This window comes from Bradyrhizobium sp. Kon69 (assembly GCF_055807515.1).
Window position 1 is genome coordinate 1 of the sequence record NZ_JBVVOS010000018.1, and the last position, 56,681, is coordinate 56,681.

Annotated in this window: 52 protein-coding genes (1 of these 52 running past the window's edge); 21 read left to right on the forward strand and 31 right to left on the reverse strand. The window is 64.7% G+C overall.

Going from position 1 to position 56,681, the window contains the following annotated elements; genetic code table 11:
- Positions 1-348: 348 nt before the first annotated feature.
- The 4 genes from AC0L3U_RS23160 to AC0L3U_RS23175 all read right to left on the reverse strand — a co-directional run bounded on the left by AC0L3U_RS23160 (position 349) and on the right by AC0L3U_RS23175 (position 3,108).
- Positions 349-606 carry a hypothetical protein gene (locus AC0L3U_RS23160; RefSeq protein ID WP_007590640.1) on the reverse strand — a complete coding sequence of 86 codons (258 nt, stop codon included), beginning with the start codon at positions 604-606 and terminating at the stop codon, positions 349-351.
- A gap of 122 nt (positions 607-728) precedes the next feature.
- Entirely contained in the window at positions 729-941 is a 213-nt protein-coding gene (locus tag AC0L3U_RS23165) for a hypothetical protein (RefSeq protein WP_027567097.1), read from the reverse strand.
- 149 nt (positions 942-1,090) lie between these two features.
- Entirely contained in the window at positions 1,091-1,393 is a 303-nt protein-coding gene (locus AC0L3U_RS23170) for a hypothetical protein (RefSeq protein ID WP_473363454.1), read from the reverse strand.
- Positions 1,372-3,108, reverse strand: a complete 1,737-nt coding sequence (locus tag AC0L3U_RS23175; protein WP_473363344.1) for an adenylate/guanylate cyclase domain-containing protein — start codon at positions 3,106-3,108, stop codon at positions 1,372-1,374. Before AC0L3U_RS23175 ends, AC0L3U_RS23170 begins: the two co-directional genes overlap by 22 nt.
- Positions 3,109-3,431: 323 nt before the next feature.
- Here AC0L3U_RS23175 and AC0L3U_RS23180 point away from each other — a divergent pair, with 323 nt between their 5' ends.
- Positions 3,432-5,621, forward strand: a complete 2,190-nt coding sequence (locus tag AC0L3U_RS23180; RefSeq protein WP_473363345.1) for a lytic transglycosylase domain-containing protein — start codon at positions 3,432-3,434, stop codon at positions 5,619-5,621.
- 135 nt (positions 5,622-5,756) lie between these two features.
- Here the strand turns inward: AC0L3U_RS23180 and AC0L3U_RS23185 are convergent, their stop codons facing one another.
- The 16 genes from AC0L3U_RS23185 to eno form a co-directional block, all read right to left on the reverse strand.
- Entirely contained in the window at positions 5,757-6,725 is a 969-nt protein-coding gene (locus AC0L3U_RS23185; RefSeq protein WP_473363346.1) for a tripartite tricarboxylate transporter substrate binding protein BugD, read from the reverse strand.
- Between the two features lie 86 nt (positions 6,726-6,811).
- Positions 6,812-8,053 carry a threonine synthase gene (locus AC0L3U_RS23190; RefSeq protein ID WP_473363347.1) on the reverse strand — a complete coding sequence of 414 codons (1,242 nt, stop codon included), beginning with the start codon at positions 8,051-8,053 and terminating at the stop codon, positions 6,812-6,814.
- Positions 8,054-8,193: 140 nt separating this feature from the next.
- Positions 8,194-9,612 (reverse strand): dihydrolipoyl dehydrogenase, encoded by a 1,419-nt coding sequence (lpdA, locus tag AC0L3U_RS23195; protein ID WP_473363348.1) that lies wholly within the window; start codon positions 9,610-9,612, stop codon positions 8,194-8,196.
- A 17-nt stretch (positions 9,613-9,629) separates the two neighbouring features.
- Entirely contained in the window at positions 9,630-9,857 is a 228-nt protein-coding gene (locus AC0L3U_RS23200; RefSeq protein ID WP_473363349.1) for a hypothetical protein, read from the reverse strand.
- Between the two features lie 20 nt (positions 9,858-9,877).
- Positions 9,878-11,227 carry a pyruvate dehydrogenase complex dihydrolipoamide acetyltransferase gene (locus AC0L3U_RS23205; RefSeq protein WP_473363350.1) on the reverse strand — a complete coding sequence of 450 codons (1,350 nt, stop codon included), beginning with the start codon at positions 11,225-11,227 and terminating at the stop codon, positions 9,878-9,880.
- Between the two features lie 60 nt (positions 11,228-11,287).
- Complete coding sequence (locus tag AC0L3U_RS23210; RefSeq protein WP_473363351.1) at positions 11,288-11,740, reverse strand: nucleoside deaminase; 453 nt, start codon at positions 11,738-11,740, stop codon at positions 11,288-11,290.
- A gap of 2 nt (positions 11,741-11,742) precedes the next feature.
- Positions 11,743-12,045 carry a DUF5076 domain-containing protein gene (locus tag AC0L3U_RS23215; protein WP_007590623.1) on the reverse strand — a complete coding sequence of 101 codons (303 nt, stop codon included), beginning with the start codon at positions 12,043-12,045 and terminating at the stop codon, positions 11,743-11,745.
- A 3-nt stretch (positions 12,046-12,048) separates the two neighbouring features.
- Positions 12,049-13,437 (reverse strand): pyruvate dehydrogenase complex E1 component subunit beta, encoded by a 1,389-nt coding sequence (locus AC0L3U_RS23220; RefSeq protein ID WP_247289664.1) that lies wholly within the window; start codon positions 13,435-13,437, stop codon positions 12,049-12,051.
- A gap of 29 nt (positions 13,438-13,466) precedes the next feature.
- Entirely contained in the window at positions 13,467-14,489 is a 1,023-nt protein-coding gene (pdhA, locus tag AC0L3U_RS23225) for a pyruvate dehydrogenase (acetyl-transferring) E1 component subunit alpha (protein WP_007590620.1), read from the reverse strand.
- Between the two features lie 268 nt (positions 14,490-14,757).
- Positions 14,758-16,275, reverse strand: coding sequence for an aldehyde dehydrogenase (gene adh / locus AC0L3U_RS23230; protein WP_473363352.1), 1,518 nt, complete (start codon positions 16,273-16,275; stop codon positions 14,758-14,760).
- A 312-nt stretch (positions 16,276-16,587) separates the two neighbouring features.
- Positions 16,588-17,550 (reverse strand): helix-turn-helix domain-containing protein, encoded by a 963-nt coding sequence (locus AC0L3U_RS23235; protein ID WP_473363353.1) that lies wholly within the window; start codon positions 17,548-17,550, stop codon positions 16,588-16,590.
- A 153-nt stretch (positions 17,551-17,703) separates the two neighbouring features.
- Positions 17,704-18,021 carry an FtsB family cell division protein gene (locus AC0L3U_RS23240; protein ID WP_007590617.1) on the reverse strand — a complete coding sequence of 106 codons (318 nt, stop codon included), beginning with the start codon at positions 18,019-18,021 and terminating at the stop codon, positions 17,704-17,706.
- 182 nt (positions 18,022-18,203) lie between these two features.
- Positions 18,204-18,755, reverse strand: coding sequence for an NADPH-dependent FMN reductase (locus AC0L3U_RS23245; protein WP_473363354.1), 552 nt, complete (start codon positions 18,753-18,755; stop codon positions 18,204-18,206).
- A gap of 175 nt (positions 18,756-18,930) precedes the next feature.
- Positions 18,931-19,929 (reverse strand): MBL fold metallo-hydrolase, encoded by a 999-nt coding sequence (locus AC0L3U_RS23250; RefSeq protein WP_473363355.1) that lies wholly within the window; start codon positions 19,927-19,929, stop codon positions 18,931-18,933.
- A gap of 120 nt (positions 19,930-20,049) precedes the next feature.
- Positions 20,050-21,183 carry a zinc-binding dehydrogenase gene (locus AC0L3U_RS23255; RefSeq protein ID WP_473363356.1) on the reverse strand — a complete coding sequence of 378 codons (1,134 nt, stop codon included), beginning with the start codon at positions 21,181-21,183 and terminating at the stop codon, positions 20,050-20,052.
- Positions 21,184-21,217: 34 nt separating this feature from the next.
- Positions 21,218-22,501 carry a phosphopyruvate hydratase gene (gene eno / locus AC0L3U_RS23260; protein WP_247349200.1) on the reverse strand — a complete coding sequence of 428 codons (1,284 nt, stop codon included), beginning with the start codon at positions 22,499-22,501 and terminating at the stop codon, positions 21,218-21,220.
- Between the two features lie 126 nt (positions 22,502-22,627).
- On the opposite strand from eno, the gene queF reads away from it, so the two are divergent.
- Entirely contained in the window at positions 22,628-23,104 is a 477-nt protein-coding gene (gene queF, locus AC0L3U_RS23265) for a preQ(1) synthase (RefSeq protein WP_473363357.1), read from the forward strand.
- A gap of 21 nt (positions 23,105-23,125) precedes the next feature.
- Here queF and AC0L3U_RS23270 read toward each other — a convergent pair whose 3' ends face one another.
- The 3 genes from AC0L3U_RS23270 to AC0L3U_RS23280 form a co-directional block, all read right to left on the reverse strand.
- Complete coding sequence (locus AC0L3U_RS23270) at positions 23,126-24,331, reverse strand: MFS transporter (protein WP_473363358.1); 1,206 nt, start codon at positions 24,329-24,331, stop codon at positions 23,126-23,128.
- Positions 24,331-25,194 carry a 3-deoxy-8-phosphooctulonate synthase gene (kdsA, locus tag AC0L3U_RS23275; protein WP_473363359.1) on the reverse strand — a complete coding sequence of 288 codons (864 nt, stop codon included), beginning with the start codon at positions 25,192-25,194 and terminating at the stop codon, positions 24,331-24,333. Before kdsA ends, AC0L3U_RS23270 begins: the two co-directional genes overlap by 1 nt.
- Positions 25,195-25,319: 125 nt before the next feature.
- Positions 25,320-25,646 (reverse strand): NIPSNAP family protein, encoded by a 327-nt coding sequence (locus AC0L3U_RS23280; RefSeq protein WP_007610789.1) that lies wholly within the window; start codon positions 25,644-25,646, stop codon positions 25,320-25,322.
- A gap of 198 nt (positions 25,647-25,844) precedes the next feature.
- Here AC0L3U_RS23280 and AC0L3U_RS23285 point away from each other — a divergent pair, with 198 nt between their 5' ends.
- The 3 genes from AC0L3U_RS23285 (at position 25,845) to AC0L3U_RS23295 (ending at position 28,658) form a co-directional block, all read left to right on the forward strand.
- Entirely contained in the window at positions 25,845-26,519 is a 675-nt protein-coding gene (locus AC0L3U_RS23285; RefSeq protein ID WP_085353237.1) for a response regulator transcription factor, read from the forward strand.
- Positions 26,516-27,892, forward strand: coding sequence for a sensor histidine kinase (locus tag AC0L3U_RS23290; protein ID WP_473363360.1), 1,377 nt, complete (start codon positions 26,516-26,518; stop codon positions 27,890-27,892). The genes AC0L3U_RS23285 and AC0L3U_RS23290 overlap by 4 nt, the downstream gene beginning before the upstream one ends.
- A 103-nt stretch (positions 27,893-27,995) precedes the next feature.
- Positions 27,996-28,658, forward strand: coding sequence for a class I SAM-dependent methyltransferase (locus tag AC0L3U_RS23295; RefSeq protein WP_473363361.1), 663 nt, complete (start codon positions 27,996-27,998; stop codon positions 28,656-28,658).
- Positions 28,659-28,663: 5 nt separating this feature from the next.
- Here AC0L3U_RS23295 and AC0L3U_RS23300 read toward each other — a convergent pair whose 3' ends face one another.
- The 3 genes from AC0L3U_RS23300 to tpiA form a co-directional block, all read right to left on the reverse strand.
- Complete coding sequence (locus tag AC0L3U_RS23300) at positions 28,664-30,295, reverse strand: CTP synthase (protein WP_007590604.1); 1,632 nt, start codon at positions 30,293-30,295, stop codon at positions 28,664-28,666.
- A 166-nt stretch (positions 30,296-30,461) separates the two neighbouring features.
- Positions 30,462-30,848, reverse strand: a complete 387-nt coding sequence (gene secG, locus AC0L3U_RS23305) for a preprotein translocase subunit SecG (RefSeq protein WP_007590603.1) — start codon at positions 30,846-30,848, stop codon at positions 30,462-30,464.
- Between the two features lie 141 nt (positions 30,849-30,989).
- Positions 30,990-31,745, reverse strand: coding sequence for a triose-phosphate isomerase (tpiA, locus tag AC0L3U_RS23310; protein ID WP_473363362.1), 756 nt, complete (start codon positions 31,743-31,745; stop codon positions 30,990-30,992).
- A gap of 223 nt (positions 31,746-31,968) precedes the next feature.
- Between tpiA and AC0L3U_RS23315 the strand changes: the two genes are divergently transcribed.
- The 7 genes from AC0L3U_RS23315 (at position 31,969) to AC0L3U_RS23345 (ending at position 40,897) form a co-directional block, all read left to right on the forward strand.
- Positions 31,969-33,867: a SurA N-terminal domain-containing protein gene (locus tag AC0L3U_RS23315; RefSeq protein WP_473363363.1), complete on the forward strand. Its 1,899-nt coding sequence runs from the start codon at positions 31,969-31,971 to the stop codon at positions 33,865-33,867.
- Between the two features lie 14 nt (positions 33,868-33,881).
- Positions 33,882-34,895, forward strand: coding sequence for an anthranilate phosphoribosyltransferase (gene trpD, locus AC0L3U_RS23320; RefSeq protein WP_473363364.1), 1,014 nt, complete (start codon positions 33,882-33,884; stop codon positions 34,893-34,895).
- Between the two features lie 7 nt (positions 34,896-34,902).
- A complete protein-coding gene (gene trpC, locus AC0L3U_RS23325; RefSeq protein ID WP_473363365.1) occupies positions 34,903-35,721 on the forward strand; it encodes an indole-3-glycerol phosphate synthase TrpC in 819 nt (272 codons plus the stop codon).
- Complete coding sequence (moaC, locus tag AC0L3U_RS23330; protein ID WP_456764165.1) at positions 35,721-36,233, forward strand: cyclic pyranopterin monophosphate synthase MoaC; 513 nt, start codon at positions 35,721-35,723, stop codon at positions 36,231-36,233. Before trpC ends, moaC begins: the two co-directional genes overlap by 1 nt.
- Before the next feature lie 258 nt (positions 36,234-36,491).
- Entirely contained in the window at positions 36,492-39,224 is a 2,733-nt protein-coding gene (locus AC0L3U_RS23335; protein ID WP_473363366.1) for a bifunctional diguanylate cyclase/phosphodiesterase, read from the forward strand.
- Between the two features lie 120 nt (positions 39,225-39,344).
- The gene (locus AC0L3U_RS23340; protein WP_473363367.1) at positions 39,345-39,959 is read left to right on the forward strand and encodes a TetR/AcrR family transcriptional regulator; all 615 of its coding nucleotides are present in this window, start codon (positions 39,345-39,347) and stop codon (positions 39,957-39,959) included.
- An 83-nt stretch (positions 39,960-40,042) separates the two neighbouring features.
- Positions 40,043-40,897, forward strand: a complete 855-nt coding sequence (locus AC0L3U_RS23345) for a DMT family transporter (protein WP_473289200.1) — start codon at positions 40,043-40,045, stop codon at positions 40,895-40,897.
- A 194-nt stretch (positions 40,898-41,091) separates the two neighbouring features.
- Here the strand turns inward: AC0L3U_RS23345 and AC0L3U_RS23350 are convergent, their stop codons facing one another.
- Positions 41,092-42,429 carry a S41 family peptidase gene (locus AC0L3U_RS23350; protein WP_473289202.1) on the reverse strand — a complete coding sequence of 446 codons (1,338 nt, stop codon included), beginning with the start codon at positions 42,427-42,429 and terminating at the stop codon, positions 41,092-41,094.
- A 307-nt stretch (positions 42,430-42,736) separates the two neighbouring features.
- Between AC0L3U_RS23350 and AC0L3U_RS23355 the strand changes: the two genes are divergently transcribed.
- The 7 genes from AC0L3U_RS23355 (at position 42,737) to AC0L3U_RS23385 (ending at position 49,250) form a co-directional block, all read left to right on the forward strand.
- Complete coding sequence (locus tag AC0L3U_RS23355) at positions 42,737-43,870, forward strand: alpha-hydroxy acid oxidase (protein WP_473363368.1); 1,134 nt, start codon at positions 42,737-42,739, stop codon at positions 43,868-43,870.
- Between the two features lie 14 nt (positions 43,871-43,884).
- The gene (locus AC0L3U_RS23360; protein ID WP_473363369.1) at positions 43,885-44,511 is read left to right on the forward strand and encodes an HAD family hydrolase; all 627 of its coding nucleotides are present in this window, start codon (positions 43,885-43,887) and stop codon (positions 44,509-44,511) included.
- Positions 44,512-44,681: 170 nt separating this feature from the next.
- A complete protein-coding gene (locus AC0L3U_RS23365; RefSeq protein ID WP_473363370.1) occupies positions 44,682-44,873 on the forward strand; it encodes a hypothetical protein in 192 nt (63 codons plus the stop codon).
- Positions 44,874-45,099: 226 nt separating this feature from the next.
- Positions 45,100-46,311 (forward strand): molybdopterin molybdotransferase MoeA, encoded by a 1,212-nt coding sequence (locus tag AC0L3U_RS23370; protein WP_473363371.1) that lies wholly within the window; start codon positions 45,100-45,102, stop codon positions 46,309-46,311.
- Between the two features lie 175 nt (positions 46,312-46,486).
- Positions 46,487-47,188 carry a transcriptional repressor LexA gene (lexA, locus tag AC0L3U_RS23375; RefSeq protein ID WP_027567131.1) on the forward strand — a complete coding sequence of 234 codons (702 nt, stop codon included), beginning with the start codon at positions 46,487-46,489 and terminating at the stop codon, positions 47,186-47,188.
- A 464-nt stretch (positions 47,189-47,652) separates the two neighbouring features.
- Positions 47,653-48,087 carry a hypothetical protein gene (locus AC0L3U_RS23380; protein WP_473363372.1) on the forward strand — a complete coding sequence of 145 codons (435 nt, stop codon included), beginning with the start codon at positions 47,653-47,655 and terminating at the stop codon, positions 48,085-48,087.
- Between the two features lie 221 nt (positions 48,088-48,308).
- On the forward strand, positions 48,309-49,250 hold the full coding sequence (locus tag AC0L3U_RS23385) for a GAF domain-containing protein (protein WP_473363373.1): 942 nt from the start codon (positions 48,309-48,311) through the stop codon (positions 49,248-49,250).
- Positions 49,251-49,259: 9 nt separating this feature from the next.
- Here AC0L3U_RS23385 and AC0L3U_RS23390 read toward each other — a convergent pair whose 3' ends face one another.
- The 4 genes from AC0L3U_RS23390 to AC0L3U_RS23405 form a co-directional block, all read right to left on the reverse strand.
- Complete coding sequence (locus AC0L3U_RS23390) at positions 49,260-51,539, reverse strand: ComEC/Rec2 family competence protein (RefSeq protein WP_473363374.1); 2,280 nt, start codon at positions 51,537-51,539, stop codon at positions 49,260-49,262.
- A 95-nt stretch (positions 51,540-51,634) separates the two neighbouring features.
- The gene (locus AC0L3U_RS23395) at positions 51,635-51,868 is read right to left on the reverse strand and encodes a DUF2171 domain-containing protein (protein WP_007610829.1); all 234 of its coding nucleotides are present in this window, start codon (positions 51,866-51,868) and stop codon (positions 51,635-51,637) included.
- 86 nt (positions 51,869-51,954) lie between these two features.
- Positions 51,955-52,341, reverse strand: coding sequence for a YybH family protein (locus tag AC0L3U_RS23400; RefSeq protein ID WP_473363375.1), 387 nt, complete (start codon positions 52,339-52,341; stop codon positions 51,955-51,957).
- A gap of 9 nt (positions 52,342-52,350) precedes the next feature.
- The gene (locus tag AC0L3U_RS23405) at positions 52,351-54,027 is read right to left on the reverse strand and encodes a glutamine--tRNA ligase/YqeY domain fusion protein (protein WP_473363376.1); all 1,677 of its coding nucleotides are present in this window, start codon (positions 54,025-54,027) and stop codon (positions 52,351-52,353) included.
- 166 nt (positions 54,028-54,193) lie between these two features.
- On the opposite strand from AC0L3U_RS23405, the gene gltX reads away from it, so the two are divergent.
- Both gltX and gltA read left to right on the forward strand, forming a co-directional pair.
- Complete coding sequence (gltX, locus tag AC0L3U_RS23410) at positions 54,194-55,621, forward strand: glutamate--tRNA ligase (RefSeq protein WP_473363377.1); 1,428 nt, start codon at positions 54,194-54,196, stop codon at positions 55,619-55,621.
- 181 nt (positions 55,622-55,802) lie between these two features.
- A protein-coding gene (gene gltA, locus AC0L3U_RS23415) for a citrate synthase (protein WP_473349793.1) crosses the window boundary here: on the forward strand, positions 55,803-56,681 show its 5' portion. The gene runs 426 nt beyond the window's last position; the window shows 879 of its 1,305 coding nt (coding positions 1-879); its start codon is at positions 55,803-55,805; its stop codon lies off the right edge, out of view.

Here is a 56,681-nt window from a genome sequence, read left to right on the forward strand (position 1 = left end):
ACGCTGCCGCGTCCACCGCAAGCCCGGCTCGCAATCAAGACGACAACGAGATCGCCCCTCAAGGATGAGCCGGGATGACCGACACATACGTCAAAACCGAATTTCGGTAAAGCGGAATATTTTTCTATGTATGCATTGACACAGGGGTCTCGAGAAATGGTCAGGTGTTTTGCCCGACGGGCAACCGCGACGACTTCGTGAAAGTCACATCAGGCCGCCCGGCCGTTCGGGTATGTCGTGACGGTCCGGACGGCGGTCGCCTTGCGGGGCTGGGTCGGTCATCGCCATGACTGGACCTCAGCGACTTGACCTCAGCGCCTCACCGTCTTGTTCCTCAAACGGGACGGGCTACGCTCGTCCTCTTGCGCGCTGGGCTTGAGCCCAGGCCGCGGTGACATCGCGCGGCGGGACGTCGACGCGACGGATCGGCGTCAACTCGCCGGAGGCGGAGATGATCGCAGTCTCCTCGCGGCGGCAGCGCGGGCACACGAAGCGGACCTCATTTGGCGAAGCCGACCAGCTCGAACGTTTTACATTGGCCGCCATCGGCCAGGCCGCGCAATGCGAGCATGACACCAGGAACCGACCGGGATCGAGCATACCCATTTCAAAGGACTCCGCGTCCTGCCATCCCTTCAATGATTAATCCATGTGAATCGTTCCGGTGCCAAGACACCGCCGAGGCGGATCAAGACACCGTAGCGACCCAAACCAGGAGATTGAGCGGCTCAGTGGGCGCCCTTGAGCGTGCATGACGTGCTGCAGGTGACCGTGTTGCCGTGGTCGCACGCCTTGCAGGCGGCAACGCACTGGGCCATGTCGCGGGGATTGAAGGAAGTGTAGTTCCGCATCGCGCAGACCGGGGTCGAGCCGGTGATGTCCTGCTCCTGATTGCAGGCTGCCGTCATGAGTCCAAACATGATGACCGCAAGGAGGCGCATGGGATCGCCCTATGAGGCACGACAAAACAATCTCGCGAGGCGCGCTGCACCGCAACGAGCCCCGGCACTTCCACAGCGGAAAATCGCCGCAGGCGTCCCCGCATCTGCACTGAGGATGCGCGCCAAGTGTTAAGAACGGATTGTCGGCGTCAGGCCGCAGCTTTGCTTGCGATGGCCTGCCGCATCTCCACAGCCAATTGGCGGTACTGCTCCGAAAGCTTCAGATAAAACTCGCGCTTGGTGCTGTCGGTGGCGAGCCTGGCGATCAGCTCGCATTCGGCGGTGAGCGTCTCGAAGCGTTCGAGCCTGTTCTCAAGTTCTGTCATCGGCGTGTCCCCGTCAAACGCCTCAAGGACACCAAACCTAAGCCTAGGAAATAGGTCACGGCGAACATCGTTATCGAGTAGAATCAATTTTTCCGCGCGGCCGGCTATTTCTGCTCCAACCGCCATGCGCCGTCCCAGCCCTCGCCTGGCGGATTGGCCTCGAATTGCGCAATGCGGGCGAGCAGTGCGCGCGAGGGGCCGTCGCCCGGGACGGCTTCGAGCGCCACGTTGAAGGCGGCACGGGCCTCGTCGAAGCGGCGGGCGCGATAGGCAGCGAGGCCTCCGACGTAGTGCGAACGCAGGCTCTCATGCGCGGCCGTGAGCGCGCCTGCCCGGCCCATCACCTCGAAGATCGTTTGCGGCACGCTCTGGCCGGCGACCGCAAGACGATCGACTTCGCGCAATTCGAGCTGCGAGCCGATCGCATCCGCCGTCGCCTGCGAGATCAAGATGCGGGTGCCATAGGTCTTGTTGACCGCCTCCAGCCGCGAGGCGAGGTTCACGGCATCGCCCATCACGGTGAAGCTCATCATCAGCTCGGAGCCGATGCTGCCGGTCAGGACCTCGCCGGTGGCGATGCCGATCCGCAAATCGCACGGCACCGGCATGGCGCGGATGCCGAGGAGATCCGGCAATTGCTTCTGCAGCGCGGGCACCTGATCGGCCATGTCGATGGCGGCAAGGCCTGCGAGCAGCGCCGGCTCGTCCTCCTCGATGAAGGGCGGGCCCCAATAGGCCATGATGGCGTCGCCGATATATTTGTCGATGATGCCGCGGTTGCTCCTGATCGGACCGGACATCATCGTAAAATAATGGTTCATCACCCTGACCAGGCCGCGCGGGGTCATGCCCTCGCTCATCGCGGTGAAGCCGCTCATGTCGCAGAACATGATGGTCATCACCCGGCGCTGGCCGTCGATGGCGACCTCGGGCCGGTCGATCAGGCCTTGCACCACCTTGGGATCGATGTAGCGACCGAACGTCTCGCGGACGCGCTCATTGTGCCTGAGCTGCTCGGTCATGCGGTTGAAGGCTGCGGCCAGCTCGCCGATCTCGTCCTGGGTGGAGACGGTGATGGTCTTGTCGAAGCGGCCGGCCTCGACCTCGCGCGTGCCGGCGAGCAGCAGCCGCACCGGGCGCGTAATGCCGCTGGACACCAGAAGCGCAAAGGCAAATCCGAGCACCGCTGCCAGCAAGGTCACGACTCCCGACACGATAATCGCCTGGTATTGTCGGCTTATCACCTGCGACGTCGAGAAGAAGACCTGCGTCAGCATGTCGCCGCGGATCGCGTCGACCTTCCGGTTGAACGCATCGCGCAGCAAGTCGAGCTGTTCCAGCGTGCCGCGGGCCTCGGCCATGTCCTTGGCCTCGATCTGCTTGAGCAGTTTCGTATTGCCCTCGTCCAGATTGCGCCGCAGCTCGGTGACAGCGCTCTCGATACGAACGTCGAGCCGTGCCAGTGCGGCGTTGTCGGAAGAGGTCCTGGGGTCGTCGATGATGGCGTTGATGAGCTTGCGCGCGGTCTCGGCCTCCTCCTCGAACTTGCGGTCCAATGCCTCGAAGTCGCGAAGCCGCGCCGCGTAGGCCTCCTCGTCCGACGCCGATCCCATCCTCGTCATGACCATTCGCCGCAGCGCCAGCGCCCGCTCCAGCGAGCGGATATTGGCGCGCGCGAGATGGCTATAGGCCGGAATGTAGCGGTTGGTCAGTTCGTCAAGCAGGACGCCGACCTGGCTCGACATCACCATCGACAGGATCGAGGTGACCAGCATCAGGACGATCAATCCGAGGGCGATGCCGACGATTTTGCGCCGGATCGACTGGTTGAAAAGCGGCATGGGTGTGAGGCAAATGGGCTGCAGGAACGGCTATGGAACCCAATACACCGTATTTGGACCAGGGGACACGCACAATCAGGCCGCTGTCGCGCCAAGGAGCCGCCCGCAACCACCGCGCGAGTCCGAATGGTTAACAGAGGTTAAGAGCCTCGTCGACCCGCCGTTGCACAGGTTCCCCCGCTCCATCCGTATTTCGCCGCATTGTTGGAACAGCTTGAGGATGCGAAACGGCGTCGCGTCACCATTTTTGACGTCGTTTTGATTCTCGAGCCGCATCTCGTCGCGGACTTTGGTTTGTACTGGTTTCGCAGGGGGACCACGGAATGAACCAGTGCCTACGCTCGCTCGCGTGTGCCGTTGCCGTGGCCGCTTTGGCCTTCATCCCTACTGAGCTGGCAGCGAAGAGCAATCACAAATCTTCCGCGCCGAAGAAGACGCATGAGGCGAAAGCCGGCAAGCAGCGCCACGCCTCCGCCGGCAAGGCGCGGCACGGCAAGCATGCCGAGGCCAAGCGCAAGTCGAAGAAGCAGGACGACGCGCCCTCGGACAAGCCGGCGGCCCCGCCGCTGACTGGCGATCTCGCCGCGCTGAAGGATGCCATCGATCTCGCGCGGAAGGGCAAGACCGAGGACGCGAGCGCGGCGCGCGACCGCATTGCCGACCCGGCCGGACAGAAGCTCGCCGACTGGTTCATGCTGCGCCATTCCGAAAGCACGGCGAATTTCAAGCGCTACGCCGCCTTCCTCGCCGCCAATCCGGACTGGCCGAGCAGCGCGCTGCTCCGCCGCCGTGCCGAGGCGCGGCTGTGGCAGGAGAAGGCCGACGCGGCGACCGTGCACAAATTCACGATGGACCGGCCGACCAGCGCCAAGGGCAAGTTCGCACTCGCGCGCGTGCTGATGACCGAGGGCGACAGCGACAGGGCCGCCCGTCTGGTGCGCGATGCCTGGCGCACCGACGAATTGTCCGAGCGCAGCGAGGAAGATTCCTACGAAGCGTTCCGCGATCTACTGACCACCGAGGATCATCGCGCCCGCATGGACAAGCGCCTCGGCGCCAAGGACTATGCGGGGGCGCGGCGCGCAGCCAAGCGGCTCGGCGAGGATGCGCTCGCGATCGTCAAGGCCTGCGCCGCCGTCACCGGCAAGGTCAGCAAGGCCAAGGATTACCTCGATGACGTCTCGGCCGAGGCGCGGCGCGACCTCGGCTATGTGCTGTGCCGCGCGCAATGGCATCTCCAGAACGACCGCATCGACGACGCGGCCGAGGTGATCCTGGCCGCCGCGCCCGATACGATGGCGGCGCAAGACACCGACGCCTGGTGGCGCGAGCGCCGCCTGCTCGCGCGAAAACTGCTCGACCAGGGCGAGTTCAAGACCGCCTATGATGTGGTGCGCTCGGCGGCCGTGCCCGCGATGGAGGTCTATCGCGTCGACTATCACTTCATGTGCGGCTGGATCGCGCTGCGCTATCTCGACGATCCCAAGGCGGCGATGACGCATTTCGCCGCGATCGACGAAGGCTCGGCCAACCCGATCGCGCTGTCGCGCGCGCATTATTGGCGCGGTCGCGCGGCCGAGGCGATGAACGCAACCGCCGATGCGCGCCTGAGCTATCAGGCGGCGGCGCGCTATCCGACGGCCTATTACGGCCAGCTCGCCCGCGCCAGGCTCGGCCTCGACCGCATCGAGCTGCGCGCGCCCTCGCTTGTGCTGGCAGCAGCCGACACGCCGCCCGCGGACGAGCGCGTGCGCGCCGCCGACATGCTCTACGGCGTCGGTGAGCGCGACATGGTGTTTTACTACGCCGAGGATTTCTCCAAGGAGAGTACCAACGTGGCGGCACTCGAAGCGCTCGGCGAGCTCGCCGGCCGGCGCAACGATGCGCGCGTGATGCTGGAGGTCGGCAAGTCGGCGCTGGCGCGCGGGCTCGCGCTCGACCATTACGCCTTCCCGACCATCGGCATCCCTGAACATAAGCAGGTCGCGCCCGCGATTGAACCCAGCGTGATCTATTCGGTGGCCCGCACCGAAAGCTCGTTCGACCAGCGCGACAAATCGGCCGCCAACGCGGTCGGGCTGATGCAGGTGACGCCGGAAGCGGGCCGCGACACCGCAAAGCGCTTCGGCCTGACCTATGACTGGGACAAGATGGTCTCCGATCCCGTCTACAACACGCAGATGGGCGCGGCCGAGCTCAGCGCGCTGATGTCGGAATATCGCGGCAACCAGATCATGACCTTCGCCGGCTACAATGCCGGCCGTGGCCGCGTGCGCGAATGGGTGCAGGCGCGCGGCGACCCCAGGGATCCCAAGGTCGATCCGGTCGACTGGGTCGAGCGCATCCCGCTGTCGGAGACGCGCAACTACGTCCAGCGCGTGATCGAGAACGTGCTAGTCTACCGCGCCCGGTTCGAGGGCAGCGGCATGATCGCCGGCAAGAGCGATCAGCGCGTGGTGACGAAGGACGCGGCGGCCGTGGCGACGCCGGTGGGATTTACGGGGACGGAGTAGCCGCGGCTTCGTAGCTTCGTAGGGTGGACTAGCGAAGCGTAATCCACCAGTTCTATCGCCGCACAAGAAGAGGTGGATTACGCCGAGCGACTGCGCTTCGCGCAGCGCTGGGCTAATCCACCCTACCAGAGCGCCTCAATCCACCTTGATGTTCGCCGCCTGGATCATCGGCCACCACTTCGCGATCTCCGCCTTCTGGCGCGCGCCAAGCGCTTCGGGCGTGAGCTGATCCTGCGGCGTCATCTCCAGCCCCTGGCTTTCGAGCTGCTTCTTCACGCCGGGGTCGTTCAGCGCCTCCACGGCGGCGGCGTTGAGCTTCGCAACGATCGCCTTCGGCGTGCCCTTCGGCACCCACATGCCGGACCACAGCGTCATGTTGAAACCCTTCAGCCCCGCCTCCTCCGCCGTCGGGACGTCGGGCGCCGAGGCGAGGCGCTTGTCATCGGTGACGGCATAGGCGCGGATGGTGCCGGCGCGGACCTGATTGATGGAGTTCGAGGTCTGGTCGACGATGACGTCGATCTGGCCGGCGATCAGATCGTTCAGGGCGGGCGCAGTGCCGCGATACGGCACGTATTGCAGCTTGATGCCGCTGACGCTCTCGAAATAGACCCCGGCGATGTGGCTGCCCGAGCCCGCGCCGGCGGTGCCGGCGGTCGGCGGCGACGGCCGCGACTTCAGCCAGTCCAGCAGTTCCTTCAGCGAGGTCGCGGGCACCGCGTTCTTGCTGACGACGATCATCGGATTGCTCGGCAGCAGCACCACCGGCTCCAGGTCCGCGACCAGGTCGTAATTGAGCTTGTAGACGGCGCCGTTGGCGACGTGGGTGCCGAGATGGCCGAACGAGATCGTGTAGCCGTCGGGGGCCGAATGCACGGCGCGACCGACGCCGATCGAGCCGCCCGCGCCAGTAACGTTCTCGATCACCAGCGGCTGGCCGAGCGCCGTACGCATCCGCTCGGCAAGCACGCGCGCCATCGCATCCGACGGACCGCCGGCGGCGAAGGGAACGATGATGGTGATGGGGCGTGAGGGATAGTCGTCGGCGCGCGCGGCGCCTGCAACAGCGAGAATAGCAATCAGCGCAGCCCAGGCGGCCTTCATTGTCTTCTCCCAACGATGTCATTGTTGTTTTTGTCTCTTCCCGCGTACGGGAAGAGGGATCGTTCGTGAAGAGGCGAAATGACGCGCTAGAACTGCGAATAGTCGATCGGCTTGTGGCGATCGAGCGTGCGGTCGACCTTCGGCAGCGGATATTTCAGGCCGGTGGCGCAATTGAACAGCATCACGCGATCGGTCTTGCTGACGCGGCCGTCGGCGAGGCTGTCCTTGTAGGCGGCGTAGGTGGCAGCACCTTCGGGGCAGAGCAACAGCCCCTCCTCGCGCGCGACCTCGTTCAGCGCGGCAGAGATCTTGTCGTCGTCGACTGCAATGGCAAAGCCCTTGCTCTCGCGCACCGCGCGCAGGATCAGGAAGTCGCCGATCGCCTGCGGCACGCGAATGCCTGACGCGATGGTGTGAGCGTCCTCCCAGCGCGTCGCATGCTCGGTGCCGGCTTCGTACGCACGCACCATCGGCGCGCAGCCGGAGGCCTGCACCGCAACCATGCGCGGGCGTTTCGAGCCAATGAAGCCGATCTTCTCCAGCTCGTCGAAGGCCTTCCACATGCCGATCAGGCCGGTGCCGCCGCCGGTGGGATAGAAGATCACGTCGGGCACGTCCCAGCCGAGCTGCTCGGCCAGTTCGAGCCCCATCGTCTTCTTGCCTTCGATCCGGTACGGCTCCTTCAAGGTCGAGGTGTCGAACCAGCCGACTTTCGCCTTGCCCTCGCCGACGATCTTGCCGCAATCGTCGATATAGCCGTTGACGCGGTAGACGGTCGCGCCCTGAAGCTCGATCTCGCTGACGTTCACCTCGGGCGTATCGGCCGGACAGAAGATCGTGGTCTTGATGCCGCAGGAGGTGGCATAGGCCGCGAGCGCCGCGCCGGCATTGCCGTTGGTGGGCATCGCCATGTGCTTGATGCCGAGCGCCTTGCCCATCGACACCGCCATGACGAGGCCGCGCGCCTTGAACGAGCCGGTGGGCAGGCGCCCCTCGTCCTTGACGATGATCTCGCCGCCGCCGAGCTTTGCACCGAGCTTGGGCAGCCGGATCAGCGGCGTCGTGACCTCGCCGAGCGAGACGATGTCCTTGCATTTGCGCACCGGCAAAAGCTCGCGGTAGCGCCACATGTCGGCCGGGCGCTGGCTAAGCGCATCCTTGGTCAGCGCCTTCTTCACGCCCGCAAGGTCGTAGCGCACCAGCAGCGGCTTGCCAGCCTTGGAGAGGTTATGGACCTGGTCGGCGGCGTAATGATCGCCCTCCATCGCGCATTCGAGATGGGTGACGAAGGTCGGGCGCTCGATGGTAAGGTTGTCGTTGTCGTGCATGGGGTGGTTTCCTTCTTTGTTTTGCAAACAGATCCCTCCGCTCGTCATTGCGAGCGCAGCGAAGCAATCCAGAATCTTTCCGCGGAGGCAGTCTGGATTGCTTTGCTTCGCTTCGCTCGCAATGACGGCGGCAGTGGCCGTCAAATATTCAGCACCCGTCCATACGCATCCAGCACGGCTTCCTTCATCATCTCCGACAGCGTCGGATGCGGGAATACCGTGTGCATCAGCTCCTCTTCCGTCGTCTCCAGGTTCATGGCGACGACGTAGCCCTGGATCAACTCGGTCACCTCCGCGCCGACCATGTGGGCGCCGAGCAGCTGACCGGTATTCTTGTCGAAGATGACCTTGACCAGGCCCTGGTCCTCGCCGAGCGCGATCGCCTTGCCGTTGCCGACGAAGGGGAAGCGGCCGACGCGGATCTCGCGGCCATTCTCCTTGGCCTTGGCTTCGGTGAGGCCGACGGAGGCGACCTGCGGATTGCAATAGGTGCAGCCGGGGATCATCAGCTTGTCCATGGGGTGCGGATGCAGGCCCTTGATGGCCTCGACGCAGATTACGCCCTCATGCTCGGCCTTGTGGGCCAGCATCGGGGGACCCGCGACGTCACCGATGGCATAGATGCCGGGAACGTTGGTCTTACCGTAGCCGTCGATCACGATGCAGCCGCGCTCGGTTTTGACGCCGAGCTTTTCGAGACCGAGATTCTCGATGTTTCCGACGACGCCGACGGCAGAGATCACGCGCTCGAACTCAGCGGTCTGCTTCGCCTTGCCGTCATCGAGCGTCGCGACCACGCTGTCGCTCTTCTTCTCCAGCTTCGTCACGCCCGTGTTGGTGAGGATCTTGATGCCCTGCTTCTCGAGGCGCTTGCGGGCGAGACCGGCAATCTCGGCGTCCTCGACCGGCAGGATCTGCGGCAGCACCTCGACGACAGTGACATCGGAGCCCATCGTCTTGAAGAAAGATGCGAACTCGATCCCGATCGCGCCCGAGCCCATCACCAGCAGCGATTTCGGCATCCGCTCCGGCACCATCGCTTCAAAGTAGGTCCAGATCAGCTTCTTGTCGGGCTCGAGGCCCGGCAGCACCCGCGGCCGCGCGCCGGTCGCGACGATGATGTGCTTGGCCTGATACGTCCCCTCGCCCAGCGTGCCCTTTGGGCCCTCGACGTCGGACTTCTTCACGGTGACTTTGCCGGGCGCGTCGATCGAGGCCGCGCCCCAGATCACGCTGACCTTGTTCTTCTTCATCAGGAAGCCGACGCCGTCGTTCAGCCGCTTCGAGACGCCGCGCGAGCGTTGCACCACCGCCTTCGGATCGAACGAGACGTTGTCCGCCGACAGGCCGTAATCCTTGGCGTGCTGCATGTAGTGGTAGATCTCGGCCGAGCGCAGCAGCGCCTTGGTCGGGATGCAGCCCCAGTTCAGGCAGATGCCGCCGAGATAGGATTTCTCGACGATCGCGACCTTGAAGCCGAGCTGGGCGGCTCGGATCGCTGTGACATAGCCGCCGGGACCGGAGCCGATGATGATGATGTCGAAGGATGTATCGGCCATGGCGGCTCCCGTTCAACTCAAGAGGTGCCGCGGGCGCGGCGCCTGGAAATCAAAACCCTGACCAGCCATTCGAGCAGGATCGCGCCGGCCATGATAGCCAGCGCGATCATAATGACCGCCTGGCCGATGCTCCGTGCCAGCTGCTCGCCGGCAAAGAACGCGGAATGCAGAATATCGAGCCCGACCGGATTGAGTACAACCACAGCCGAGAGCAACAAGGAGATCCAGGGCCAACGCGTTCGCATTCACCCCGCGCCTCCCTGGGCTACACCATCATCATCACAGGATTTTCGATCAGCTGCTTGAAGGCGCCGATCAGCTCGGCGCCGAGCGCGCCGTCGATGGCGCGGTGATCGCACGACAATGTCACGCTCATCATGTTCGCGATCTCGATCTTGCCGCCGCGGACGACCGGCCGCTCCTCGCTGGTGCCGACCGCGAGGATGGTCGCATGCGGCGGATTGATCACGGCGGTAAAGTGGCTGATGCCGAACATGCCGAGGTTGGAGACGGCCGTCGTGCCGCCCTGGTATTCTTCCGGCTTCAGCTTGCGCGAGCGAGCGCGCGCAGCAAAATCCTTCATCTCGTTGGAGATGGTCGACAGCGTCTTGGTCTCGGCCTTGCGGATGATCGGCGTGATCAGGCCGCCGGGCATCGCCACCGCAACGCCGACATCGGAATGGTGGTGCTTGACCATGCCGGATTCGGTCCAGCTCACATTGCAATTCGGGATCTTCTGCAGCGCCACCGCCATCGCCTTGATGACGAAGTCGTTGACCGAGATCTTGTAGAGCGGCTTCTTCTCCTTGTCCTTGGGAGCAGCCGCATTGATCTCCTCGCGAGCGGTAAGCAGCTTGCCGATGTCGCAGTCGATGGTGAGGTAGAAGTGCGGGACGTTCTGGATCGACGCGGTCAGGCGCTGCGCAATCGTGCGGCGCATGCCGTCATGCGGGACGACCTCGTAGGAGCCCGGCTCGAACAGGGACAGTATCTGCTTGTCCGACATGGTCGGCGCGGTCGAGGGCGCGCCTGACGGCGTCGCCGCGGGAGCCTTCAGGCCCTTGCCGGACTTGGCCTGCTCGACGTCGCGGGCCACCACGCGGCCATGCGGGCCGGTGCCGGTCACCATCGACACGTCGAGGCCGGATTCCTTGGCGAGTCGACGCGCCAGCGGCGAGGAGAACACGCGGCCGCCATGTCCGTTGCTCTGCGCAGCAGGTGCTGCGGCTTGCGGTGCAGGTGCTGCAGCGGGCGCCGGCGCGGCCTTGGGCGCAGCAGGCGCAGGAGCCGCTGTGGCAGCGGAAGCTTCAGCAGCTTTCGGAGGCGCGGCCGAAGCGCTCGGCTTGGCGGCACCTGCCGCCTTCACGTCCTCGCCCTCGCCGGCCAGCACCGCGATCACGTCATTGACCGGGACGTCCTGCGTGCCCTCTGGCACGAGGATCTTGGCGATCGTGCCCTCATCGATGGCCTCGACCTCCATGGTCGCCTTGTCGGTCTCGATCTCGGCGATGACGTCGCCGGATTTGACCTTGTCGCCTTCCTTCTTCAGCCACTTGGCGAGGTTGCCCTTCTCCATCGTCGGCGAAAGAGCGGGCATCAGGATGTTGATGGGCATGCTGACCTCAAGAAGAACTTTGCAAAATTCCGTCTCCGGACCGAAGACGGACAGACCAGGTTAGTTGCCGATGTCGCCCTGCCACAGGCGCTCATTGGCAGGAATAGAACGCCAATTTTTCATCATGGTGATGGAGCGGTCGTCGGCAAGGTCGATCCACGGGATGCCGAACTTGTCGAGGATGTCCTTGGAGCCCTCGAAGGTGACGGACTCTCCGATCACCACGAGCTTGACCTTGAACAGCGCGAGCGCACCGGAACACATCGCGCATGGCGACAGCGTGGTGTACATGACGGTATCGTGGAACGAAATCGCACCCGCCTCGCGCAGGCAACTCATCTCGCCGTGCAGGATCGGGTTGTTCTCCTGCACGCGATTGTTGTGGCCGCGGGCGATCACCTTGTTGTCGCGGGTCAGCACGGCGCCGATCGGCAGGCCGCCTTGCGCGATTGAGGCTTCCGCCTCGCGGATCGCCTCCAGCATGAAATCGAAATGATAGGATTCGATCGCCACGGTCAGTGCCCCTTCCCGCGCGGCGTCGTGGTGCCGGTGTCGGTGGGACGCTCGATCTCGGCCTGGAACATCTCGATGATCCGGTTCAGCGCGTCCTCTTCGGTGTATTCGCTCTCGCGCGCATAGGCGCGGGCGGCGTGACGGGCGAGATCGACGAGCAGCAGGCCCCACATGTCGGGCTCGTCGAAGGCCCGCTGGAACGCCATCGACAGCCCGCCGTCCAGCACGAACACGCGCAGGATCTCGACCGCATCATCGCGGACGAGGACGTCGGGTGGCAATGGCTGCTCCTTCGGGCCCGCCATGGTCTACCTGTAGCAGACGGCTTTGGCGGCCTCGACCACCTCTGCCGCCGAGGGCAGCGCGAGCTTTTCCAGGTTCGCGGCATAGGGCATCGGCACGTCCTTGCCGGAGACGCGGGTTACCGGCGCATCCAGATAGTCGAAGGCATGCTCCATGATCCGCGCGGCGATCTCGGCACCGACGCCGCTCTGGGCCCAGCCCTCTTCCACCGTGACGGCACGTCCCGTCTTCTTGACCGAGTTGATGATCGTCTCGGTGTCCATCGGACGCAGCGTGCGCAGGTCGATCACTTCGGCCTCGATGCCGTCCTTGGCGAGTTCGTCGGCGGCTTTCAGCGCGTAGCTCATGCCGTTCGACCACGAGATGATCGTGACATGGCTGCCGGAACGCACGATGCGCGCCTTGCCGATCGGAATCACGAAGTCATCGAGCTTCGGCACCTCGCCGGTGTGACCGTAGAGCATCTCGTTCTCGAGGAAGATCACCGGATTGGGATCGCGGATCGCAGCCTTGAGCAGGCCCTTGTAATCAGCGGCCGAGAACGGCGCGACGACCTTGAGGCCCGGGACGTTCGAATACCAGGACGAATAATCCTGGCTGTGCTGAGCGGCCACGCGGGAAGCGGCGCCGTTGGGCCCGCGGAACACGATCGAGCAGCCCATCTGGCCGCCGGACATGTAGAGCGTCTTTGCCGCGGAGTTGATGATCTGGTCGATCGCCTGCATGGCGAAGTTGAAGGTCATGAATTCGACGATCGGCTTCAACCCGCTCATCGCGGCGCCGACGCCGATGCCGGCAAAGCCGTGCTCGGTGATCGGCGTGTCGATGACGCGCTTGGCGCCGAACTCCTGAAGCAGCCCTTGCGTCACCTTGTAGGCGCCTTGGTATTCGGCGACCTCTTCGCCCATCACGAAGACGTCGGCGTCGCGGCGCATCTCTTCGGCCATGGCATCGCGCAAGGCTTCGCGGATGGTCTGCGTCACCATCTCGGTGCCGGCGGGTACTTCCGGGTCGGGTTCTGCGACGGCCTGCGGCGCCGGCGCAGCTTTGGGGGCTGGCGCTTCGGCTTTTGCAGCGGCAGGGGCTGCGGACTCGGCGGCCTTCTGCTGCTGGGCAGGCGCCGGCGCCTTGGCGAGATCGGCGGCACTCTCGCCATCGGCCAGAATCGTCGCGATGGGCGTGTTCACGGCCACGTCGGCTGTGCCCTCGGGGATCAGGATCTTGCCGAGCGTACCTTCATCGGTCGCCTCGACCTCCATGGTCGCCTTGTCGGTCTCGATCTCGGCGATGACGTCGCCGGACTTGATCGTCTCACCCTCTTTTTTCAGCCATTTGGAGAGGTTACCCTTCTCCATCGTGGGCGACAACGCGGGCATCAGCACCTGAATTGGCATATCGACTCCAAAAGAAAGCTTGCGCGCGTTCAGCGGTAAATATCGGTCCAGAGCTCGGCGGCATCCGGCTCGGGATCATGCTGGGCGAAATCGGCGGACGCGTTGACGATGTCGCGCACCTCGGCGTCGATCGCCTTCAGATCCTGCTCGCTGACCTTGGCGGCCAACAGGCGATTGCGCACCTGCTCGATCGGATCCTGGTCGTGGCGGACTTTTTCGACCTCCTCGCGCGTTCTGTACTTTGCGGGATCCGACATGGAGTGGCCGCGATAGCGGTAGGTCTGCATCTCCAGGATGAAGGGTCCCTTGCCGGCGCGGCACCAGGCCGCCGCCTCGTCGCCGGCGGCCTTGACGGCACGGACGTCCATGCCGTCGACCTGCTGGCCGGGAATGTTGAAAGAGGCGCCGCGCTTGGAGAAATCCTGCTGCGCCGAAGCGCGCGAGACCGAAGTGCCCATGGCGTAGCGGTTGTTCTCGATGACGTAGATCACCGGCAGCTTCCAGAGCTCCGCCATGTTGAAGCTCTCATAGACCTGGCCCTGGTTGGCCGCGCCGTCGCCGAAATAGGTGACGCTGACATTGTCGTTGTCGCGATAGTGATTGGCGAAAGCGAGCCCGGTGCCGAGCGAGACCTGGGCCCCGACGATGCCGTGGCCGCCGTAAAAGTGCTTCTCCTTGCTGAACATGTGCATGGAGCCGCCCTTGCCCTTGGAATAGCCGCCGCGACGGCCGGTGAGCTCGGCCATGACGCCGTTGGCCTCCATGCCGGTGGCGAGCATATGGCCGTGATCGCGATAGCCGGTGATGACCTGGTCGCCCGGCTTCAGGGCCATCTGCATCCCGACCACCACAGCCTCCTGGCCGATATAAAGGTGGCAGAAACCGCCGATCGCGCCCATGCCGTAGAGCTGGCCGGCCTTTTCCTCGAACCGCCGGATCAGGAGCATGTCGCGGAGTGCCTTGAGCTCCTGCTCTCTGGTGAATTCCGGGGGCGAACCGCCGTCGGTCTTGTCCTGTGCAGTGCTTGCGGCGGCTTTCTTGGGTGCGGCCATGGGAATTCCGGGTCAGAGAAAACTTCAGCCCTCTCTAACCCAAGTCAAACGCCCTTGGAAAGCACCGCGGCGGCATGGCACGACTTTCATTATGCCGCACTGCAACGTGATCGTAATATTGCAAAATCTTTGACGCGGATCGGGCAACAAATCGACACGGTCGCCGCACGCGCAGATTCGTGACCGCGTCAAGCAACGTTGAGCCAACTGCGGTCCCGACATTTGGAACGGGCGGCGCAGAACAGCGCCGCCCTCTCCGCCCGCCCGATCAGAAGAAGCCGAGCTTCTTGGGGCTGTAGCTGACCAGCAGGTTCTTGGTCTGCTGGTAGTGATCGAGCATCATCTTGTGGGTCTCGCGCCCGACGCCCGACTGCTTATAGCCGCCGAAGGCCGCATGCGCGGGATAGGCATGGTAGCAGTTGGTCCAGACCCGGCCGGCCTGGATTGCCCGGCCGAAGCGATAGCAGCGGTTGGCGTCGCGGCTCCAGACGCCGGCCCCCAGGCCGTAGGGCGTGTCGTTGGCGATCTCGAGCGCCTCCTCGTCGTTCTTGAAGGTCGTGACAGAAACGACGGGGCCGAAGATCTCCTCCTGAAAGACGCGCATCTTGTTGTGGCCCTCGAACACGGTCGGCTGGACGTAGAAGCCGCCAGCGAGATCGCCACCGAGCTCGGCGCGTCCGCCGCCGGCCAGCACCTTTGCCCCCTCCTGCTTGCCGATGTCGATGTAAGAGAGGATTTTTGCGAGCTGCTCGCCGGAAGCCTGCGCACCGATCATGGTGTCAGCCGCACGCGGATCGCCCTGCTTGATCGCGGCGACGCGCTTCAGCGCCCGCTCCATGAAGCGGTCATAGATGTCGGCGTGGACCAGTGCCCGGCTTGGACAGGTGCAGACCTCACCCTGGTTCAGCGCGAACATGACGAAACCTTCGATCGCCTTGTCGAAGAAATCGTCGTCTTCGGCGGTGACGTCGCTGAAGAAGATGTTGGGCGACTTGCCGCCGAGCTCGAGCGTGACGGGGATGAGGTTCTGGCTGGCATATTGCATGATCAGCCGGCCCGTCGTGGTCTCGCCGGTGAAGGCGATCTTGGCGATCCGCGGGCTGGACGCGAGCGGCTTGCCGGCTTCCAGACCAAAGCCGTTGACGATGTTGAGGACGCCGGGCGGCAGGATGTCGCCGATGATCTCGGCCCAGACCATGATCGAGGCCGGGGTCTGCTCGGCCGGCTTGAGCACGACGCAATTGCCGGCTGCGAGCGCGGGCGCGAGCTTCCAGCAGGCCATCAGCAACGGGAAGTTCCAGGGGATGATCTGGCCGACCACGCCGAGCGGTTCGTGGAAATGGTAGGCGACGGTGTCGTGATCGATCTCGCCGATCGAACCTTCCTGGGCGCGGATGGCGCCGGCGAAATAGCGGAAGTGGTCGATGGCGAGCGGGATGTCCGCTGCGCGGGTCTCGCGGATCGGCTTGCCGTTGTCCCAGGTCTCGGCGATGGCGAGACGCTCGAGATTGTCTTCCATGCGGTCGGCGATCCGGTTCAGCATCGCGGCGCGCTCGGCGACGCTGGTGCGGCCCCAGGCGGCCTTCGCGGCATGCGCAGCGTCGAGCGCTGCCTCGACGTCCTGCGCGTCGGAGCGCGCGATCTTGCAGACGACCTGGCCCGTCACCGGCGAGGCGTTGTCGAAATACCTGCCGGAGATCGGCGCGACGAATTTGCCGCCGATGAAATTGTCGTAGCGTTCGGCGAAGGGAATTTTGGTGACGCTGAGGAATTCTACCTTGTTCATTGATCACTCCCGATGTTTGCTGTTTGCGCAATTCGTCGCGTGGTCGCGACTTGCACCGACGATGTCGCGGGAGGCGTCTTCTGTCAGCCCTGATAGGAGCGATGACGGAGCCGACCTGTCGCAGTTCTGCGACAGGTGACGAGGCTGCACGTCGTGCCGCCGCACGTAATGATGCCGCCGCACATACTGACCTCATCCTGGGAAGCGCGCTCTTGCGCGCGTCTCGAAGGACGGCTGGCGGTGACAGCAGGACCTCTTGTGGTTCGAGACGACCGCTTCGCGGTCTCCTCACGATGAGGATCTACCAGCAGCTCAATGCGCGTTCAGCTCGAACCGCTTGAGCTTCCTGTGCAGCGTGGCGCGGCTGACGCCGAGGGCCTTGGCGGCCGCCGAGACATTGCCGCCCGCGCGCAAGAGCGCCCGCTGCAACACTGCGCGCTGACCGCCGGCAAGATGGTCGCGCGCGGTGTCGCCGCCGAGGAGATCGGCTGCAGGCATCGGCTGCAACGCCCGGCCGGGCGCAATCCCGAGTCCCGCTCGGGCGGACCGGGTGGCGCCGATCACGAGATCGTCCGCATCGACCGCAACGAGGCCGCCGCACTGGCTGTCCGCAGCTTGCGTCAGCACGATGCGGGCATGGGCGAAGGTCCTGCGAAACAGATCGGCCTCGATACGTTTGGCCGCCTCACCGGCCGCGAGCGCGATCAGACTGGAAAACACGTCGGTGCGGTCGGCGCGGCAGGAGGAGACGTCGAGCACGCCCGCGAACGCAGCCTCATGGTCGTAGATCGGAACGGCGGTGCAGCTCAGAAGCGTGTTGCGGGTGAAGAAATGCTGATCGCGGTCGATCGTCAGCGGCCGCTGCTCGACGAGGCAGGTACCGATGCCGTTGGTGCCCTCATGCTCCTCGCTCCAGAGCGCGCCGGTCCAGAGGCCCCAGGATTGAAATGTCGCATCGTCCGCCGGAGTGCCGCGGCGATCGACCGGCACGCCCTCGCCGTCGGCGAGAAGCACGCAGCAGCCGCTGGCGCCGACCGCCTGATAGAGCCGGTCCATCGCACCTCGCGCAGCGGCGAGCAGCGGCGCGACGCGCTCGCGCGCGCGGTGCAGCTCGGCTTCGCTCAGCCGGTTCGGCAAGCTACGGCCGGCGGGATCGAGACGATGCAATCTGGACGAACGGCGCCACGAGGCCACGAGCGACGAGCGGGCCGCCTGGCCTGACGTAATGGCGGCCTCGACACGGGCCGCGTGATGCCGGGGGGATTGCCCATTCATCACTGTTTCCTCCGGGTGGCAATCTAGAGCGTGCCGGCACGGCCCGGTTGATCTGCGTCAACCCTGGCCATGGCGCTGGCAGCCATGAGCCGTTTGCGGCGCTGCCGTCAAGGCGGCAGTCCGGTTCCAGGCCTTCAACTTTAGGAAGAGTTGTTAGTTCGCCGGGATCGTCCGGACGAGATCGCGCGGATTGACGTAGTCGAGCTGGAAGCGCGCCCGCTCGTCCAGCATGTCGGGGTCGATCTTCGCGGAGCGCAGCAGCGAGACGCGCTGCTCGCTCCTGGCGCGCTCGCGCTTGAGCTGGGCCAGCTCGCTAGTCAGCGCCACGATCTCCTGGTCGAGCTCCTGACGGGCATTGAGGCCGTATTTGCCGGTATAGGCGTTGACGCCGAAATAACCGACGATGGCGGCCGCCATCGCATAGAGGGCAAGACCGGTCAGGATCGATTTCAGGCGCGCGCGGGAGACCATCTTGGGAAGATGGGACAGGTTGGTTAAGGGCGTGCTAATTGCCCCCGCCCGCATCGCGTTCCCGTGCCTGACTTAGCCGTCATGCCCGGCCTTGTGCCGGGCATCCACGTTCTTCGTCAACTTAGCGAGCACGTGGATGGCCGGGACAAGCCCGGCCATGACGAAGTCCTGGGAATCGCGCCTCAGCCGTGATGCTTCGCCACGTGCACTGCAAACGCGTCGATATAGGCCTGGAGCACGGGCTTCAGGGACTCCTTCGTCAGATTGCCGTCGGCGTCGAAGGCGTCGCCCACCCCGTTCAGATAGGCCTCCGGCTGCTGCAGGATCGGACCGGAAATGCCCGGCAGGATGTTCTGCAGCGTCTTGGCGGCGCTGACGCCGCCGAGCGGGCCCGGCGAGTTCGCGACGATGCCGACCGGCTTGCCGTTAAACGAGCTCTTGCCGTAGGGCCGCGAGGCGACGTCGATGGCGTTCTTCAGCACGCCCGGGATCGCGCGATTGTATTCCGGCGTGACGAAGATGACGCCGTCCGACTTCTGGATCTTTTCGCGAAAAGACAGCCAATCGGCCGGCGGCGCGCCCTCGAGGTCCTGGTTGAAGAACGAGATGCCGGCCGGCGTGATGACCTCGAGCTTGAGCGAGGCCGGCGCGAGCTTGGCGAGCGCATGGGCGATCTTCAGCGAAAAGCTGTCCTTGCGCAGGCTGCCGGCGATCGTGACGATATGGTAGGCCATGGAGTGTCCTCGAAATCTTCAGCGGGAGTGCCGGGTCGGCACTTAAGCGATCCCGGCCGATGGATGCAAGTGCATGGACCGATCGGATTTGGAAACGCTGCGTTTCTGAACGGTTGCCCAAATAATCAGGCCGCCAAGTGGCGGCCTGACCCTCGGGACAAATCTGCAAATCGGCTCAGATCGTCGGATTCCACGCCGACGGGATCAGGCGATATTTGGCGCCGTCCTTCTCGACATGGCCGACCGAGGGGAAGGTGAAGTGGAAGCCGATCACGGTCGCCTTCTCGGCCGCCGCCATGTCGTAGAATTTGTGGCGGGTCTCCTGCGCCAGCGCAGCATCGGTGTCGAACACCACATGCCAGTCCGGATTGCGCAGGAAGAACTCCGGGATGTTGGTGACGTCGGACTGGATCAGCACCTTGGCATCGCCGGAGGCGACGGCGAACGAGGTGTGCCCGGGGGTGTGGCCGGGCGTCGCGATCGACGTGATGCCCGGCGCGACCTCCTTGCCCCACTCGTACTTCGTCACCTTTGACTCGAGGCCGGCAAAGGTCTTCTTCACGTTGGCGAAGTAGTTCTTCATCATCCCGTTGGACTCGGCCTTGGCGGCGTTGTCCTCGCTGGCCCAGAACTCCCAGTCCTTGCCCGGCACCATGATCTCCGCATTGGGGAAGGCAAGCGCGCCGTCGGCGAGACGAATGCCGTTGGTGTGGTCGGGATGCAGATGCGAGAGCAGTACGACGTCGATGCTCTTGGGGTCGACGCCGGCGGCCTGGAGGTTCTGCAGCGTGCGGCCGACCGCGCCCTTGCTGGGCTCGAGATTGGCAACACCGTTACCGGTATCGATCAGCACCAGCTTGGAGCCGGTGTTGATGAGCTGCGGGTTGAACGGCACCGTGACCATGCCCTTCGGCATGTAGGCCGCCTCGCCTGCGGCCAGCGCTTCCTCCTTCGACGCGTTGACGACGAACTTGTCCGGCATCGGGAAAGTGCGCGCACCGTCATTGATCGAGGTGCACTCGTAGCTGCCGACCTTGTAGCGATAGAAGCCCGGCGCCTGCGTGCCGGCTTGCGGCACCGCGGCATTGGCGGTGGTCGATCCAAGCTTGGTCATCGCGGCCGCACCGAGAGCGGCGGCGCCTGCGAACAAATGGCGGCGATTGAGATCGGTCATGGAGAAGTCCCCTTCTGAGCGCGCCTTGCGGTTTTTCCGCTTTCAATGGCGGCGGAATAATCTCCCGCTTCGCTCAGAAGGCAAGACCTTCTTTGGGTGACGTGCCGTCGCACGTGCCGATTATTTATTTGGGTTGATGAGGAATTTTTCGCCGGTGGCGCGTTTGGCATAGACCGCGATGTTGGCCGGATCGAGCGCCTCGGAAAGCGACACCACCTTGGTGTAGTGGCTGGCAAACGTGGTCTTCAGTTCGTCGACCACGCGCTGGCGCAGCCTGGCCCCGTCCGCCTGCCCGATCTTCATCAGGAACGGAAACAGCAGCCAGCCGCCGACGCCCCAGGCCATGCCGAAGCCGCGCGGCAGCTCGATCGGGCGGACATCGAGCGCGCCATAGACGTAAACCTGCTTGTGCACGTTGGAGCCGTAGCGGCTGTATTCCTTCGCGGTCTTGTTGATCGCGACTTCCATGCAGTTGAGGATGTCGCCGGCGAGCTTGCCGCCGCCGATGGCGTCGAAGGCGATGGTGGCGCCGGTCTCGACCAGCGCGTTGGTGAGATCGCCGAGGAAGCTCGGCGCGGTTGAATCGACAACATATTTGGCGCCTATCTTGTGCAGGATGTCGGCCTGCTCCTTGCTGCGCACGATGTTGACCAGCGGGATGCCGTCCTTGATGCAGATCTTGTTCAGCATCTGGCCGAGATTGGATGCGGCCGCAGTGTGCACCAGCGCCTTGTGACCCTCGCGCCGCATGGTCTCGGTCATGCCGAGCGCGGTCAGCGGATTGACGAAGCAGGAGGCACCTTCGGCCGGCGTGGTGCCCTCGGGCAGCGGCAGGCACTCGCGTACTTTCAGCGTGCGATACTGCGTATACATCGCGCCGCCGATCATCGCGACCGTCTTGCCCATCAATGCCTTGGCGGCATCCGAGGAGCCGGTCCTGATCACGACTCCCGCGCCTTCGTTACCGACCGGCATGGACTCGTCGAGCCGGCCTGCCATCGCCCGCATCGCGCCTTCCGGCACCTTCGCCGTGATGACGGGAGCGTCCTTGTCGCCGGAAGCCTTTGCCGTGCTCATATCGGCCGCGCCGATCAGGAGCCCGAGGTCGGACGGATTGATCGGCGCTGCCTCGACGCGGACGACGACCTCGTCCGCGGCGGGTTCGGGGGTCGGCACGTCGAGCAGCGAGACCTCGAGCTCACCGCTCTTTTTGATCAGCGAACGCAGTTGCAGGCCGTTCTTGCCGTCGCTCATGTCGATCCTCCCCTGTTTTCGTCCGACCGCTGGCTTATGCCAGCGCCTTCAGTGCCGCCTTGCCGCCGTAGAGCGCCTGCTTGCCGAGCTGCTGTTCGATGCGCAGGAGCTGGTTGTATTTGGCGGTGCGATCGGACCGCGCAAGGGAGCCGGTCTTGATCTGTCCGCAATTGGTGGCGACCGCGAGGTCGGCGATGGTGGAATCCTCGGTTTCGCCGGAGCGGTGCGACATCACCGAGGTGTAGCCGGCCTTGTGCGCCATCTCGACGGCGGCGAGCGTCTCGGTCAGGGTGCCGATCTGGTTGACCTTGATCAGGATCGAGTTGGCCCGTCCGGCCTTGATGCCTTCGGCGAGGCGCTTGACGTTCGTGACGAAGAGATCGTCGCCGACCAGCTGGCACTTCTTGCCGACGAGGTCGGTCAACTCCTTCCAGCCGTCCATATCGTCTTCCGACATGCCGTCCTCGATGGTCACGATCGGATAGCGCGCGACGAGGTCAGCAAGGTACTTGGCCTGCTCGGAGATCGAACGGGTCTTGCCTTCGCCTTCGTAGACGTATTTGCCGTCCTTGAAGAACTCGGTCGAGGCGCAGTCGAGGCCGATGACGATGTCGGAGCCCGCCTTGTAACCGGCCTTGCCGATCGCGTTCATGACGAATTCGAGCGCGGCATCCGCGGACGGCAGGTTCGGGGCGAAGCCGCCCTCGTCGCCGACATTGGTGTTGTGGCCAGCCTTCTTCAATTCGGACTTCAAGGTGTGGAAGACCTCCGCGCCATAGCGCAGGCCCTCGGCGAAGGAGGACGCGCCCACGGGGAGGATCATGAACTCCTGGAAGTCGATCGGATTGTCGGCGTGCATGCCGCCATTGATGATGTTCATCATCGGCACCGGCAGCAGCCGCGCCGAGGTGCCGCCGACGTAACGGTACAGCGGCATGTCGAGCGAGTTCGCGGCCGCCTTGGCGCAGGCGAGTGAGACGCCGAGGATGGCGTTTGCGCCCAGCCGGCTCTTGTTCGGCGTGCCGTCGAGGTCGATCATGATCTGGTCGAGCTGGGCCTGCTGCTCGACATCGAGGCCGCTCAGCGCCTCGAAGATCTCGCCGTTGACGGCGCCGACCGCCTTGGTGACGCCCTTGCCGAGATAGCGGGCCTTGTCGCCGTCGCGCAGTTCCACCGCCTCATGGGCGCCGGTGGAGGCGCCGGACGGCACGGCAGCACGCCCAAGCGCGCCATCTTCCAGCACGACGTCGACCTCGACGGTGGGATTGCCACGGCTATCGAGGATTTCGCGGCCGATGATGTCGATGATGGCGGTCATGAGAGCCTCATTTCGGGGACCAAAGGGGGCAGTTGGCGGTGCTTCTACCGCAATGCGTCGAAGTGGAAAAGGCCGGGTGACGGCCGCGTCGCGATTGGCTAAGAGGGCCGCTACGGAGGCGGCCTGATGTCGAAAAAACCCAGCAAATCGAACAACTCCCCTGCTTTGCAGCTCGGCCGCGCCGTCGAATGGCCAGATACGCCCGAGAAGGCGAAACTCGACCGCGTGCCCAATCCGCAAGGAGGCACCGATTATCTGGTTCGTTTCACAGTGCCCGAGTTCACCTCGCTCTGTCCGGTCACGGGACAGCCGGATTTCGCACATCTGATGATCGACTACGCGCCCGGCCAATGGCTGCTGGAGTCGAAATCGCTCAAACTCTACATCGCGAGCTTCCGCAATCACGGCGCCTTTCACGAGGACTGCACCGTGATGATCGGCGAGCGCATCGCGAGCGAGATCAAGCCGAAGTTCCTGCGCATCGGCGGCTACTGGTATCCGCGCGGCGGCATTCCGATCGACGTGTTCTGGCAGACCGGCCGCGCGCCGAAGGGATTGTGGGTGCCGGAACAGGGCGTCGCGCCCTATCGCGGGCGGGGCTGAGCTCTCTCTCGTGTCCAGGCCTCAGCGCGCGTCGGATGGCGCGCGCTGTTTCAACAGCCGCGCACAGACGAAGCCCAGCACGACCATGATCGCAGCGCTCGCGAACAGGGTCGGCATCTTGCCGCCATGCTGGAGGCCAAGGCCGTAGGCGAGCGGCCCGACCGTCTGCCCCATGAAAAAGAAGAACGAATGCAGTGACAGCGCGGTCGCGCGCGCCTCGACCGAGAGCTCGCTGGCAAACATCTGAAGGCAGCCATGGGCGATGTAGAAGCCCCAGCCCATCACGATGAGATTGAGCGCCTGCACTTCCCAGCGTAGGCCAAAGGCGACGACAACGAGCTGCGAGGCCACCAGTGTCATGCCCGCGATCATCATTCGCTTCATGCCCAGCCATGGCAGCAGGCGCGACACCGTCAGCGTGTAGAACAAGCCGCCGACCGCAAAGCCCGCGATGACGATGCCCGCGATCGAGAGCGAGGTCTGCCCGAGCTCGAACAGGAACGAGGCGATGTAGGGAAACAGGCCGAGCACACAGCAGCCTTCGATGAACACCGCCGCATAACAGACATAGGCGTTCGGGTTGGTGAAGATGGTGCGATAGCCGGCCTTCAGCGCCGATAGGCTCGTTTTCGGCGGATGCTTGACCCTGGCGCCACGAAAACCGGCGGCGACCGCGATCGACGCAATGATCACGAGCGCGCCGAGCACCGCCAGCACGCCGCGCCAGCCGAGGAAATCGCCGATCAGGCCGGAGGCCGAGGCACCGAGGAGATTGCCTGTCATCGCGCCGGCAAGCGTGCGGCTGATCGCGACCTGGCGTTTCTCCGGACCGACGAGATCGCTGGTCAGGCTGAGCGCCACCGGAAACACGCCACCGGAGCCGATGCCGGCGAGGATACGGGTCGCGAACAGAACCGAAAACGAGGTCGAGAGCGAGCCCAGGATGTTGGCAAGGCCGAGCAGCGCGAGGCAGCCGATCATCAGCCGCGTCTTGCCGAACAGATCCGCGGCCGCGCCGACGATCGGCTGGATGATCGAGAAGGTGAAGGCGAACACCGCGGCAAAGCCGGCAGCGGTCGCGATGCTGACGCCAAAGTCCTCGGCGACGTGCGGCAGCACCGGATCGAGCGCGCGCGCCGAGAGCGCCGCGGCAAAGCTTGCACCGGAGATGACGTAGAGCGCGGCCGGCAGGCCGTGATCGTGCGGCCGCGCCTCGCCCTGCTGCATCAGCGCGGGTCGGCTTTGGTATTATCTTTGGCGAGCGCGTCGAACGCCATCAGCCTTCGGATCAGCGCCTCGAACTCGCGCAGCGGCACCATGTTCGGTCCGTCGGACGGCGCGCTGTCAGGGTCGGGATGGGTCTCGATGAAGACACCGGCAACACCGACAGCGACGGCTGCGCGTGCGAGCACCGGCACGAATTCGCGCTCGCCTCCGGACGACGTCCCCTTCCCGCCCGGCTGTTGCACCGAATGGGTCGCGTCGAAGATCACGGGTGCGCCGGTGGTCCGCGCCAGGATCGGCAACGCGCGCATGTCGGAGACCAGCGTGTTGTAGCCGAAGGAGGCGCCGCGTTCGGTGACGAGCACGTGGGGATTGTTCGCGCTCGTGATCTTGGACACGACGTTGGCCATGTCCCAGGGTGCGAGAAATTGGCCCTTCTTGACGTTGACGACCTTGCCGGTCGCGGCGGCCGCCAGCAGCAGATCGGTCTGGCGGCACAGGAAGGCCGGGATCTGCAGGATGTCCACCGCCTGCGCCACCTCGGCGCATTGCGCGGCGTCATGCACATCGGTCAGAACCGGCAGGCCGAGCGACGATCGGATCTCGGCGAAGATCGGCAGCGACTGGGCAAGCCCGAGGCCACGCGCAGCCGACGCGCTGGTGCGATTGGCCTTGTCGAACGAGGTCTTGTAGACGAGGCCGATCTGCAGGCGCGCGGCAATCTCCTGCAGCGCGGAGGCCACCTCCAGTGCATGCTGGCGGCTTTCGAGCTGACACGGCCCCGCAATGATCGAGATCGGCAGATCATTGCCGAATTTGACCTTGCCAATGGTGACGACCGGCGCCGCTGACGTCGAAGAGCTCAAGGCAAATCCCTCGTTTCGGCGCGACCATAGCCGCGATGAAGGGCGGATCAACCCCATTCGGCCTGGGCTCCCAGAATATCAGGGTTGCGCCCAGGCCCTCAGCGATGGCCTCGCGCCGGCAGCCTCTACTTCACCGCCGAGAAGGCGGTCGGCGCCAGGATCTGGCTGACGATGTTGCCGACGATCTGGCCGTCCGCCTCGCTCTCGGCGCGCCCTTTCATCCAGTCCGGATCGGTCATGAAGGCGGCCCACTTCTTCTCGCGCTCGGCGAGCGACTCCCAGGCCAGGAAATAGGTCAGCTCCTGGTTGGATTCACCGATCAGCGTCGTAAAAAACCCGGCCTGCTTGATGCCGTGCTTTTCCCACACCTTCAGCGTGACGGTCTCGAACCGCTTGAGCAGTGCCGGCAGGCGGCCGGGCACGCAGCGATAGATGCGCATTTCGTAGATCATTCTTGTTCCTCCCTGATCAGGTCCGGCGGTTATATCGGCTGGCCCTGACGGTGTCTTGAGGCCCGCTCGGCCGCCCCCGGTGGCGTTCCGCGCATGGCTAGGGTCCGCTCAAAGCCGCTTCATCGAGAGCCGGTTCCCGCAATGCTGCCGCAATGATACGGCCGCTAGATTGGCGCGATTGAGGTTGAGGTGCGGATCATGCGGATTTTGCTCGTCGAGGACGAGGCCGAAATGGCCGACGCGCTGGCGTCGGCGCTGAAGCGCTACGACATGGTCGTGGACCACGCCCCCACGCTCGCCGAGGCGGAAGAGGCCATTTCTGCCGACGTCCACGCCGCCGTCCTGCTCGATCGCCAGCTTCCCGATGGCGACGGTCTCACCCTGATCCCGAAACTCAGGGCGCGCGCCGACGGCGTGCCGATCATCGTGTTGACGGCGCGCGGAGAACTTGCCGACCGGGTCGCCGGACTGGACTGCGGGGCGGATGATTACCTGTCAAAGCCGTTCGCGGTGGAGGAATTGCTGGCGCGGTTGCGCGCCGTGCTGCGCCGGCCCGCCGGGCTGCATCCCGACATCATGCACGCCGGCCGCCTCGCTTTCGATTTCGGCCATCGCGAGGCAAGCATCGACGGGGCTCCGCTCGAGCTGCCGCGACGCGAGCTCCTTGTGCTGGAAGCCCTGGTCCGCCGCATGGGCCGAACCGTGCTGCGCTCCGCACTGGAAGAAGCCGTCTACAGTTTCGACGACGAGATCCAGTCGAATGCGCTCGATACGCATGTGTCGCGCCTGCGCCGCAAACTCTCGGAAGCCGATGCGCGCGTGGAGATCCATGGCATCCGCGGCGTCGGCTATCTCTTGAAGAAGCTGCCATGAGCAAGCACCATGATCCCTATTGTCTGCGCTCGCGGCTGAGCTGGCGCCTGCTGTCGCTCCAGGCGGTGCTGCTCACGGCGCTCGTTGCCGTCGTCGTCGGGGCATTGAGCGCGTCGGGGTTCGTGATCGCCGGGCGCGACGAAGATCGCGTGATCGAAATCGCCCAGCGCGCGCTCGCACGCGACGCGCAAGGCGACCTGATCCTGCGGTCGACGACCGAACTGAAACAATTGCGCAGCGAGATCCCCGATCTCTGGTTCCTGGTCCGCGACAGGCAGGGACATTCGCTCAGCGAAGGCGCCGTGCCGGCCGAATTCGCCGCCATCGGCAGCGGCCTCGACCAGATCAGCCAGGCCCGGCTCGGCTGGCAGCTGTTCGAGGACGATCCGCGCAAGCCCCCCGCGCGGCTGAAGCGGGTCGACACCGACGCCGGCAATGTGCAAATCATCACGGCGACGCAAGGCAGGCTCAGCGGCACCAAGGCGTTGTTCATGACGTCGCTTGCATTGCTCGGCATCGCGCTGCCCGGCCTGCTCCTCATGGGAACGGCGACCTTCATCGCAACGCCGATGATCGTGCGGCGCGCCTTCGAGGCGCTCGATGCGACGGCGGACCAGGCGCGGCGCATCGACATCCATCAACGCGGCGCGCGGCTGTCGCTGGACCGGATTCCGCTGGAGGTCGTGCCGCTCGTGACCGCGGTCAACGACGCGCTGGCGCGGCTAGACCAGGGCTATGCCCGCCACAAGCGCTTCGTCGCCGATGCCGCACACGAGTTGCGCACGCCGATCGCAATCCTGAACACGCGGCTGGAGTCGCTTCCAGCGGGGCCGGACAAGACCCGGTTGCTGGAGGATGCCGCACGGCTGGCAACGCTTGCCGAGCAATTGCTGGACATTCAGCGGCTCGACCGCTGCGGCCAGCCCTTCACGCGCGTCGACCTCGTCGCAATCGCGCAAAGCGCGGCCGCAGATCTCGCGCCGCTGGCCATTGCCGCCGGCTACGAGCTGGCGCTCGACGCCCCCGCTACGCCGGTCGAAACGATCGGCGATGCGGCGGCGCTGGAGCGCGCGCTGACCAATCTCGTGCAGAACGCGATCCAGCACGGCCCTCGCCGCGGCACCATCGGCATTCGTGTCAACAGGCCCGCGAGCATCGAGGTCACGGACGAAGGCGCCGGCATTCCGGCCGATCAGCGCGAACAGATATTCGAGCCGTTCTACCGGCTGACACCGCTCGATCGCGGTGCCGGCCTCGGCCTCAACATGGTGCGCGAGATCGTGCTCCTGCATGGCGGCCACATCTCGGTCGCGGACGCAGCGATCGGCGGCGCGTGCTTCAGGATTTCACTGCCGCCCGTCCGGGAGAATTGACGCAATCGGCATGCGGCCCGCAATGCTGTCGCAATGCACTCGAGCGATTGTTCGGCCGCCTCGCCTCTGACCTGCGAGGCGCAACCAAGATGCCGGAGTGCGCATGCCCAACGATTTCCTCTCGTTCTTCCTGTCATGGATGTCAGCCCCGCGCCGCGTCGGCGCGATCGCGCCGTCAGGCGCGGCGCTGGCCGATCTCATCACCCGCGAGATCACCGCATCGACCGGCCCTGTTCTGGAGCTCGGCCCCGGCACCGGCGCGTTCACCTACAAGCTGCTCAAACGCGGCGTGCGTCAGCAGGACCTCACGCTTGTCGAATACGGCTCCGACTTCATGAAACTGCTCCAGATGCGTTTTCCCAACGCGCGCGTCTTGTGGATGGATGCGGGGCGGCTGGCAGCGGAACGCCTCTATGACGGCGCCCCCGTCGGCGCGGTCGTGAGCGGCCTGCCGCTGCTCAACATGTCGACGCGCAAGGTCGTCTCGATCGTCGGTGGCGCGTTCAGTCACGTCCGCCCCGGCGGCGCCTTCTACCAGTTCACCTACGGCATGAGTTGCCCGGTCGCGCGGCCCGTGCTCGACCGGCTCGGCTTGCGCGCAAAGCTGGTGGATCGTGCCCTGCTGAACGTGCCGCCGGCCGCCGTCTACAAGCTGACGCGACGGCCGCAGATGAAACTCGTCTCGGGATCGCTTGCGCCTGATACGTCAATGCCGGCCGCGCCGGAGCCGATGCATGTCGCACGTGACTGCACCGCCACGCCCTGAGCCGATTACACTAGTCGGCTCTGCACCATCGCCGCGCGTATGAACGACGCAAACAGGGGATGCGGCTCGAAGGGGCGCGACTTCAGTTCGGGATGGAACTGGACGCCGATGAACCAGGGGTGATCCTCGTACTCGACGATCTCCGGCAGCACGCCGTCGGGCGACAGGCCCGAGAATTTCAGCCCGTGCTGCTCGAGGCGATCCTTGTAGGCGGTGTTGACCTCGTAGCGATGGCGGTGGCGCTCGGAAATCTCGGTCGCGCCGCCATAGACCTCCGAGACGCGGCTGCCGCGATTGAGCGCCGCGGGATAGGCACCCAAGCGCATCGTGCCGCCGAGATCGCCGGCGTTGGTGCGCTTCTCGAGCTCGTTGCCGCGCAGCCATTCCGTCATCAGGCCGACCAGGGGCTCCTTGGTCGGGCCGAACTCGGTGGAATTGGCCTCCTCGATCCCGACGAGATTCCGAGCAGCCTCGATCACCGCCATCTGCATGCCGAAGCAGATGCCGAAATACGGCACGTCGCGCTCGCGCGCGAACTGCGCCGCGCGGATCTTGCCTTCGGCGCCGCGCTGGCCGAAGCCGCCGGGCACCAGAATGCCGTTGACGTGCTCGAGGAACGGCGCGGGATCTTCCTTCTCGAAGATCTCGCTTTCGATCCAGTCGAGGTTGACCTTCACCTTGTTGGCGATGCCGCCATGCGAGAGCGCCTCGATCAGCGACTTATACGCATCCTTCATGCCGGTATATTTGCCGACGATGGCGATGGTAACGTTGCCCTCGGGATTGCGGATGCGCTCGTTGATCTGCTGCCAGCTCCGCAGCTCCGGCGGAATCCGCGAGCCGATGCCGAAGGCGGCAAGCACTTCGTCGTCGAGGCCTGCCGCATGGTAAGCCTGAGGGACAGCGTAGATGCTGTCAGCGTCGCGCGCCTCGATGACGGCGCTCTCGCGCACGTTACAGAACAGCCCGAGCTTGCGCCGCTCCTCCTTCGGGATCTCGCGATCGGTACGGCAGAGCAGGATGTCCGGCTGGATGCCGATCGAGCGCAACTCCTTGACCGAGTGCTGCGTCGGTTTTGTCTTCAGCTCACCGGCGCTCGGGATGTAAGGCAGCAGCGTCAAATGAATGTAGATGGCGTGATCGCGCGGCAGCTCGTTCTTGAGCTGGCGGATCGCCTCGAAGAACGGCAGGCCTTCGATGTCGCCGACAGTGCCGCCGATCTCGACCAGCACGAAGTCGTAATCGTCGTTTCCGTCGAGGACGAAGTCCTTGATGGCGTTGGTGACATGCGGAACCACCTGGATGGTAGCGCCGAGATAATCGCCGCGCCGCTCCTTGGAGATGATGTCCTGGTAGATGCGCCCGGTCGTGATGTTGTCGGCCTTGGTCGCAGGCCGCCCGGTGAAGCGCTCATAGTGACCGAGATCGAGGTCGGTCTCCGCGCCGTCATCGGTCACGAACACTTCGCCGTGCTGATACGGCGACATCGTTCCGGGATCGAGGTTGAGATAGGGGTCGAGCTTACGGAGGCGGACCTTGTAGCCCCGGGCTTGCAACAGGGCACCGAGTGCCGCTGAAGCCAGACCCTTGCCGAGCGAAGAAACCACGCCGCCGGTGATGAATATGTACCGCGCCATGGGGCTTAACCTCTAATCCCTCGAATTCGATTCGCCAAAGCGATTCGTATTCCGCCCCAAACATTTTGCGGGGCTGTGGGTGAGCCAGAACTAAGAGTGGTGACAGAGCCTTGATGGGGATTGTTGATGCAGGACGGTAGAAGCCGCCCTGCATGGCCCCCCTGCTTTATTGCGAACGAGGTACCTGCGGGCCGCTCGGTGCCGGAGCCTGCTGCTGCTCGTCGGCCTTCTTCAGCGAATCCAGGATGCCGCCCGAGGTCGGTGGCGCGATCGGTCCGCCACCGGCCGGCTGGGTCTGCGACGCCGGTGCGCCGATGATCGACGACGGCTTGCGGTCGTAGCCGGCATACCAGGACAGGAACAAGCTGGTGAGGAAGAAGCCGACGGCCAGGATCGCGGTGGTCCGCGTCAGAAGGTTCGCGGTGCCGCGGCTCGACATGAAACCTGCGCCACCTCCCATGCCCAAGCCGCCGCCTTCCGACTTCTGGAGCAGGACGGCGCCGATCATGACGGTGACGATCATGAGGTGAATGACGATGACAACGGTCTGCATAGTGTCCTTCCGTCACAAGCCGACAGCGCCGAGACGGCGGCCAATCGTGCTTCGCGGGGTTTTCCTGAAGTTGCGCGGTGTTACACGATCAGACGGGTCATTGCCACCCCCGATCGGCCGGGTCCTAAGGTTTGAAGTTAGCTAGGGACAGCCCTGCGCAATCGCAAGGAAATCGACCGCCTTCAGGCTGGCCCCGCCGACCAGCGCGCCATTGACGTTCTTCACGGCCATCAGCTCGGCCGCGTTCGAGGGCTTGACCGAGCCGCCATAGAGGATGCGCATCCCGGCGCCGTCGGCCTTGAACCTGGAGGTCAGGAATTCCCGGATAAAGCCATGAATCTGCTCGACATCCCCAGACGTCGGGGTCAGGCCGGTGCCGATTGCCCAGACCGGCTCATAGGCCACGACCAGATTGGCGGCGGTCGAGCCATCCGGCAGCGAACCGTTGAGCTGGCCGCGCAGGATATCCAGGGTCTGGCCCGCATCGCGCTGCGCTTGCGTCTCGCCGATGCAGACGATCGCCGTCACCCCGGCGCGCCAGGCGGCCTCGGCCTTCTGCCGGATCAGAGCATCGCCCTCGCCATGGTCGGCGCGGCGCTCGGAATGGCCGACGATGATCGCGGTCGCACCCGAATCCGCCAGCATTTCGGCGGCGATATCGCCGGTATGGGCGCCGGAGGCCTTGGGGTGGCAATCTTGGGCCCCCACCGCGACCGTCTTGCCGCGCGCCTTCTCGGCAAAGGCTGCGATCAAGGTCGCTGGCGGGCAAACCAGCAAATCGGCTTTGCCGGCCACCTCTGCCGCGCCATTGAGCATGGCGTCGAATTCGGCAGTCGAGGCCTTCCGGCCGTTCATTTTCCAGTTGCCGGCGATCAGGGGGCGGATGGCATCGGTCATGTCAAATTCCAGCAAAATTTGGTTTGCGCATGCGCTAGCAGAGGTCCCGTGGCAGTTCCAGAGACCAGGGGCTTTTAACCGCAGGGATCGAAAGCCTGCCGGACCCGAGGTTGCGGGGGGAAAGCCACCACTTTATGATGATTGATCAATTTGGTGACGCGCTTTTGCGGAATCTGCATTAAGACGCGCTCCCGTTCCCCTCCTGCCAAACAAGTTGGACCAAATGCTTCGAGGAATGCGCAAGGCCTCATCAAACTGGCTCGGCAAGACCATTATGGCCGTTGTGATGGGCGTGCTGATCATCAGCTTCGGCGTTTGGGGCATTGCCGACATCTTCAAGGGCTTCGGGCAATCCACCGTGGCCAAGATCGGCGGCACCGAGATTTCGCTGAACGAGTTCCGTCAGATTTACACCGATCGCCTCCAGCAGATCAGCCGCCAGTTCGGCCGGCCGCTGTCGCCTGAACAGGCGCGCGCCTTCGGCCTCGACCGTCAGGTGCTGCAGCAGACGATCGCGGAAGCCGCCCTCGACGAAGAGGCGCGCCGGCTCGGGCTCGGCCAGTCCGACGAACAGATCCGCCAGCTCATCATGAATGACCCGAACTTCAAGGGCGTCGGCGGCAACTTCGATTCGAACCGCTTCCAGTCCGTGATCCGCAACTTCGGCTATACCGAGCAGCGCTACGTCTCGGAGCAGCGCAAGGTCTCGCTGCGTCGGCAGATCACCGGCACGATCGGTGCTGGCCTCGAACCGCCGAAGGCGATGCTCGACGTGCTGACGCGCTTCCAGAACGAGCAGCGCGCCATTGAATTCGTCAGGCTCGACGCGGCCCAGGCAGGCACCATCGACGCGCCATCGCCCGAGGCGCTCGCCGCCTATTTCGAGGATCACAAGGTCCAGTTCCGCGCGCCCGAATATCGCAAGATCGCATTTGTCGTGGTCTCGCCGGAGGAGATCGGCAAGTGGAGCGAGGTGTCGGACGAGGATGCCAAGAAGGCGTTCGACCAGCGCAAGGATCGGCTCGGCACGCCGGAGAAGCGCCAGATCCAACAGATCGTATTTCCCAATGCCGCCGAGGCGCAGACCGCACGCGAGCGGCTCACCAGCGGGACGTCGTTCGAGGACCTCGGCAAGGAGCGCGGACTGAGCGCGTCCGACGTCGATCTCGGGCTCGTGACCAAATCCTCGCTCGATCCTGCAGTTGGAGACGCCGTCTTCGCGCTTCCCGCCGGTGAAATCAGCCAGCCGATCCAGGGCCGTCTCGGCACGTCGATCGTGAAGGTCGAAAAGATCGAGCCGGGCACTGAGGCGAACTACGCGAGCGTTGCCGCCGACATCAAGCGCGAGATCGCCACCGAGCGTGCGCGCGTCAAGGTCGCCGATCTCCGCGACAAGATGGAAGACGAACGCGGCGGCGGTGCCAGCGTGATCGATGCGGCACAGAAGCTCGGCCTCACCGCCGTGACCATCGACGCCGTCGACCGTTCCGGCCGCGCCCCGAGCGGCCAGCCGGTCTCCGGCATTCCGCAGGGCCTCGACGTGGTGTCGCAGGCCTTCAACACCGATGTGGGCGTCGACAACGACTCGATCTCTTTCAAGGGCGGCTATGTCTGGTACGACGTGCTTGCCATCACGCCCTCGCGCGACCGCAATCTCGACGAGGTCCGCGACCAGGTCGAGGCGCGCTGGCGCCAGGACCAGATCGCGACCAAGCTGAAGGCCAAGGCGACCGAGATGGTGCAGAAGCTCGAATCTGGCGGCAAGCTCGCCGACGAAGCAGCCGCGATCGGCGCCAAGGTCGAGACCGCCACCGGCTTCAAGCGCGACGACTCGCCCGCCAGCGTGCCCGCAGCCGTCGTGTCGGCCGCCTTCCGTGTCGCCAAGGACGGCGTCGGGCAGACGGCAGTGACCGGCGGCACCGAAGTGATCGTGTTCCGCGTCACCGAGATCGTCGATCCCACGGTCGATGCCGCTTCCGAGGCGGTCAAGAAGCTGAAGGACAGTCTCGACCGCGCGCAGACCGAGGAGCAGGTCGCTTCCTACGTCAACAAGCTCGAAACCGACATCGGGACCACCATTAATCAGGCCGCCTTCGCGCAGGTGACCGGCGCGAACCAGTGAGTTGAAAGCACGCGATGGACGACCTGAAATCGATCATTGGAAAAGTGGCGACCGGCGCCAGCCTGTCGCGTGACGAAGCGGCTTCCGCCTTCGACGCCGTGATGTCCGGCGAGGCCACGCCCTCGCAAATGGGCGGCCTGCTGATGGCGCTGCGGGTGCGCGGCGAGACCGTGGACGAGATCACCGGCGCGGTCGCGGCAATGCGCTCCAAGATGCTCACGGTCGATGCGCCCGCGGACGCCCTCGACATTGTCGGCACCGGCGGCGACGGCTCCGGCTCGGTCAATGTCTCGACCTGCGCCTCCTTCATCGTTTCGGGCGCCGGTCTGCCGGTGGCCAAGCACGGCAACCGCGCACTGTCGTCGCGCTCCGGCGCCGCCGACGTGCTGGCTTCGCTCGGGGTGAAGATCGATCTGAGGCCGGAGCAGGTCGGCCGCTGCATACGCGAATGCGGCATCGGCTTCATGTTCGCCCCCGCCCATCATCCCGCCATGAAGAACGTCGGCCCGACCCGGGTGGAGCTTGCGACACGCACGATCTTCAACCTGCTCGGCCCCTTGTCCAATCCGGCGGGCGTGAAGCGGCAGATGGTCGGCGTGTTCTCCCGGCAATGGGTGCAGCCGCTGGCGCAAGTGCTCAAGAACCTTGGCTCTGAATCCGCCTGGGTCGTGCACGGTTCCGATGGCCTCGACGAAATCACCCTCACCGGCCCGACCTTCGTTTCCGCGCTCCACAACGGCGAGATCCGGAATTTCGAGGTGACGCCGGAGGACGCGGGCCTGCCGCGCTGCGAGGCCGGTGCACTCAAAGGCGGCGACGCCGACGCCAACGCTATCGCCTTGCAGAGCGTGCTCGACGGCAAGCCGAGCCCCTACCGTGACGTCGCGCTGATCAACGCCGCTGCCGCATTGGTCGTGGCGGGGCGAGCCAAGGACCTCAAGGAAGGCGTCGTGATCGGCGCAAAATCAATCGACAGCGGCGCGGCGAGCGCGCGGCTGAAACATTTGATCGCGGTCTCGAACGGCTGAGCCTGACATGTCGGATATCTTGACCAAGATCGAAGCCTACAAACGCGAGGAAATCGCGGCGGCCAAACGCGCGCAGCCGCTGTCGGCTGTGGAAGCGAAGGCCAAGGCGCAAGCAGCACCGCGCGGCTTCCTGCGCGCCATCAGGGCCAAGCACACCGATGGCGACTACGCGCTGATCGCGGAGGTCAAGAAGGCCTCGCCGTCAAAGGGCCTGATCCGCGCCGATTTCGATCCGCCGCTGCTCGCGAGGGCCTATGAAGCCGGCGGCGCTGCCTGCCTGTCGGTGCTGACGGACATGCCCTCGTTCCAGGGCCATCTCGACTTCATGGTGGCGGCACGCGCGGCAACGTCACTGCCGGTGCTGCGCAAGGATTTCATGTTCGACACTTATCAGGTGGCGGAGGCCCGCGCGCACGGCGCCGACTGCATCCTGATCATCATGGCCGCGCTCGATGATGCCACGGCAAAAGAGCTCGAGGACGCCGCCATCACCCATGGCATGGACGTGCTGATCGAGATCCACGACCGCGCCGAGCTTGATCGCGCACTGAAGCTGCGTTCGCCGATGATCGGCGTCAACAATCGCAATCTGCGCACCTTCGAAACCACACTTGCGACCAGCGAAACATTGGCGCCGCTGATCCCCCGCGATCGGCTGATGGTCGGCGAGAGCGGCATCTTCACGCCCGCCGATCTCGCCCGGCTCGAACGCGTCGGCATGTCGACTTTCCTGGTCGGCGAGAGCCTGATGCGGCAAGCCGACGTAACCGCTGCGACCCGTACGCTGCTGGCGCGCGAGACCGCGCGCGCCACAGGCACGAACTGATGGCGCGCAAGCCCGCAAAGGCCAAACCGACCAAGTCCGGCCCTGCCCTCACCCACATCGGCGCCTCCGGCGAGGCGCGGATGGTTGACGTGTCGGACAAGCCCGCGAGCGAGCGGCTCGCGGTCGCGGAAGGACGCGTCGTCATGACCAGGGCGACGCTTGACCTGATCGTGTCCGGCAACGCCAAGAAGGGCGACGTGCTCGGCACCGCCCGCATCGCCGGCATCATGGCCGCCAAGCGGACCGCGGAGCTGATCCCGCTCTGCCATCCGCTCGCGCTGTCGAAGGTGACGGTCGAGATCGAGCCCGACGCGAAGCTGCCAGGCTGCCTCGTCCGCGCCAGCGTGAAGGTCACGGGCCCGACCGGCGTCGAGATGGAAGCGCTCACCGCCGTCTCGGTCGCCTGTCTCACCATCTACGACATGATCAAGGCCGTGGAACGCGGCGTGCGCATCGAAGGCATCCACCTGGTCGAGAAGCTCGGCGGCAAGTCCGGCCATTACCGCGTCTGATTGCCGCTGCTACTTCAACGACGCGCTGATCGACCCGAATTTTGAATTGAGCTTGCTGCCCAGGCCGTCGGCGTTGATCGCGAGCGCGATGCCGGCGGCGATCAGGCCGCGCGTCCCGCATATTGATTGCTTTTGTGAGCGTCCGTTCACGGCGCATTAACCCAGCTTGCTAACTTCGCCTCCACTCCGTTCCCGTAAACCGACGGATGTTTCCGGGGCCAAGAATTGACCCTGACGTGTGCACGACAACGATCGATCATGATGACGGGATTCGGCAGTCGCCTTTTTGACCAGGCCTTCGTGCGCAGCGGACCGATCCGCTGGCTGGTGGTGGGCGGCACGCTGCTGATCGCTGCGATCGCCGTCGGCGCGACGCTGATGGCACAGAATTTCCGCGAACGTGCGCTGCGCAGCTCCGGCCGCGAGCTGGAAAACACCGTGCTGATGCTGGCCCATCATTTCGACCAGCAATTGCAGGATTTCGCGGTCATCCAGAAAGATTTCGTCGACTACGTCCGCGCGAGCGGCATCACCAGTGCGGCGGACTATCGCAAACGCCTCTCCGGCCAGGACCTCCACCGGATGCTGCGTTCGAAGATCGAGGCACTGCCCTACATAGGCGGCGTCAATATCATCGATGCCGAAGGCAATCTGATCAATTCGTCGACGACATGGCCGGCTCCGAACGTGAACGTTGCCGATCGCGCCTATTTCCAGACCTTCCGGTACGATCCCGACGCTCCCGACGTCCTGATCGAACCACTTTACAGTCGCATCTCCGGCGCCTGGACCATCCTGATCGTGCGCAAGATCGTCGGACCGAACGGCGAATTCATGGGTGCGGTCGGACGCGGCATCGAGCCGGCAAATTTCGAAAAATTCTTCGAGTCAGCCGTGCTCGGCGAAGGCACGACGATCTCGATGCTGCACCGGGACGGCACGATGCTCGCCCGTTATCCCCATTCCAGTGAATTGATGGGACGGAATTTCAAGAACGGTCCGTTCGCGCATCAAAGGGTTTTCGGGCTCGACCATTTTACCGGCCGCTTCATGAGCCCCGTCGACGGGGAGGACCGGCTGATTTCCTCACACGCCCTGCCTCACTTCCCGATCCTGATGATGGCCACCACGACGCGCGCGACGGCCCTGACAGACTGGCGCGAGCAGATCGGCATCCTGATCTCGGTCGCGGCCTCTTCCGCGCTCGCCATCGCGGGCGTGTTGATCGCGATCGTTCGCAAGCTCCTGGAGCAGCATCGTCTTTCGCGGGAACGGCTGACGCTGGAAAAGCAGCGTCTCGACCGCGCCGTCAACAACATGACCCAGGGCCTGCTGCTGTTCGACGCCTCGCAGCAGCTCGTGATCTGCAATCAGCGCTACATCGAGATGTACGGGCTGTCGGCCGAAATCGTGAGACCCGGCTGCAGCTTCCACGACATCATTGCGCACCGCAGAGCCACCGGCTCGTTCACCGGCGATGTGGACCAATATGTCGCACGGGTCCTGCGCGACATCCATGTGCGCAATTCCATGGTGGTCGAGACCTCCGACGGTCGCTCGATCCAGATCGTCAACGAACCGCTCACGGACGGCGGCTGGGTCGCGACGCATGAGGACATCACGGAGCGCCGGCGTATCGAGGAGCGCATCAGCCATCTCGCTCATTACGACGCACTGACCGACCTGCCCAACCGCACCATGTTCCACGAGCATCTGCGTCAGGAACTCGATCTCGTCGCCGGGGGCGAACAACTCGCGGTGCACTACATCGACATCGACGAGTTCAAGGGCGTCAACGACGCGCTCGGGCATCTCGTCGGCGACGAGCTCCTGAAGTCGGTCGCACAGAGCCTCCACCGCTGTGCGGGTCCGACGGACTTCGTGGCGCGCCTCGGCGGCGACGAATTTGCCATCGTCCAGAGTGCTGTGACATCGCTGGATCAGGTCAACGAGCTCGTCGCGCGGGTGTTCGAGGCCATCCGCGCGCCGTTCGACTGCATGGGACATCATCTTGCCACCGACGCCAGCATCGGCATCGCGCTGGCGCCGCAACATGGAACGGCGCTGGACCAGATCCTGAAGAACGCGGACATGGCGATGTACGCCGCCAAAGCCGCCGGACGCCGCACCTACCGCTTTTTCGAGCCGGAGATGGACGCCAAGATCCACGAGCGGCGGCAGCTCGAGATCGACCTGCGCCACGCCATCGCCCAAGGCGGGCGCGAAGGCGGCCTCGAGGTGTATTACCAGCCCTGCCTCAGCCTGAAGGACGACCGCATCACCGGCTGCGAGGCGCTGGTGCGCTGGCGCCATCCCGGGCGCGGCATGGTCTCGCCGGCCGAGTTCATTCCGATCGCCGAGGACACCGGCCTGATCAACGCGATCGGCGAATGGGTGCTGGCGACGGCCTGCCGGGACGCGGCGAACTGGCCCGACGACATCCGTCTCGCCGTCAACGTCTCGCCAGTGCAGTTCAAGAGCGGCACGCTGGCGCTGAAGATCATGGCGGCGCTTGCCGCCTCCAATTTGCCGGCGAGCCGGCTCGAGCTCGAAATCACCGAGGCGGTGCTGATCCGCGACGACGACACGGCGCTTGCGATCCTGCATCAACTCCGCGCCATCGGCGTCCGCATCGCGCTCGACGATTTCGGCACCGGCTACTCCTCGCTGAGCTATCTGCACCGCTTCCCGTTCGACAAGATCAAGATCGACCGCTGCTTCGTCAACGACATCGCCGGCCCCGACGGCTCCGCCAGCATCGTGCAGGCCGTCGTCAATCTCGCGGCCGCCCGCCGCATGACCACCACGGCCGAGGGTGTCGAGACCGAAGAGCAGCAGCGTCTGCTGCGCGCACTCGGCTGCTCCGAGATGCAGGGCTATCTGTTCAGCGCCGCAAAGCCCGCCGAAAAGGTGCTGGAGCTGTTCGCAGCTCATCGCAGCCGTCTCGCCCAGCGCGGCGGCGACGAAGGCCGCCGCCGCGAGGCGGGCTAGGGCCTGGTCTCACACAGGCGCAATTGTCGGTTCGGGAGGCCAAGCAGAAACGTCGGCGGACGGCCAAACGGCGGTGGCGGGCCCCTAGGAATTAAAGACCATTCGGTCTATATATCGGCAATGCGCCGCCAAACCCCTGTGCAATTGCCTCGTGGCCGTCCCCGAAGTTTCGACGCGGAAGCTGCGGTCGAGCAGGCGATGGGCGTGTTCTGGTCGCGCGGTTATCACGCCACGGCGCTACCCGACCTTCTCCGGGCAACGAAGCTCTCGCGTGGCAGCCTTTATGCCGCTTTCGGAGACAAGCACTCGCTGTTCTTGCGTGCGCTTGATCGCTACGTCGCCGATGCCCTGACACGGATGGATGTCGAACTCGACCCCCGCCGAGAGCCGATCGACGGCTTGCGGGCCTATCTTGCCGGTTACGTCGACCGAACGAGCGGCGCCAATGGCCGGCGCGGATGCCTGCTGGTGGCCACGGCCATGGAGCTGGCTGGCCGTGACGCTGAAGTTGATCGCCGCATCGGGAGCTTTTTCAAAGCCATGGAGGCCAGGGTGGCTGATGCGCTGTCCCGTGCGAAGGCGGCGGGCAAGCTGGCCGATACCGTCGAGCCTTCAACTGCCGCGAAGATTCTCGTGTGTTTCGTCGAGGGGCTGCGCGTCGTCGGCAAAACGGCACCGGCGCGGATCACGTCGCAAGCCACCGTTGACGCTCTCCTCGGCCGCTTCATCAGGTAGACAACCCGTTTCATCAGGTTTCGGCCGCATCCGCCGTTGGCGCGCCAATATATAGACCGAACGGTCTTGAAAGGAAGAATGCCATGTCTGCCATCCAGATCGTCTGTGCGGTGGCCGTCCCCTTGCTCTGGGGTTACCAGTTCGTCGCCATCAAAGTGGGGGTGACGGAGTTTCCGCCCCTCTTCTTCCTCGCTCTGCGCTTCCTGGCCATCGCGCTCCTGCTCGTTCCCTTCGTCAAAAAGCCCGCGCGTCAGCAGTTCGGCCCCATCGCAGCTATTTCGATCTTCCTCGGTGGGCTGAACTTCGGCCTCTTCTATGTCGGCCTTGGGCTCGGCTCGGGAACCATGTCGGCCGTCGTCTATCAACTCGCCACGCCCTTCACCGTCCTGCTGGCGTGGCCGCTGCTCGCGGAGAGGCCGTCTCTCACCACTTCCGCTGGGGTGGTGCTTGCATTCGTCGGCGTGGTCGTGTTGGCGGCGGAGCCCGGCCCGTCCGCAAACGCGCTTCCACTGCTGCTCGTGGTCGGGGCAGCCTTCGCATTCGCGGTGTCCAATGTCCTGACGAAACGCTACGGCCCTTTTGACCCCCTGATGTTGATGGGATGGTCCTCGCTGCTCACGGTGCCGCAGGTCATGTTGATGTCGCTGCTCCTTGAACATGGACAACTCGCGAGCCTCGTCACGGCGGATGGACGTGGTTGGCTGGCACTCGCCTATACGATTTTTATCGGGGGAATTGTCGGGTTTGGCCTGTGGTTCTGGCTGATCGGGCGTTGCTCCATGGGCCGCGTCGCGCCCTTCGGTTTGCTGCTTCCGGTGTTCGCCTTGATGTCGAGCGTGATGTTCCTTGGCGAACACATGACTTCAAAGTTGATGATCGGCGGGCTGCTCGCGATCTCCGGCGTCGCCATGACACAGTTAAGACCGAGACACAGTTAAGACCGAGCGCTCGGTCAAGCTGAACCTTGAAGTCGCATCGCTGCGACTTCGCGCCCGGCGCTGGGCCGAGCGCGATGGCTGCTACGAGGCCACCTTCGCAGCCATGAACCCGATCTGACACAGCGTTCCGAAAAAAGTTCGCCCGGGAACGGCTATCCGCTCCCGGGCGATCAATACTTTACCGTCGCGAGGGCCTAGTTCGGCACCGCAGCCTTCGGCGCCGGCTTGGCGGCGACCGCATTCGCGGTCTGGCCGTGCAGGAAGTCGTAGGCCGTATGCAGCGCCTTGTCGTCTTTCGCTTCCGGCGGGACATAGGACTGCGATCCGGTCTGCTCGGTGCCATCGGCCGCCTGGAGATGGCCGCGCATCTGGGACTCCGCCATGGTGTCCATCCGGCCCTTCAGCTCGGGCGGCACGTCCTGGAGGATCTCGATGTCGGGCGCGATGCCCTGGGCCTGGATCGAGCGGCCCGAGGGCGTGTAGTAGCGCGCCGTGGTCAGCGCCAGCGCACCGTTGCCGGTGCCGAGCGGAATGATGGTCTGCACCGAGCCCTTGCCGAACGAGCGCGTGCCGATCAGCGTCGCGCGCTTGTGGTCATGCAGCGCGCCGGCCACAATCTCCGAGGCCGAGGCCGAGCCGCCATTGACGAGAACCACCAGCGGCTTGCCCTTGGTGAGGTCGCCACCATGCGCGGTGAAGCGCTGGGTCTCTTCCGGATTGCGGCCGCGGGTCGAGACGACCTCGCCACGCTGCAGGAACGCGCTCGACACCGACACGGCCTGGTCGAGCAGTCCGCCCGGATTGTTGCGCAGGTCCATCACGTAGCCGACCAGCTTCTCCGGCGGAACGTCCTTGGAGATCGATGCGATCGCCTTCTTCAGGCCATCGGTGGTCTGCTCGTTGAACGAGGTGACGCGGATATAGCCGATATCGCCGTTCTCGACGTGGAAGCGCACGGGGCGCACATGGATGATCTCGCGCTTGATCGCGACGTCGAGCGGGGCGTCGGCCCCCTTGCGCACGATCGTGAGCTTGGTCTGGGTCTCGACCGGCCCCTTCATCTTGTTGACGGCCTGCTCGAGCGTCATGCCCTGCACGGCATCGCCGTCGATCTTGCTGATCAGGTCGCCCGACATGATGCCGGCCTTGGAGGCCGGCGTATCGTCGATCGGCGAGACGACCTTGACCAGGCCGTCCTCCATCGTGACCTCGATGCCGAGCCCGCCGAACTCGCCGGAGGTGGTCTCCTGCATCTCGGTCCAGGCCTTGTCGTTCATGTAGCGCGAGTGCGGATCGAGCGAGGTCACCATGCCGGTGATCGCGCCTTCGATCAGCTTGGCATTGTCAGGCTTCTCGACGTAGCTCGCCTTCACCCGTTCGAACACTTCGCCGAACAGATTGAGCTTGGAATAGGCGTCATCCGCGCTCGCTGCCGCCCGTGCCGCCCACACGCCGCCGTGCGGACTGGCTACCAGAAGGGTCAGACACGCTCCGGTGAGCGCGCCCAGTGGAAACAGCAGGGTTTTCCGCATGGATAGGCTGGCCTTTTTGCTTCGCGGTTCGGTGGGGCTGGAGAGCCGCCATGCAAATGGCGATCCAGCCTGCTTCTCACAATACCATTCTGGTTTCTTCAAGGCCGGGATGCCACGCCGGCGGGTACAGCGTAAAAATCCCTTCGTCCGGACCTAAACTTTCGGCAACGTTGCAGGACCCGGTTCGTGCGCAGCGGGGGGTCGGCCGGCCGGCCCACGCCTCGCAGCCATGCGATTTTAGGATGGTTTTGGCGCCCCGGACGGGTTAGGCGATGAGGGAAGGCTTCAAATTCTCGGGAGGATAACAATGAACGAAGCACCCCGCATCCAACCGGACAGGAACGTCGAGCTCGGCGCCAGCACCGAGCCGTTCCAGAATCTGCATGAATTCATCCGGAAAGCGCGTTCCAACCTCAACCAGAATGCCTGGGATTATATCGTCGGCGCGGCCGAGACCGAGACCACGATGCGTCGCAACCGCATGGCGCTGGACGAGATCGCCTTCCGCCCGCGCGTGCTGCGCGATGTCCGCAAGGTTACAGGCTCAGTCGAGCAGTTCGGCCGCAAGATGCGCCTGCCCGTGGTGCTCGCCCCCGTCGGCGCGCTCGAGATCTTCGATCCGGATGGTGCGGCGAGCGTGGCACGCGCCTGCGGCACTTTCGGTGCGGCGCACATGCTCAGTTCGGTGTCCGAGCCCGGCCTAGAAAAGACCGCCGAAGCTGCGCCGGACGCGTTGCGCCTCTACCAGCTCTACGTGCGCGGCGACGACGCCTTCGTCGCCGACGTCGTCAGCCGGGCTGAGAAGAACGCCTATGCCGCCTTCTGCCTGACCGTCGATACCGCTCATTACAGCCGTCGCGAACGTGACATCGCCAAGCGCTACGTTCGCGAGAGCCGCCTGCGCGCCACCGGCGGCGATTACCAGAAGGGTCTGGAGTGGCGGACGGTGAAGATGATCAAGGACAAGTTCAAGATCCCGCTGATCCTCAAGGGCATCGCGACGCCAGAGGACGCGCTGATCGCGATCGATCACGGCGTCGAATGGATTTACGTCTCCAACCATGGCGGCCGTCAGCTCGATCATGGTCGCGGCGCCATGCACGTGCTGCCCGAGATCGTCGAGGCCGTGAACGGCCGCGCCAAGATCATGGTCGATGGCGGCGTCTGTCGCGGCACTGACATCGTCAAGGCGATCGCGGCGGGCGCCGACCTCGTCGGCATCGGCCGGCTGCAATGCTGGGCGCTGGCGGCGGCCGGCGAAGCCGGCGTGGCCCGCATGCTGGAGCTGCTCGAGGACGAAGTGCTGCGCTGCCTCGGCCTCTTGGGTGCGACCTCGTTCGCCGAGGTCAACAAATCCTGCCTGCACCAGGCGACCGCGACCAACGCGCCGAGTGTGTTCAGCGCGTTTCCGCTGTTCGACCACGAGCCGTATCGATACTGAATGAAAGGACGCAGGTGACATCGCTCTCTCCCGGCAGCGCGGATGCGCTTCTGTTCGATCTCGGCCGCGTGGTGCTCGATATCGATTTCTCCAAGGCGATCGCCTGCTGGGCGGGACATGCCGGCTGCAAGCCTGAAGCCATCGTCGCGCGCTATGTGCGGGACAGCGAAGCCTATCGGCTGCACGAGATGGGGAAGATCAGCGATGAGGATTATTTCGCCTCACTGCGAGCCTCGCTCGGCATCGGCATTTCGGACGCGCAGTTCCTGGAAGGCTGGAACGCGATCTTCGCCGGCGAAATGCCTGACATCGCCGAGCTGCTGCCGCGCGCAGCGATGCAGATGCCGCTCTACGCTTTCTCCAACACCAACCGGCCGCACGTGGACCATTTCTCAAGGGAATATGCCGACCTCCTCGGCCATTTCCGCGAGCTGTATTTGTCGTCCAGCATCGGCTTGCGCAAACCGGATGCGGACGCCTTCGACCACGTCGTTGCGGCGATCGGCGTGCCCGCCGGGCGCATCGTGTTCTTCGACGATCTTGCCGAAAACATCGAGGGAGCGCGGGCGCGCGGCTTGACGGCGGTGCATGTGACCTCGCCGCGTGACGTCGGGAACGCATTGAAGGCATTGGGCATCTGACGACGAGGCGTCGTCGCGAAACCCTTGGCGCCACGGCCCAACGGGAACAATTTTGGAAGAAACTGAGGAACCCAATCACTTTGTGCATTTTTATACAGAGTTCCCGGAACGGAATACCACCTTCCAGACTCTTAGAGTCCGTTGGGACTTCTACGGACGGATGCATCATCGTGCTGGGCAAGACCTACCTCACCAAGCAGGCCTCTCTTCTTCTTGAATTCGCGAGGACAACTTCAGATTCGGAGCTTTCCGCCAAGCTCGTGAGCAAGGCCGCCGACCTGAAATCCCAGGCCGATCCGCTGCCCGACAAGGATCAGGGACCCCAGGCGCCCGACGTAACTCCCGGGCAGCCAGGGAGCTGATCGATCCAGGCCCGGGGCGCTCGTCGTTCTCGCCCTTCCATGACCACTCTCCTGCCGATCTGTCGGGTTCTTCGGATCATGCCACGACGCGCGCGATCCTGCCTTCCGGAACAATGTGAAGCGGCGGGATGACTGCGCGCGCTCAGCCGTTTTTGCCTCTGCGCCCGCGCTCGGCTAGAAGATTTGCGGAACATTCGCCCGAACGTGCCGAGCAGGAGTTTTCGCCGTGGCCTTGATGCCGGTTTCTGACGCGCTTGCCGCGGTGCTGGCGGGTGCGGAGCCGCTGCCGGAAGAAATGATCTCCCTCGACGAGGCCTACCATCGCGTGCTCGCGCGTGACGTCGCGGCAAGGCGCACGCAGCCGCCGCAAGCGATGTCGGCCATGGACGGCTACGCCGTGCGCGCGGCCGATGCCGCAACGATCGATTCGGAGCTCACCGTCATCGGCGAAGTCGCGGCGGGCCGACCCTTCGCGGGGACGGTCGGCGCCGGCGAGGCCGTGCGGATCTTCACCGGCGGCGTCGTTCCCTTTGGCGCGGACGCCGTCGTGATCCAGGAGGACACGGTCGCCGCCGGCAAGCGCATCACGATCAAGGAAGCCGCGATCGCCGGTCGGCACATCCGCCCCGCAGGCGTCGATTTCCGCGAGGGCGACGTGCTCCTGCGCAAGGGAAGTCGTCTCACCGAGCGCGACCTCGCCCTCGCCGCCGGGATGAACCATCCGCACCTTGGCGTTTTCAGACGTCCGAAAGTCGCGATTCTCGCCACCGGCGACGAGCTGGTGATGCCGGGCACCACGCCCGGCCACGGCCAGATCGTCTACTCGAACGGCTACGCCCTGCACGCGCTTGCCCGCAGCGAGGGCGCCGAGACCATTGATCTCGGTATTGCCGCCGACACGCTGGAGGCGACCACCGCCGGCATCGGCCGCGCCCGCGAGAGCGGCGCCGACATCCTGATCACGACCGGCGGCGCATCGGTCGGCGACCACGATCTGGTCCAGCAGGCACTGCGGGACGAAGGCATCGCAATGGCGTTCTGGAAGATCGCGATGCGGCCAGGCAAGCCGATGATGCACGGGCGGCTCGGCGCAATGGGTGTGATTGGCCTGCCGGGCAATCCCGTGTCGTCCTACGTGTGCGCGTTCCTGTTCATGGTGCCGCTGATTCGCGCCCTGTCGGGCCGTTCGGCGATTCACCATCGCCGTGAGCGCGCCGTGCTCGGCCGCGAAATCGGCGCCAACGATCAGCGCGAGGACTATCTGCGCGCGCATCTGGAGGAGCGTGACGACGGCACACGCGTCGTTCTTCCCGTCAATCATCAGGACTCTTCGCTGCTTGCGAATCTCGCTGCAGCACAGGTACTTCTCGTGCGCGCACCGTTCGCGCCGAAGGCCGAAGCCGGCACGGCTTGCGAAGTGTTGCGGCTCCCCGTCTGAGCGTCCCGCAATGCGCGTTCCGCGAACTTTGCTCTGTTCACGGTAAATTAAGCAGTTGCGGAACATGTATCGAACATATAGTGTCCGTTCATGATTTGTTTCGAGTATGTAGCGGCTTATTGCCGAATTCTGCGTCTCATAATCGGACGACATCAACCGGGGGACTTTGGTCGAGATGTTAACGCGCAAACAATACGAGCTTCTGCGGTTCATCAGTGAACGTCTGAAGGAAAGCGGCGTGCCGCCCTCCTTCGACGAGATGAAGGATGCGCTCGATCTGCGCTCGAAGTCGGGCATCCATCGCCTGATCACGGCGCTCGAGGAGCGTGGCTTCATCCGACGCCTGCCCAACCGCGCCCGTGCGATTGAAGTCATCAAGCTGCCGGAGCTCCAGGCAGCCGCAGGCAGCCGCCGCGGCTTCACGCCGAGCGTCATCGAGGGCAATCTCGGCAAGGTGCGTGCGAGCTCCAGCCTGCCCGCGGACGACGGCGAACGTCCCGTCGCGGTGCCGGTGATGGGCCGCATCGCGGCCGGCACGCCGATCGAGGCGTTGCAGACCCGCAGCCATACTATCAGTGTGCCGCCCGACATGCTCGGTTCGGGCGAGCATTACGCGCTCGAAGTGCGCGGTGATTCCATGGTCGAGGCCGGCATCCTCGACGGCGACATGGCGCTGATCCAGCGCAACGAGAGCGCCGATACAGGCGACATCGTGGTGGCGCTGATCGACGACGAGGAAGCGACGCTGAAGCGCTTCCGCCGCCGCGGCGCCTCGATCGCGCTCGAGCCCGCCAACGCAGCCTATGAGGTCCGCATCCTGCCGCCCAACCGGGTGAAGATTCAGGGCAAGCTGATCGGGCTTTACCGGAAGTACTGATACCGGGCGTCCTTGATCCCGGGAGTACTTGATACCGGAGGTGCCTGGCGCCTCGCGCGCTTCCGATCGGCATCGCCGGTCAGAGATTGGAGCGGATCATCGTCCGTTCCGGCTGGGTAGTCTTTCTGGTTCTGCACAGACTATCCGGCCCCTCCTTCGGCGCTGGCTCCTCACGACGCCCACGAAGCGGCACTGGTTGGCGGCACAAGTGTTCGAGGAAACGGCGGCCGGCGATCAAGCTCGACCGTTGCAGTCAAGCCGGCGATATTCGCGCACGCGCCTCCCGAATGCATCGCAACTCGCTTTGTTCCTATTGAATTCGGGAAAGATAATGTGATCGCGGCTCACGGAAACCAGCCGCAGATTTGCCCACAACCAAGCAGAGCGTTCATGCTTCAACTCTGATAGAGGCCTGCGCCTCGATTAAGAGACGCGGGTTGCTATCCCAGCATGAGGAGCACCCGATGTGTGACTACAGCCTGCATGCCGTCGCGTCGCGCCCCGCCGAAGTCGGCGAGACGATCGTCACGACAAGCTTCCGCGGCACCTCGACGCGCGGCTTCGCCTCGGCGGCCGATCCGTCTGTTGCCGTCTGCCTGCTGCCGGGAACGGAGCTCGCCTTCGCCGACGACGTTCGCTACGACAATCGCTGGATCTGGACGCGCACCATCAATTCCCGCGTGGGCAAGTTCGGCAAGATCGACCCGCACGTTCCCGACCGCCATCATGACGCGATCGAATTCCCCGACGGCAAATACGTGCTGGTGACGCAGCTCGTCGAAGGCCAGCGCGCGACCGTGCTGCAACTGCCGGTGACTCAGTCGGTCACCGAGCGCGAGCACAAGGCGCAGATTATCGCCGACCGGCAGCCGACCGTCAGGCACCTGCCGATCGGCTGACACAGCCGTCTCCGGCTACGAGGTCGGGGGTCAGGATTGAATTGCCATCGCCGGCCGTGGCCGGCGAGATGGTACGGCTTGCGTCCGCGAAATCCAATCGGATGGACCAAGCCCGCACGTCTCCGCCGCACGAAGTTTGAGCCGCCCTGCCTGAATTTTGAACGTCCGCTTCGCAGCCAAATGACCGATGCTGTCAGGGCTTGAGACGGCGGACACGCTCGATGAAAACCTTCCTTCGCGTCGTTGAACTCTGGGTCCCCGATCGGACGCGCACGCGGCTGGAGTTTGGTGGCGGTCTCTATGGCGAAGGGCTGTCCGCGTTCAAGGCCGTCAGCGAAGAGCTGCACTTCGGATATGACGAGGGACTTCCGGGCAAGGCCTGGGCCGCGGGCCACCCCGTGATCCTCACCAAATTCGCCAACTCCTATTTCAAACGGACCGATCAGGCGCTCGCGGCCGGCCTCACCTGCGGCGTCGCGGTGCCGGTGTTTGCGGGTGAATTCCTGCAAGCCGTCATGGTGCTGTTCTGCGGCGAGGACGAAGCGCATGTTGGGGCGATCGAGCTCTGGCACAACGACCCTGATGCCTCCCACGAGATGGGGCTTGTCGACGGCTATTACGGCACTGCCGACATGTTTGAATTCAACTCCCGCCACACCAAATTTCCTCGCGGCTTTGGCCTGCCTGGCCGCACCTGGAAGGCGGGCCTGCCGCTGATCATAAAGGACCTGCACGACGCCAGGAGTTTTCTGCGCTGGGAGGACGCGGCCAAGGTCGGGATCAATTTCGGCGTCGGCGTGCCCTATCGGACGAGCGCGGACCAGACCTGGGTCCTGACATTCCTCTCCGCGCAGGCCACGCCGATTGCGCGACGCTTCGAGATCTGGATCCCGAACGAGACCCGCTCGGCACTGGTGTTCCGCGCCGGCGATTGCAGCGCGCAGACCGACCTTGCCGCGCTCTATGCGGATAAATCCATTGCCAGAGGCGAAGGCAGCATCGGCGGGGCCTGGGCCACCGGCATGCCCGCGCTCAACGCCGATCTGGTGCATGACGGCTCGGTCGCCGGTCTCGAAGCCTGCACATCCGGACTGAGCCGAATGGTGGCCCTGCCGGTCATCGGCAATTCCAGGCTCGACGCCGTACTGGCCTGGTACTTGTAACCGATCCGATCAATCGTCTGCCTGCAAGTCGGTCTCCGCCGGCGTTGCGTCCTTGATGCGGGGCGCGATCGCCTTCGGCGCAAGGCTGCCGTCGAAATCACCCTCGCCTGCGCCGGCTGGCAACCAGGGGCGGCTCGTGCCTCTCGCCCTCACCGCGTGAACCACAAAGCCGTCACCACGCTGCGTCAGCGCCAGCGCACTCTGGCTGGCAAGCCGTTGCCGATCGACCACCATCGCCGCGCAATCGGGTGGCGCGGGGCGTGTCGTCACCACCAGCGTGGCCCGACTGCAATCGTCCGCGAGAGCGTCGACGCGCAGTGCCAGCGCGACCAGCCTCCCGTCGGCCAGTGGCGTCACGCAGCCGGACTCGTCACAGGACACGCCATCGGCCAGAGAGGCTCGGCCCGCATCACGCGGATCGGCGTCGGCAGCGAGCCATTCCTTGAGCAGAAAGCTGTCCTTGCTCGTCCTGATCAGGTGTAGATGTCCGTCCCTGCCCCGCACCGCAACGCTCGCGCCATCCCCGGCAATCAGGATGTCGGGCTGCCGCGCCGACAGTCCCCAGAGGATCGCTGCCAGCAGCACCAGGGCGCCGGACCAGCGTAGCGGCGTGCGCAACAAGCCCAGCAGGATGATTCCCAGGCTCGCCGCGATCAGCGGCGCGATCCCGAACGCCGAGATGCGGCCGACGGCGCCCGGCAATGCCGCGACCCAGCGCGAGACCGCGACCATCCAGTCGATGCCGATCCCCATCAGCCACCAGAACACGCTGTCCAGCCCGAACGGCGCAGCAAGCAGCCCCAACAGTCCCGCCGGCATCACCAGCGCCGAGACCACAGGCATCGCGCCGAGATTGGCGAGCACCCCGAACGGCGTGACACGGTGGAAATGGAACGCGGCGTAGGGCGTGGTCGCAAGTCCCGCAATCAGCGAGGCCATGAACAGCATCGCGACCTCGCGGCCACCCCACATCGCAATGCGCGCGGTCGCCGAATGGTCCGGCGAGGCAAACAAATTGGGCATGCCGATCTGCACCAAGGCGACGAGCCCGAGCGTTGCCGCAAACGACATCTGAAAACTCGGATGCACCAGTGCTTCCGGCGCGACCCCCAGCACGATCAGCGCGGCGACAGCAAGCGTGCGAAAGGTGATGGCGCGGCGATCGACCATCACCGCGATCAGCACCACCGCCGTCATGAAGAACGATCTTTGCGTTGCGACCTCCGCGCCTGACAGCAGCAGGTAAAACGCAGCAGCGACCAGCGCGGCGGCCGCCGACCATTTCTTGATGGCGAAGCCGGCCGCAAGTCCCGGGATCACAGCGAGCAGCGCGCGCACCGCGAAGAACACGACACCGGCAACGACGGCCATGTGATAACCGGAAATCGAGAGCACGTGGCCGAGACCGGAGATGAACATCGCATCGTTGACGGGCGTGGTGATCGCATCGCGCCGCCCGGTAAGCAGCGCGGTCGCGATCGCCCGGTTGTCGCCGTCGAGCGTCGCCCGGATGCGGGCATCGATCGCATCGCGAAGGCCTTGCATGAAGGCCGCATAACGCAGCCGCAAGCCGGCGGTCTCAGGCGGCGGCGCCACCGTGATTGCGCCCATCGCGAAGCCGGAGGCCCCGATGCCCTGGAAGAACATGTCACGCGAAAAGTCGTAGCTGCCGGGCCGCACCGGCGCGAGCGGCGGCATCAGCCGTGCCTTCAGCTGAACGAAGCTACCGACCTCCGGCGCGGTGCCTTTGCGGACCGACAGGCGCACGCGCTCGAGCCTGACGTCGCTGCGTTGCGCCTCCATCGCCGTGACGCGCAGCACGAAACGATCGGTACGCTCGCGGATGTCGCGGGCCTCGACGAAGCCTGACAACGACACCGAATAGAGCGCCTTTGCCAGCACCGGGTGGGCGATCCGCGCCGTCTTCCAGGTCGCGACGGCAAAGCCGGCCGCGACCGCCGCGATCATGATGGCTGGGGCGAACAGCCGGCTCCGCCGCAACAGAGCCGCGCCGAGCAGGAGTGCGATGGCGGTCGTGGCAACGACCAACAGTACTGGCTCGTGATCGGCAGAGAAATAAAGCGCGATGCCGCAGCCAAACGTGACGGGCACCCACGGCAACAGCCGCCCGGCGCCAGCCTCGGCGCGTAGCCATGCGCGGAGGGTCGCGGCCAGCGAGGTCCAGAGGTCGAGGCCTGCAGGCGCGAGGCCGCCCGCGGACGCGGTGCGGCCCGCGGGCCACGTCCCCGCGATCCCCTGCGACCGTACCGGCCGGCCCGGCTCCGCCATTTCCTGCACTCGATGATACGCAACGAAGGCCGAAGCTACCGGAACGTGCAGGCGGGCGGATAGCGGTACGGATCAGGAACGAAAGGGCGCGACCGCTACTTTTCCTCTTCCATCGTCACGGCGACATCGGCCTTGGCCGACAGCCGGACCTTGTTGCCCTCGATATCGGCGACGAGGCCCTTATCGATGAAGTGATGATGCCCTTTGTGGCTGCCCTCGCCGCTGTCCTTCTTCGTCAGCTTGATGCGATTGCCTTCGACCTTGTCAACGGTGCCGATATGGACGCCGTCGGCGCCGATAACTTCCATGTGCTCTGCGATGTTCTGCATGGTGCGTTCCTTGTTGGACCCACCCCAACGCGCAGGGCGCACGTTCGTTCTCTCTCGCGAGAATGACGATGCCGTGTGCCCGCTGGTCAGATCAGCGGCGCCTGCGACGAAGCATGGTGATTGACGATCTTCCAGTCGCCGTCCTCGCGCATGATGACCCAGCTCATCTTGACCGAGAAATCAGGGCGTTCGCCGGCGAGATCGAACGAGATCGTTGCGGCCATGTTGATGAGGTCAGGACCTACCTGCGCCGCCTTCACCTCGGAGAACACAGCGCTCGGCTGGCGCCAGCGCGGCAGGCCGTTGAAATAGTCTGCGACGCCATCCCTGCCCCGGTAGAGCTTCGGGTTCGAGCCGAAGAAGAACGTATTCTTCCCATAAAGCGACGACAGCGCGGCCGCATCGAGCGTGGCGAAGCCGGCGCACCATTTCGCGATGATGGCGGAAACGATCGCGTCGGCTTCGTCGTTCATTGTGGTCCCTCAGCCTTTGGCAACTTCCTTCGCGAACGTGTCGCGCAGGCCGATGGTCCTGGAAAATACCGGCTTGCCGGGCGTCGAGTCCTTGTCGCGCACGAAATAGCCCTGGCGCTCGAACTGCATCGGCTCGGTCGAATTGCTTTCCGCGACTGATGCTTCGATCCGGGCGTCAGCCAAAATCTCGAGCGACTGCGGATTGAGATCGGCGGCGAAGTTCGAGGCGTCCGGGCTCGGATTGGCAAACAGCTGGTTGTAGATGCGGATTTCCGCGGGCACGGATGTTGCCGCCGACAGCCAGTGCATGGTGGCCTTGACCTTGCGGCCATCGGGCGCGTTGCCGCCCTTGGTGGCGGGATCGTAGGTGCAGCGCAGCTCCACCACTTCGCCGACCTCGTTCTTGATCACGCCCGTGCACTTGACGAAATAGGCGTAGCGCAGCCGCACCTCGTTGCCGGGCGACAGACGGAAGAACTTTTTCGGCGGGTTCTCCATGAAGTCGTCCTGCTCGATATAGAGCTCACGGCCGAACGTGATCTTCCGGGTGCCGGCAGAGGGATCGTCCGGATGGTTGATCGCCTCGAGCTCCTCGGTCTGCCCTTCCGGATAGTTCTCGATCACGACCTTGAGCGGCTTCAGCACCGCCATCCGCCGCTGCGACGTGCGGTTGAGCTCCTCACGGATGCAGAACTCGAGCATGCCGACGTCGACGACGCTGTTGGCCTTCGCCACGCCGATACGCTTGACGAATTCGCGAAGGGCGGCCGGCGGCACGCCGCGGCGGCGCATCCCCGCCATGGTCGGCATGCGCGGATCGTCCCAGCCCGCGACATGGCCCTCGCGCACGAGCTGGGTCAGCACGCGCTTGGAGAGCAGCGTGTAGGTCAGGTTCAGCCGCGCGAATTCGTACTGGTGCGGCTTCGACGGCACCGGCAGCTTCTCGATGAACCAGTCATAGAGCGGCCGGTGATCCTCGAACTCCAGCGTGCAGATCGAGTGCGTGATGCCTTCGATCGCGTCCGACTGGCCGTGGGCATAGTCGTAGCTCGGATAGATACTCCACTTGGTCCCGGTGCGCGGATGGTGCGCATGCAGGATGCGATACAGCACGGGGTCGCGCAGATTGATGTTGCCCGCACCCATGTCGATCTTGGCCCGCAGCACGCGCGCGCCGTTCGGGAATTCGCCCGCCTTCATGCGACGGAACAGGTCGAGGTTTTCATCCACGGTGCGATCGCGGAACGGCGAGTTCTTGCCGGGCTCGGTCAGCGTGCCGCGCGCAAGACGGATCTCCTCCTGGGTCTGGTCGTCGACATAGGCGAGCCCGTCTCGGATCAGTTGCTCCGCCCATTCATAGAGGCGGTCGAAATAGTCCGAGGCGAAGAACAGGTTCTTGCCCCAGTCGAAACCCAGCCAGTGCACGTCGGCCTGGATGGAATCGATATATTCCTGCTCTTCCTTGACCGGATTGGTGTCGTCGAAGCGCAGATGGCAGCGGCCCGGAAACTCCTGGGCGATGCCGAAATTGAGCGCGATCGACTTGGCGTGGCCGATATGGAGATAGCCGTTCGGCTCCGGCGGGAACCGGGTCACGATCTCCCGGTATTTGGCCTGATCGAGGTCGGCCTGGATGATGTCACGAATGAAATCGCGCCCAACCTCGTTCGCCACCGGTTCTGTCATTACGAAAATCCTGTAGGGAAATCAGCGGCCCTTCTGCCAAATTCCCTTGGCTGAGCCAAGGGCTTAAGCAAGGTCTCAAGCAACCCTTGGCGGCCCGCTGCCGGGCTTTAGTTATGCACCGGTCCTGTTATATACCACCGCCTCCAATGCATAGGCCTTGCCAAGAATGACCTCTCCCGTCGTCACCCGCTTCGCTCCCTCGCCGACCGGCTTCCTCCATATCGGGGGCGCGCGCACGGCGCTGTTCAACTGGCTCTATGCGAAGAAGCACGGCGGCAAGATGCTGCTCCGGATTGAGGATACCGACCGGGAGCGCTCCACGGAGGCGGCGATCGGCGCCATCCTCGACGGCCTGAAATGGCTGGAGCTCGGCTGGGATGGCGACGTCATCTATCAGTTCAGCCGCGCCGCACGCCACCGCGAGGTCGCCGAGCAGCTGCTCGCCGAGGGCAAGGCCTATCGCTGCTACGCCACCGCCGAGGAGCTCACCGCGATGCGCGAGAAGGCGCGCGCGGAAGGCCGCACCCGCCTCTATGACGGCCTGTGGCGCGACCGCGATCCGGCGACGGCCCCAACCGACGTGAAACCCACCATCCGGCTCCGCGCGCCCCAGACCGGCGAAACCGTGATCGAAGATCAGGTCCAGGGTCGCGTGGTCTGGCAGAACGAGAATCTCGACGACCTCGTCCTGCTGCGCGGCGATGGCAACCCGACCTACATGCTCGCAGTGGTGGTCGACGACCACGACATGGGCGTCACCCATGTCATCCGCGGCGACGACCATCTGATCAACGCCGCCCGCCAAAAGCAGATCTACGACGCGATGGGTTGGACGCTGCCGAGCATGTCCCACATCCCGCTGATCCACGGCCCGGACGGCTCAAAACTCTCCAAGCGGCACGGCGCGCTTGGCGTCGATGCCTACCGCGCCATGGGATACCTCCCGGCCGCGCTCCGCAACTATCTCGTCCGGCTCGGTTGGAGCCATGGCGACCAGGAAATCTTCTCGACCGAGGAGATGATCGCAGCCTTTGACCTCGCCAGCGTCGGCCGCGCAGCAGCGCGCTTCGATTTCGCCAAGCTGGAAAACCTCAACGGCCACTACATCCGCAATGCCGACGATCAATCACTCGTGAAGATGTTCGAGGACGTGCTGGACCACGTCGTGCCCAGCCGCGACGAGCTTAAGGCGAAGTTAAACGACACCACGCGCGCGCAGCTGCTGAAGGCCATGCCGGCCCTGAAGGAGCGCGCCAAAACGCTGATCGAGCTGATCGACGGCGCCTATTTCATCTTCGCCGACCGGCCGCTGGAGCTCGATCCGAAGGCGGCAGCGCTGCTGACGCCCGAGAACCGCAAGTTGATCGGCCAGCTTCGTTCCGCGCTGGAGAAAGTCGAGATGTGGAGCGCGGCCAATGCGGAAGCCGCGCTGCGCGCCTTTGCCGAGGAAAATAGTCTCAAGCTCGGCGCGGTCGCCCAGCCGCTGCGGGCGGCGCTGACGGGACGGACGACGTCGCCCGGCATATTCGAGGTTTTGGACGTCCTGGGACGCCAGGAAAGCCTGGGCCGGCTTAAAGATCAGGCCACGGAATAGGCCGAGGACCGCGCTAAGGACCAGGCTACGACGTAAGTCGACCATGCGCGGCGCCATCTTGCAGCGCACACAGCAATAATATACCCATCTCACCCGTACCTTCTGGAACATCCGGCCTGCCCCAACATCTGCTTAGGGGCCTCCGGGTCCGGCCCGTTTCACCATACATCGGGGACCTCTGATGGACGCAAAACCAAGCAATAAGACCGCCACACTGACGGTCGGAAATAAGAATTTCGATCTTCCGATCCACAGCGGCAGCATCGGGCCCGACGTCATCGATATCGGCAAGCTCTACGGCCAGTCCGGCCTGTTCACCTACGACCCGGGCTTCACCTCGACCGCGAGCTGCCAGTCCAAGATCACCTATATCGACGGTGACGCGGGCGTGCTGGAATACCGCGGCTATCCGATCGAGCAGCTCGCCGAGAACGGCGACTTCCTGGAGACCTGCTATCTGCTGCTGTTCGGGGAGCTTCCGACCGCCGCGCAGAAGAAGGATTTCGACGACCGCGTGATCCATCACACGATGGTGCACGAGCAGATGGCCCGCTTCTTCCAGGGCTTCCGCCGCGACGCCCATCCGATGGCGATCATGGTGGCGGCTGTCGGCGCGCTCGCCGCGTTCTATCACGACTCCACCGACATCAACGATCCGAAGCAGCGCATGATCGCCTCCATGCGCATGATCGCCAAGATCCCGACGCTGGCTGCGATGGCCTACAAGTACACGGTCGGCCAGCCCTTCGTGTATCCGAAGAACTCGCTGAAGTTCGCCGAGAACTTCCTGCATATGTGCTTCGCCGTGCCGTGCGAGGACTACAAGATCAACCCGGTCCTGGCTGACGCGCTGGACAAGATCTTCATCCTGCACGCCGACCACGAGCAGAATGCCTCGACCTCGACGGTGCGTATCGCCGGCTCCTCCGGCGCCAACCCGTTCGCCTGCATCGCCGCCGGCATCGCCTGCCTGTGGGGCCCGGCGCATGGCGGCGCCAACGAAGCAGCGCTGGCGATGCTCGCCGAGATCGGCTCGGTCGACAAGATCCCCGAGTTCATC

What these genes read in the sequence shown, in the direction of transcription:
- AC0L3U_RS23160 (WP_007590640.1), bottom strand. Translation starts at nt 606, where the DNA reads ATGGGTATGCTCGATCCCGGTCGGTTCCTGGTGTCATGCTCGCATTGC.
- AC0L3U_RS23165 (WP_027567097.1), bottom strand. Translation starts at nt 941, where the DNA reads ATGCGCCTCCTTGCGGTCATCATGTTTGGACTCATGACGGCAGCCTGC.
- AC0L3U_RS23170 (WP_473363454.1), bottom strand. Translation starts at nt 1,393, where the DNA reads ATGGCGGTTGGAGCAGAAATAGCCGGCCGCGCGGAAAAATTGATTCTA.
- AC0L3U_RS23175 (WP_473363344.1), bottom strand. Translation starts at nt 3,108, where the DNA reads ATGCCGCTTTTCAACCAGTCGATCCGGCGCAAAATCGTCGGCATCGCC.
- AC0L3U_RS23180 (WP_473363345.1), top strand. Translation starts at nt 3,432, where the DNA reads ATGAACCAGTGCCTACGCTCGCTCGCGTGTGCCGTTGCCGTGGCCGCT.
- AC0L3U_RS23185 (WP_473363346.1), bottom strand. Translation starts at nt 6,725, where the DNA reads ATGAAGGCCGCCTGGGCTGCGCTGATTGCTATTCTCGCTGTTGCAGGC.
- AC0L3U_RS23190 (WP_473363347.1), bottom strand. Translation starts at nt 8,053, where the DNA reads ATGCACGACAACGACAACCTTACCATCGAGCGCCCGACCTTCGTCACC.
- lpdA (WP_473363348.1), bottom strand. Translation starts at nt 9,612, where the DNA reads ATGGCCGATACATCCTTCGACATCATCATCATCGGCTCCGGTCCCGGC.
- AC0L3U_RS23200 (WP_473363349.1), bottom strand. Translation starts at nt 9,857, where the DNA reads ATGCGAACGCGTTGGCCCTGGATCTCCTTGTTGCTCTCGGCTGTGGTT.
- AC0L3U_RS23205 (WP_473363350.1), bottom strand. Translation starts at nt 11,227, where the DNA reads ATGCCCATCAACATCCTGATGCCCGCTCTTTCGCCGACGATGGAGAAG.
- AC0L3U_RS23215 (WP_007590623.1), bottom strand. Translation starts at nt 12,045, where the DNA reads ATGGCGGGCCCGAAGGAGCAGCCATTGCCACCCGACGTCCTCGTCCGC.
- AC0L3U_RS23220 (WP_247289664.1), bottom strand. Translation starts at nt 13,437, where the DNA reads ATGCCAATTCAGGTGCTGATGCCCGCGTTGTCGCCCACGATGGAGAAG.
- pdhA (WP_007590620.1), bottom strand. Translation starts at nt 14,489, where the DNA reads ATGGCCGCACCCAAGAAAGCCGCCGCAAGCACTGCACAGGACAAGACC.
- adh (WP_473363352.1), bottom strand. Translation starts at nt 16,275, where the DNA reads ATGAACAAGGTAGAATTCCTCAGCGTCACCAAAATTCCCTTCGCCGAA.
- AC0L3U_RS23235 (WP_473363353.1), bottom strand. Translation starts at nt 17,550, where the DNA reads ATGAATGGGCAATCCCCCCGGCATCACGCGGCCCGTGTCGAGGCCGCC.
- AC0L3U_RS23240 (WP_007590617.1), bottom strand. Translation starts at nt 18,021, where the DNA reads ATGGTCTCCCGCGCGCGCCTGAAATCGATCCTGACCGGTCTTGCCCTC.
- AC0L3U_RS23245 (WP_473363354.1), bottom strand. Translation starts at nt 18,755, where the DNA reads ATGGCCTACCATATCGTCACGATCGCCGGCAGCCTGCGCAAGGACAGC.
- AC0L3U_RS23250 (WP_473363355.1), bottom strand. Translation starts at nt 19,929, where the DNA reads ATGACCGATCTCAATCGCCGCCATTTGTTCGCAGGCGCCGCCGCTCTC.
- AC0L3U_RS23255 (WP_473363356.1), bottom strand. Translation starts at nt 21,183, where the DNA reads ATGAGCGACGGCAAGAACGGCCTGCAACTGCGTTCGCTGATCAAAAAG.
- eno (WP_247349200.1), bottom strand. Translation starts at nt 22,501, where the DNA reads ATGACCGCCATCATCGACATCATCGGCCGCGAAATCCTCGATAGCCGT.
- queF (WP_473363357.1), top strand. Translation starts at nt 22,628, where the DNA reads ATGTCGAAAAAACCCAGCAAATCGAACAACTCCCCTGCTTTGCAGCTC.
- AC0L3U_RS23270 (WP_473363358.1), bottom strand. Translation starts at nt 24,331, where the DNA reads ATGCAGCAGGGCGAGGCGCGGCCGCACGATCACGGCCTGCCGGCCGCG.
- AC0L3U_RS23280 (WP_007610789.1), bottom strand. Translation starts at nt 25,646, where the DNA reads ATGATCTACGAAATGCGCATCTATCGCTGCGTGCCCGGCCGCCTGCCG.
- AC0L3U_RS23285 (WP_085353237.1), top strand. Translation starts at nt 25,845, where the DNA reads ATGCGGATTTTGCTCGTCGAGGACGAGGCCGAAATGGCCGACGCGCTG.
- AC0L3U_RS23290 (WP_473363360.1), top strand. Translation starts at nt 26,516, where the DNA reads ATGAGCAAGCACCATGATCCCTATTGTCTGCGCTCGCGGCTGAGCTGG.
- AC0L3U_RS23295 (WP_473363361.1), top strand. Translation starts at nt 27,996, where the DNA reads ATGCCCAACGATTTCCTCTCGTTCTTCCTGTCATGGATGTCAGCCCCG.
- AC0L3U_RS23300 (WP_007590604.1), bottom strand. Translation starts at nt 30,295, where the DNA reads ATGGCGCGGTACATATTCATCACCGGCGGCGTGGTTTCTTCGCTCGGC.
- secG (WP_007590603.1), bottom strand. Translation starts at nt 30,848, where the DNA reads ATGCAGACCGTTGTCATCGTCATTCACCTCATGATCGTCACCGTCATG.
- tpiA (WP_473363362.1), bottom strand. Translation starts at nt 31,745, where the DNA reads ATGACCGATGCCATCCGCCCCCTGATCGCCGGCAACTGGAAAATGAAC.
- AC0L3U_RS23315 (WP_473363363.1), top strand. Translation starts at nt 31,969, where the DNA reads ATGCTTCGAGGAATGCGCAAGGCCTCATCAAACTGGCTCGGCAAGACC.
- trpD (WP_473363364.1), top strand. Translation starts at nt 33,882, where the DNA reads ATGGACGACCTGAAATCGATCATTGGAAAAGTGGCGACCGGCGCCAGC.
- trpC (WP_473363365.1), top strand. Translation starts at nt 34,903, where the DNA reads ATGTCGGATATCTTGACCAAGATCGAAGCCTACAAACGCGAGGAAATC.
- moaC (WP_456764165.1), top strand. Translation starts at nt 35,721, where the DNA reads ATGGCGCGCAAGCCCGCAAAGGCCAAACCGACCAAGTCCGGCCCTGCC.
- AC0L3U_RS23335 (WP_473363366.1), top strand. Translation starts at nt 36,492, where the DNA reads ATGATGACGGGATTCGGCAGTCGCCTTTTTGACCAGGCCTTCGTGCGC.
- AC0L3U_RS23340 (WP_473363367.1), top strand. Translation starts at nt 39,345, where the DNA reads ATGCGCCGCCAAACCCCTGTGCAATTGCCTCGTGGCCGTCCCCGAAGT.
- AC0L3U_RS23345 (WP_473289200.1), top strand. Translation starts at nt 40,043, where the DNA reads ATGTCTGCCATCCAGATCGTCTGTGCGGTGGCCGTCCCCTTGCTCTGG.
- AC0L3U_RS23350 (WP_473289202.1), bottom strand. Translation starts at nt 42,429, where the DNA reads ATGCGGAAAACCCTGCTGTTTCCACTGGGCGCGCTCACCGGAGCGTGT.
- AC0L3U_RS23355 (WP_473363368.1), top strand. Translation starts at nt 42,737, where the DNA reads ATGAACGAAGCACCCCGCATCCAACCGGACAGGAACGTCGAGCTCGGC.
- lexA (WP_027567131.1), top strand. Translation starts at nt 46,487, where the DNA reads ATGTTAACGCGCAAACAATACGAGCTTCTGCGGTTCATCAGTGAACGT.
- AC0L3U_RS23380 (WP_473363372.1), top strand. Translation starts at nt 47,653, where the DNA reads ATGTGTGACTACAGCCTGCATGCCGTCGCGTCGCGCCCCGCCGAAGTC.
- AC0L3U_RS23385 (WP_473363373.1), top strand. Translation starts at nt 48,309, where the DNA reads ATGAAAACCTTCCTTCGCGTCGTTGAACTCTGGGTCCCCGATCGGACG.
- AC0L3U_RS23390 (WP_473363374.1), bottom strand. Translation starts at nt 51,539, where the DNA reads ATGGCGGAGCCGGGCCGGCCGGTACGGTCGCAGGGGATCGCGGGGACG.
- AC0L3U_RS23395 (WP_007610829.1), bottom strand. Translation starts at nt 51,868, where the DNA reads ATGCAGAACATCGCAGAGCACATGGAAGTTATCGGCGCCGACGGCGTC.
- AC0L3U_RS23400 (WP_473363375.1), bottom strand. Translation starts at nt 52,341, where the DNA reads ATGAACGACGAAGCCGACGCGATCGTTTCCGCCATCATCGCGAAATGG.
- AC0L3U_RS23405 (WP_473363376.1), bottom strand. Translation starts at nt 54,027, where the DNA reads ATGACAGAACCGGTGGCGAACGAGGTTGGGCGCGATTTCATTCGTGAC.
- gltX (WP_473363377.1), top strand. Translation starts at nt 54,194, where the DNA reads ATGACCTCTCCCGTCGTCACCCGCTTCGCTCCCTCGCCGACCGGCTTC.